Source organism: Cupriavidus yeoncheonensis (assembly GCF_905397275.1).
Classification (GTDB): domain Bacteria; phylum Pseudomonadota; class Gammaproteobacteria; order Burkholderiales; family Burkholderiaceae; genus Cupriavidus; species Cupriavidus yeoncheonensis.
On the sequence record NZ_CAJPUY010000013.1, the window covers coordinates 113919 to 171589 of the forward strand.

General features: G+C 67.0%; 48 protein-coding genes (2 of these 48 cut by a window edge). 26 read left to right on the plus strand and 22 right to left on the minus strand.

The annotated features are described in order from the left end of the window. Together KHO22_RS18745 and KHO22_RS18750 are read right to left on the minus strand one after the other, a co-directional pair. Positions 1 to 273 carry the 5' portion of a GatB/YqeY domain-containing protein gene (locus KHO22_RS18745; RefSeq protein ID WP_211948665.1) on the minus strand. 174 nt of this gene lie to the left of the window's left edge, so only the first 273 of its 447 coding nucleotides appear in the window; the start codon lies at positions 271 to 273; its stop codon lies beyond the left edge, outside the window. A gap of 238 nt (positions 274 to 511) precedes the next feature. Further along, positions 512 to 1762, minus strand: a complete 1251-nt coding sequence (locus KHO22_RS18750; RefSeq protein ID WP_211948666.1) for a BaiN/RdsA family NAD(P)/FAD-dependent oxidoreductase — start codon at positions 1760 to 1762, stop codon at positions 512 to 514. A gap of 164 nt (positions 1763 to 1926) precedes the next feature. Between KHO22_RS18750 and tsaD the strand changes: the two genes are divergently transcribed. Continuing rightward, entirely contained in the window at positions 1927 to 2997 is a 1071-nt protein-coding gene (tsaD, locus tag KHO22_RS18755) for a tRNA (adenosine(37)-N6)-threonylcarbamoyltransferase complex transferase subunit TsaD (protein ID WP_211948667.1), read from the plus strand. Positions 2998 to 3079: 82 nt separating this feature from the next. Here tsaD and folE2 read toward each other — a convergent pair whose 3' ends face one another. The 4 genes from folE2 to KHO22_RS18775 form a co-directional block, all read right to left on the minus strand. Further along, a complete protein-coding gene (gene folE2 / locus KHO22_RS18760) occupies positions 3080 to 3892 on the minus strand; it encodes a GTP cyclohydrolase FolE2 (RefSeq protein WP_211948668.1) in 813 nt (270 codons plus the stop codon). Positions 3893 to 4125: 233 nt separating this feature from the next. Beyond that, positions 4126 to 6042: a 1-deoxy-D-xylulose-5-phosphate synthase gene (gene dxs / locus KHO22_RS18765; RefSeq protein WP_211948669.1), complete on the minus strand. Its 1917-nt coding sequence runs from the start codon at positions 6040 to 6042 to the stop codon at positions 4126 to 4128. A 43-nt stretch (positions 6043 to 6085) separates the two neighbouring features. Beyond that, positions 6086 to 6970 carry a polyprenyl synthetase family protein gene (locus KHO22_RS18770; protein WP_211948670.1) on the minus strand — a complete coding sequence of 295 codons (885 nt, stop codon included), beginning with the start codon at positions 6968 to 6970 and terminating at the stop codon, positions 6086 to 6088. Continuing rightward, entirely contained in the window at positions 6967 to 7260 is a 294-nt protein-coding gene (locus KHO22_RS18775; protein ID WP_211948671.1) for an exodeoxyribonuclease VII small subunit, read from the minus strand. Before KHO22_RS18775 ends, KHO22_RS18770 begins: the two co-directional genes overlap by 4 nt. Positions 7261 to 7627: 367 nt before the next feature. On the opposite strand from KHO22_RS18775, the gene KHO22_RS18780 reads away from it, so the two are divergent. The 3 genes from KHO22_RS18780 (at position 7628) to KHO22_RS18790 (ending at position 10773) form a co-directional block, all read left to right on the plus strand. Then, positions 7628 to 8731, plus strand: coding sequence for an aromatic ring-hydroxylating oxygenase subunit alpha (locus KHO22_RS18780; protein WP_211948672.1), 1104 nt, complete (start codon positions 7628 to 7630; stop codon positions 8729 to 8731). Between the two features lie 219 nt (positions 8732 to 8950). Then, the gene (locus KHO22_RS18785) at positions 8951 to 9874 is read left to right on the plus strand and encodes a DMT family transporter (RefSeq protein WP_211948673.1); all 924 of its coding nucleotides are present in this window, start codon (positions 8951 to 8953) and stop codon (positions 9872 to 9874) included. Between the two features lie 35 nt (positions 9875 to 9909). Then, positions 9910 to 10773, plus strand: coding sequence for a sulfurtransferase (locus KHO22_RS18790; RefSeq protein WP_211948674.1), 864 nt, complete (start codon positions 9910 to 9912; stop codon positions 10771 to 10773). Positions 10774 to 10788: 15 nt separating this feature from the next. Here the strand turns inward: KHO22_RS18790 and KHO22_RS18795 are convergent, their stop codons facing one another. The 4 genes from KHO22_RS18795 to polA all read right to left on the minus strand — a co-directional run bounded on the left by KHO22_RS18795 (position 10789) and on the right by polA (position 17189). After that, positions 10789 to 11607, minus strand: a complete 819-nt coding sequence (locus tag KHO22_RS18795; RefSeq protein ID WP_230426932.1) for a ZIP family metal transporter — start codon at positions 11605 to 11607, stop codon at positions 10789 to 10791. A gap of 176 nt (positions 11608 to 11783) precedes the next feature. After that, entirely contained in the window at positions 11784 to 12659 is an 876-nt protein-coding gene (locus KHO22_RS18800; protein ID WP_211948675.1) for a dienelactone hydrolase family protein, read from the minus strand. A gap of 118 nt (positions 12660 to 12777) precedes the next feature. Continuing rightward, complete coding sequence (locus KHO22_RS18805; RefSeq protein WP_211948676.1) at positions 12778 to 14112, minus strand: NAD(P)/FAD-dependent oxidoreductase; 1335 nt, start codon at positions 14110 to 14112, stop codon at positions 12778 to 12780. A gap of 248 nt (positions 14113 to 14360) precedes the next feature. Further along, the gene (gene polA / locus KHO22_RS18810) at positions 14361 to 17189 is read right to left on the minus strand and encodes a DNA polymerase I (protein ID WP_211948677.1); all 2829 of its coding nucleotides are present in this window, start codon (positions 17187 to 17189) and stop codon (positions 14361 to 14363) included. A 4-nt stretch (positions 17190 to 17193) separates the two neighbouring features. Here polA and KHO22_RS18815 point away from each other — a divergent pair, with 4 nt between their 5' ends. From KHO22_RS18815 to KHO22_RS18830, 4 genes are all read left to right on the plus strand, one after another. Beyond that, entirely contained in the window at positions 17194 to 18135 is a 942-nt protein-coding gene (locus KHO22_RS18815) for an LOG family protein (RefSeq protein WP_230426925.1), read from the plus strand. A 222-nt stretch (positions 18136 to 18357) separates the two neighbouring features. Continuing rightward, positions 18358 to 18774, plus strand: coding sequence for a hypothetical protein (locus tag KHO22_RS18820; RefSeq protein WP_211948678.1), 417 nt, complete (start codon positions 18358 to 18360; stop codon positions 18772 to 18774). A 113-nt stretch (positions 18775 to 18887) separates the two neighbouring features. Beyond that, positions 18888 to 19883, plus strand: a complete 996-nt coding sequence (locus KHO22_RS18825; RefSeq protein ID WP_211948679.1) for a homoserine kinase — start codon at positions 18888 to 18890, stop codon at positions 19881 to 19883. 5 nt (positions 19884 to 19888) lie between these two features. Next, positions 19889 to 20677 carry a BPSS1780 family membrane protein gene (locus KHO22_RS18830; protein WP_211948680.1) on the plus strand — a complete coding sequence of 263 codons (789 nt, stop codon included), beginning with the start codon at positions 19889 to 19891 and terminating at the stop codon, positions 20675 to 20677. 145 nt (positions 20678 to 20822) lie between these two features. On the opposite strand, the gene KHO22_RS18835 is transcribed toward KHO22_RS18830, so the two are convergent. Continuing rightward, positions 20823 to 21581, minus strand: coding sequence for an IclR family transcriptional regulator (locus KHO22_RS18835; protein ID WP_211948681.1), 759 nt, complete (start codon positions 21579 to 21581; stop codon positions 20823 to 20825). Positions 21582 to 21791: 210 nt separating this feature from the next. Here KHO22_RS18835 and sauS point away from each other — a divergent pair, with 210 nt between their 5' ends. The 3 genes from sauS to KHO22_RS18850 all read left to right on the plus strand — a co-directional run bounded on the left by sauS (position 21792) and on the right by KHO22_RS18850 (position 26348). Continuing rightward, positions 21792 to 23261, plus strand: coding sequence for an acylating sulfoacetaldehyde dehydrogenase (gene sauS / locus KHO22_RS18840; protein ID WP_211948682.1), 1470 nt, complete (start codon positions 21792 to 21794; stop codon positions 23259 to 23261). Continuing rightward, complete coding sequence (locus tag KHO22_RS18845; protein ID WP_211948683.1) at positions 23258 to 24796, plus strand: acyl--CoA ligase; 1539 nt, start codon at positions 23258 to 23260, stop codon at positions 24794 to 24796. The genes sauS and KHO22_RS18845 overlap by 4 nt, the downstream gene beginning before the upstream one ends. A gap of 259 nt (positions 24797 to 25055) precedes the next feature. Further along, positions 25056 to 26348 carry an MFS transporter gene (locus tag KHO22_RS18850; protein ID WP_211948684.1) on the plus strand — a complete coding sequence of 431 codons (1293 nt, stop codon included), beginning with the start codon at positions 25056 to 25058 and terminating at the stop codon, positions 26346 to 26348. A gap of 24 nt (positions 26349 to 26372) precedes the next feature. Here the strand turns inward: KHO22_RS18850 and KHO22_RS18855 are convergent, their stop codons facing one another. Next, positions 26373 to 28733 carry a UvrD-helicase domain-containing protein gene (locus KHO22_RS18855; RefSeq protein ID WP_211948685.1) on the minus strand — a complete coding sequence of 787 codons (2361 nt, stop codon included), beginning with the start codon at positions 28731 to 28733 and terminating at the stop codon, positions 26373 to 26375. Positions 28734 to 29656: 923 nt separating this feature from the next. Between KHO22_RS18855 and KHO22_RS18860 the strand changes: the two genes are divergently transcribed. Both KHO22_RS18860 and galU read left to right on the plus strand, forming a co-directional pair. Beyond that, positions 29657 to 32524, plus strand: a complete 2868-nt coding sequence (locus KHO22_RS18860; RefSeq protein WP_211948686.1) for a valine--tRNA ligase — start codon at positions 29657 to 29659, stop codon at positions 32522 to 32524. A 111-nt stretch (positions 32525 to 32635) separates the two neighbouring features. Beyond that, entirely contained in the window at positions 32636 to 33532 is an 897-nt protein-coding gene (galU, locus tag KHO22_RS18865; protein WP_211948687.1) for a UTP--glucose-1-phosphate uridylyltransferase GalU, read from the plus strand. A 78-nt stretch (positions 33533 to 33610) separates the two neighbouring features. On the opposite strand, the gene KHO22_RS18870 is transcribed toward galU, so the two are convergent. The 6 genes from KHO22_RS18870 to KHO22_RS18895 all read right to left on the minus strand — a co-directional run bounded on the left by KHO22_RS18870 (position 33611) and on the right by KHO22_RS18895 (position 37965). Continuing rightward, positions 33611 to 33838, minus strand: coding sequence for a sulfurtransferase TusA family protein (locus KHO22_RS18870; RefSeq protein ID WP_071014635.1), 228 nt, complete (start codon positions 33836 to 33838; stop codon positions 33611 to 33613). A 27-nt stretch (positions 33839 to 33865) separates the two neighbouring features. Beyond that, positions 33866 to 34450 carry an NUDIX domain-containing protein gene (locus KHO22_RS18875; protein ID WP_211948688.1) on the minus strand — a complete coding sequence of 195 codons (585 nt, stop codon included), beginning with the start codon at positions 34448 to 34450 and terminating at the stop codon, positions 33866 to 33868. 65 nt (positions 34451 to 34515) lie between these two features. Next, positions 34516 to 35550, minus strand: a complete 1035-nt coding sequence (locus KHO22_RS18880; protein ID WP_211948776.1) for a threonine aldolase family protein — start codon at positions 35548 to 35550, stop codon at positions 34516 to 34518. Between the two features lie 52 nt (positions 35551 to 35602). Continuing rightward, on the minus strand, positions 35603 to 35791 hold the full coding sequence (locus KHO22_RS18885) for a 4-oxalocrotonate tautomerase (RefSeq protein ID WP_211948689.1): 189 nt from the start codon (positions 35789 to 35791) through the stop codon (positions 35603 to 35605). 57 nt (positions 35792 to 35848) lie between these two features. Then, positions 35849 to 36622: a class II aldolase/adducin family protein gene (locus KHO22_RS18890; RefSeq protein WP_211948690.1), complete on the minus strand. Its 774-nt coding sequence runs from the start codon at positions 36620 to 36622 to the stop codon at positions 35849 to 35851. Between the two features lie 89 nt (positions 36623 to 36711). Continuing rightward, positions 36712 to 37965, minus strand: a complete 1254-nt coding sequence (locus KHO22_RS18895; protein ID WP_211948691.1) for a YbfB/YjiJ family MFS transporter — start codon at positions 37963 to 37965, stop codon at positions 36712 to 36714. Between the two features lie 149 nt (positions 37966 to 38114). Here KHO22_RS18895 and KHO22_RS18900 point away from each other — a divergent pair, with 149 nt between their 5' ends. The 4 genes from KHO22_RS18900 to KHO22_RS18915 all read left to right on the plus strand — a co-directional run bounded on the left by KHO22_RS18900 (position 38115) and on the right by KHO22_RS18915 (position 41662). Then, on the plus strand, positions 38115 to 39008 hold the full coding sequence (locus KHO22_RS18900) for a LysR substrate-binding domain-containing protein (RefSeq protein ID WP_211948692.1): 894 nt from the start codon (positions 38115 to 38117) through the stop codon (positions 39006 to 39008). Between the two features lie 93 nt (positions 39009 to 39101). Further along, positions 39102 to 40547 (plus strand): NfeD family protein, encoded by a 1446-nt coding sequence (locus KHO22_RS18905; RefSeq protein WP_211948693.1) that lies wholly within the window; start codon positions 39102 to 39104, stop codon positions 40545 to 40547. A 2-nt stretch (positions 40548 to 40549) separates the two neighbouring features. Beyond that, positions 40550 to 41311, plus strand: a complete 762-nt coding sequence (locus KHO22_RS18910; protein ID WP_211948694.1) for a slipin family protein — start codon at positions 40550 to 40552, stop codon at positions 41309 to 41311. A 42-nt stretch (positions 41312 to 41353) separates the two neighbouring features. Continuing rightward, positions 41354 to 41662, plus strand: coding sequence for an NIPSNAP family protein (locus KHO22_RS18915; protein ID WP_211948695.1), 309 nt, complete (start codon positions 41354 to 41356; stop codon positions 41660 to 41662). A gap of 66 nt (positions 41663 to 41728) precedes the next feature. Here KHO22_RS18915 and alaS read toward each other — a convergent pair whose 3' ends face one another. Further along, positions 41729 to 44353: an alanine--tRNA ligase gene (gene alaS, locus KHO22_RS18920; RefSeq protein ID WP_211948696.1), complete on the minus strand. Its 2625-nt coding sequence runs from the start codon at positions 44351 to 44353 to the stop codon at positions 41729 to 41731. Positions 44354 to 44689: 336 nt separating this feature from the next. On the opposite strand from alaS, the gene KHO22_RS18925 reads away from it, so the two are divergent. The 3 genes from KHO22_RS18925 (at position 44690) to KHO22_RS18935 (ending at position 47582) form a co-directional block, all read left to right on the plus strand. After that, on the plus strand, positions 44690 to 45910 hold the full coding sequence (locus KHO22_RS18925) for a CaiB/BaiF CoA transferase family protein (RefSeq protein ID WP_211948697.1): 1221 nt from the start codon (positions 44690 to 44692) through the stop codon (positions 45908 to 45910). 144 nt (positions 45911 to 46054) lie between these two features. Then, positions 46055 to 46510 (plus strand): DUF2214 family protein, encoded by a 456-nt coding sequence (locus KHO22_RS18930; RefSeq protein ID WP_211948698.1) that lies wholly within the window; start codon positions 46055 to 46057, stop codon positions 46508 to 46510. Between the two features lie 67 nt (positions 46511 to 46577). Further along, positions 46578 to 47582, plus strand: coding sequence for a tripartite tricarboxylate transporter substrate binding protein (locus tag KHO22_RS18935; protein WP_211948699.1), 1005 nt, complete (start codon positions 46578 to 46580; stop codon positions 47580 to 47582). Between the two features lie 42 nt (positions 47583 to 47624). Here KHO22_RS18935 and KHO22_RS18940 read toward each other — a convergent pair whose 3' ends face one another. After that, entirely contained in the window at positions 47625 to 49391 is a 1767-nt protein-coding gene (locus KHO22_RS18940; protein ID WP_211948700.1) for a potassium/proton antiporter, read from the minus strand. A 349-nt stretch (positions 49392 to 49740) separates the two neighbouring features. Between KHO22_RS18940 and KHO22_RS18945 the strand changes: the two genes are divergently transcribed. Both KHO22_RS18945 and KHO22_RS18950 read left to right on the plus strand, forming a co-directional pair. After that, the gene (locus KHO22_RS18945; protein WP_211948701.1) at positions 49741 to 50202 is read left to right on the plus strand and encodes a tripartite tricarboxylate transporter TctB family protein; all 462 of its coding nucleotides are present in this window, start codon (positions 49741 to 49743) and stop codon (positions 50200 to 50202) included. Between the two features lie 13 nt (positions 50203 to 50215). Beyond that, complete coding sequence (locus tag KHO22_RS18950) at positions 50216 to 51718, plus strand: tripartite tricarboxylate transporter permease (protein ID WP_211948702.1); 1503 nt, start codon at positions 50216 to 50218, stop codon at positions 51716 to 51718. A gap of 96 nt (positions 51719 to 51814) precedes the next feature. Here the strand turns inward: KHO22_RS18950 and KHO22_RS18955 are convergent, their stop codons facing one another. Next, a complete protein-coding gene (locus tag KHO22_RS18955) occupies positions 51815 to 52708 on the minus strand; it encodes a LysR substrate-binding domain-containing protein (RefSeq protein WP_211948703.1) in 894 nt (297 codons plus the stop codon). 201 nt (positions 52709 to 52909) lie between these two features. Here KHO22_RS18955 and KHO22_RS18960 point away from each other — a divergent pair, with 201 nt between their 5' ends. The 4 genes from KHO22_RS18960 (at position 52910) to KHO22_RS18975 (ending at position 57208) form a co-directional block, all read left to right on the plus strand. Then, positions 52910 to 53887, plus strand: a complete 978-nt coding sequence (locus KHO22_RS18960) for a Bug family tripartite tricarboxylate transporter substrate binding protein (RefSeq protein ID WP_211948704.1) — start codon at positions 52910 to 52912, stop codon at positions 53885 to 53887. Positions 53888 to 53943: 56 nt separating this feature from the next. After that, positions 53944 to 55569, plus strand: a complete 1626-nt coding sequence (gene ggt, locus KHO22_RS18965; protein WP_211948705.1) for a gamma-glutamyltransferase — start codon at positions 53944 to 53946, stop codon at positions 55567 to 55569. A gap of 131 nt (positions 55570 to 55700) precedes the next feature. Next, on the plus strand, positions 55701 to 56561 hold the full coding sequence (locus KHO22_RS18970) for a PhzF family phenazine biosynthesis protein (RefSeq protein WP_211948706.1): 861 nt from the start codon (positions 55701 to 55703) through the stop codon (positions 56559 to 56561). A gap of 29 nt (positions 56562 to 56590) precedes the next feature. Next, positions 56591 to 57208: a pyridoxamine 5'-phosphate oxidase family protein gene (locus tag KHO22_RS18975; RefSeq protein WP_211948707.1), complete on the plus strand. Its 618-nt coding sequence runs from the start codon at positions 56591 to 56593 to the stop codon at positions 57206 to 57208. A gap of 25 nt (positions 57209 to 57233) precedes the next feature. Here the strand turns inward: KHO22_RS18975 and KHO22_RS18980 are convergent, their stop codons facing one another. Continuing rightward, on the minus strand, positions 57234 to 57671 hold the end of the coding sequence (locus KHO22_RS18980; protein ID WP_211948708.1) for a CoA transferase. It continues 1017 nt past the right edge of the window; only the last 438 of its 1455 coding nucleotides appear in the window; the start codon falls outside the window, past its right edge — the gene reads right to left on this strand; it ends in the stop codon at positions 57234 to 57236.

A 57671-nucleotide genomic window follows, 5' to 3' on the forward strand; every position in this document is an offset into this window, starting at 1 on the left:
GGGCATATAGACCTTGAGCACCTCGACCTCAGCCTGCTCCTTCTGCACCAGGTCGTCACGGCCTGCCTGCTGGAACTGGGTGATCGAGTCCTTGCGCTGCTTGAGCATCTTGTCCACGACCGCCAGCACAGCGGTGTCGTCCAGCTCGATGCGCTCGTCGACTTCACGCTGCTTGATCGCCGCCAGCAGCAGGCGGATGGTGCCGAGGCGCTCGGTTTCGCGGGCGCGCATGGCGGCCTTCATGTCGTCGCTGATTCGGGCTTTGAGGGACATCGTGATCTTCCGGAAACGGGTTGGCGGGCGGCGGCCGCAAGCCAGAAACGCAAAAACCCGCCGCGGCCTGGCCACAGCGGGCCTGCGCGCAAAGGCGGGCGCCGTCAGTACACTTATTCGGCAGCACCTGGCTACGGTACCGATGCGCTTTTCGTAGAGCCAGTCATGCAGAGTTGTCGATTGTAGCACCATGCCTCAGTGCGGCAGGACGCCCGGCGCCGTGCCTCCGACGTCGCATTCAAGCCATGGCGCGGCCGTGGCGTGCCGTCTCGGCCAGTGCCTGTCCGGCCGCGACGGCGGAAGCCCAGGCCCACTGGAAGTTGTAGCCCCCCAGCCAGCCGGTCACGTCGACCACTTCACCAATGAAATAGAGCCCCGGGACCTCGCGCGCCATCATGGTTGCGGAAGACAGTCCGCGCGTGTCCACCCCGCCCAGCGTCACTTCGGCCTTGCGATACCCTTCGGTGCCGGACGGCACCAGGCGCCAGTCGTTCAGCGCCGCCCCAAGGCGCCGCAGCGCCTTGTCGGCAATGTCATGAAGCGGCAGGCTGCCGTCCACGCCGGCGGCCGTGCACCATGCGTCCGCCAGCCGCGCCGGCAGGCGCTGCGCCAGCAGGTTGCCCAGGTGCTTGCGGCTGCCCGCCTTCTGCTCCAGCAGCCAGCCGGCGGCATCCTCGCCGTCGAACAGGTCAATCTCGATGGGCGCACCCGGCTGCCAGAAACTCGAGATCTGGAGCACCGCCGGACCGGACAGGCCGCGGTGCGTCCACAGCAGGTCTTCGCGGAACGCGCCGGCGGTCTTGCCGGAGCCGGTGGAGATATCGACTTCGAGCGACACCCCCGCCAGCGGCACAAACGGCTGCCAGGCCTGCCCGTCGAAGGTCAGCGGAACCAGGGCCGGCCGGGTTTCCAAGACCTTCAGGCCGAACTGGCGGGCAATGCGGTAGCCGAAGTCCGTGGCGCCGATCTTGGGGATCGACAGGCCGCCGGTAGCCACCACGATCGCGCCCGCGCGCACGGTGCCCTGCGAGGTCAGCAGCAGGTAATCGTCACCCTCGCGGCGGATCTCGACGATGCTGCAGCCGGTCTGCCAGCGCACGTGGCCGGCATCGCACTCGGCGCGCAGCATGGCAATGACGTCTTCGGCGCTGTCATTGCAGAACAGCTGGCCGCGATGCTTCTCGTGCCAGTCGATGCGGTGGCGCCGCATCAGGTCCAGGAAGTGCTGCGGCGTGTAGCGCGCCAGCGCCGAGCGGCAGAAGTGGGGATTGGCCGACAGGTAATTGGCCGGTCCCGCCTGCAGGTTGGTGAAATTGCAGCGCCCGCCGCCGGAAATGCGGATCTTCTCGGCCAGCCGCGTGGCGTGGTCGATCAGCACGACGCGCGCGCCGCCCTGGCCCGCCACGGCGGCACACATCATGCCGGCCGCGCCAGCGCCCAGCACCGCCACGTCATACCGGCCCGCCTGCAAGCCCGCCGAACCGCTCATCCCAATCCTCGCCAATCCAGACCCTGCCACGCAGGAAAGCGCAGATTGTAGCGAAAAGCAGCCCGGCCGCCGCTGTGCTACCCTCCTAGGCTTCACGCAACCCGTTGTTTTGACGGCTGTTTCCACCGGATCCCGACCGGATCGGAGCGCCGCACCGTTCCCTCATGCTTGTCCTCGGCATCGAATCCTCCTGCGACGAAACCGGCCTCGCGCTCTACGACACGGAAGCCGGCCTGCTCGCCCACGCCCTGCATTCACAGATCGCCATGCACCGCGACTACGGCGGCGTGGTCCCCGAACTGGCTTCGCGCGACCATATCCGCCGCGTATTGCCGCTGCTGCAGCAGGTGCTGGACGATGCCGGCCGCGCCCGCGCCGACATCGATGCCATCGCCTTCACCCAAGGCCCGGGACTGGCCGGCGCGCTGCTGGTCGGCGCCTCGGTCGCCAATGCGCTGGGCTTCGCGCTGAACGTGCCGATGATCGGCGTGCATCATCTCGAAGGCCACCTGCTGTCGCCGCTGCTCACGCGCGAGCCGCCGCCGTTCCCGTTCGTGGCGCTGCTGGTTTCCGGCGGCCACACCCAGCTGATGGAAGTGAAGGGCATCGGCGACTATGCCCTGCTCGGCGAGACCCTCGACGACGCCGCCGGCGAAGCGTTCGACAAGACCGCCAAGCTGCTCGGCCTCGGCTATCCCGGCGGCCCCGAGGTCTCGCGCCTGGCCGAGTTCGGCACGCCCGGCGCGTTCGAGCTGCCCCGGCCGATGCTGCATTCGGGCAACCTGGATTTTTCGTTTGCCGGCCTCAAGACCGCCGTGCTGACGCAGACGCGCAAGCTCGCCAACACCTGCGAGCAGGACCGCGCCAACCTGGCGCGCGCCTTCGTCGACGCCATCGTCGACGTGCTGGCCGTCAAGTCCATGACCGCCCTCAAGCAGACCGGCCACAAGCGGCTCGTGGTAGCCGGTGGCGTCGGCGCCAACCGCCAGCTGCGCGAACGCCTGAACCAGCTTGGCAAGCAGCGCAGGATCGAGGTCTATTACCCGGACCTGGCCTTCTGCACCGACAACGGCGCGATGATCGCCTTCGCCGGCGCCATGCGCCTGCAGGCCGCGCCGCAGCTCGCGCAGCACAGCTACGGCTATGGCGTGACGCCGCGCTGGGATCTGTCGGATATCCGGCTGCCTTCTGCCGCACCATCTGCCGCACCATCTGCCGCACCATCGGCCGCCTGAACGCCGCCTGAACGGTTCCCCCGCGCAGAAAAGCAGAAAGGCCACCTTCGCGGTGGCCTTTCTTGTTTGCGCGGAGACGGGCTTACGCCGTCGGCTCCAGCCGCTTGTCGCGTTCGATTACCGCGTAGGCACTATGGTTGTGGATCGACTCGAAGTTTTCGGCTTCGAGCACATAGGCCACGATGCGCTCGTCGGCATTGAGCCGCATGGCGATGTCGCGCACCAGGTCTTCCACGAACTTCGGGTTTTCGTAGGCGCGCTCGGTCACGAATTTCTCGTCGGGCCGCTTGAGCAGGCCCCACAGCTCGCACGAGGCCTCTTCTTCCGCCATGCGCACCAGCGCCTCCACCGGCAGTTCGCCGGCAAGCTCCACGTTCATCGTGATGTGCGAGCGCTGGTTGTGCGCGCCGTATTGCGAGATCTTCTTCGAGCACGGGCACAGGCTCGTCACCGGCACCAGCGCCTTGAGGAACACGCGCGTTGCGCCGTTGCGGATCTCGCCGGTCAGCGTGACCTCGTAGTCCATCAGCGACTCCACGCCCGACACGGGCGCGATCTTGCTGATGAAGTAAGGGAACGTGACTTCGATGCGGCCGGCTTCGGCTTCGAGCTTTTCGAGCATCTTGTCGAGCAGCACACGGAAGCTGGCCAGCTCCAGCGGGGCGCGCTCTTCCTCCAGCAGCGCGACGAAGCGCGACATATGCGTGCCCTTGACCTCGGCGGGCAGGTGCACGTCGAGGTTGAAGGTGCCCACGCTCGGGACCACGCCGGCCGGCGTCTTCAGCGAGATCGGGTAGCGTACGCCCTTGACCCCGACACGCTGGATGGGGATCTGGCGGGTGTCACGGCTCGACTGGACGTCGGGCATCACGAAGGCGGGATTGATGTCATTCATCTACGGTTTCCTCCAGGACCGCACCAGGGGGTGGCGCAAGCCCTTACGGTCGCGGCATTTTCGCAGTCCATCCATGCCGCGCAACGAGTGTGAAACCACGGCGCCGGCAGAACTCATGCCGACCCGCAGCTGCGAACACAAAAACGGGGAGTTTAAGGGAATTCACACGGAGCCGCCGGAAGCGGCTCCGTACCCTTACAGATCGTACGGGTGATCAGCGGACCCGTGCCGTGTCAGGCCACGCGCGAAGCGATCGCGACGGGCGCCTGGCCAATGCCGAAGCGTTCGCGCACGGAACGCTCGATGCCGGCGGCGTCGAGCCCGCACTGCGACAGCAGCAGGGCCGGGTCGCCATGGTCGATGAAGCGGTCGGGCAGGCCCAGCACCAGCACCGGGATGTCGAGGCCGGCTTCGGCCAGCGCCTCGAGCACGGCGCTGCCAGCGCCGCCCATGACGCTGCCCTCTTCCACCGTCACCAGATAGTCGTGCTCGCTGGCCAGGCGCTTGACCAGTTCGACGTCCAGCGGCTTGACGAAGCGCATGTCGGCCACCGATGCGTCCAGCGCCTGCGCGGCGCCAAGCGCCGGGTGCACCATGGAGCCGAAGCCCAGCAGCGCCACGCGCTGGCCGGCGCGCGCACCGCCGCTGCGGCGCATCACGCCCTTGCCGACCGGCACGTCCTTGAGCGCGGCCTCGGTGGCCACGCCCTGGCCGGCGCCGCGCGGGTAGCGCACGGCGGTCGGGCAATCCTGGTGGAACGCGGTCGTCAGCAACTGACGGCACTCGTTCTCGTCGGACGGCGTCATCACCATCATGTTGGGGATGCAGCGCAGGTAGGGGATGTCGTAGGCACCGGCGTGCGTGGCACCGTCGGCGCCCACGAGGCCCGCACGGTCCAGCGCGAACACCACCGGCAGGTTCTGCAGCGCCACGTCGTGGATCAGCTGGTCATAGCCGCGCTGCAGGAAGGTCGAGTAGATCGCCACGACCGGCTTCAGGCCTTCGCAAGCCATGCCGCCCGCGAACGTCACCGCGTGCTGTTCGGCGATGCCGACGTCGTAGTAGCGCTCCGGGAAGCGCTTCTCGAACTCGACCATGCCCGAGCCCTCGCGCATCGCCGGCGTAATGCCGACCAGGCGCTTGTCGGCGGCGGCCATGTCGCACAGCCATTCGCCGAAGACCTGCGTATAGGTCTTGCGCGCCGGCTTGGCGGCCGGGCGGATGCCTTCGGCCGGGTTGAACTTGCCCGGGCCATGATAGAGGATCGGATCGGCCTCGGCCAGTTTGTAGCCCTGGCCCTTCTTGGTCACCACGTGCAGGAACATCGGGCCCGCGCCCTCGAGTGCGCGCTTGCGGATGTTCTGCAGCGTCGGCACGAGCGAATCGAGATCATGGCCGTCGATCGGCCCGATGTAGTTGAAGCCGAACTCTTCGAACAGCGTCGCCGGCACCATCATGCCCTTGGCGTGTTCCTCGAAACGCTTGGCGAATTCCAGCACCGGCGGCGCCACCGACAGCACCTTCTCGATGCCCTTCTTGGTGGCCGCATAGAACTGGCCGCTCAGCAGCCGCGCCAGGTGCTTGTTGAGCGCGCCCACCGGCGGCGAGATCGACATGTCGTTGTCGTTCAGCACCACCAGCAGCGGCAGGTCCTTGTAGACGCCGGCATTGTTCAAGGCCTCGAAGGCCATGCCCGCGGTCATCGCCCCGTCGCCGATCACGGCGATCGACACACGCTTCTCGCCGAGCGTGCGCGCGCCCAGCGCCATGCCCAGCGCGGCCGAGATCGAGGTCGACGAATGCGCCGTGCCGAAGGTGTCGTACTCGCTTTCGCTGCGGCGCGGGAAGCCCGAGATGCCGCCGAACTGGCGCAGCGTGTTCATGCGGTCGCGCCGGCCGGTCAGAATCTTGTGCGGATAGCTCTGGTGGCCCACGTCCCAGACCACGCGGTCGTCGGGCGTATGGAAGACGTAGTGCAGCGCGATGGTCAGTTCCACCGTGCCGAGGTTCGACGAGAGGTGGCCGCCAGTCTGCGAGACCGACTCCAGCACATAGGCGCGAAGTTCATCGGCCAGTGTCCGCAATTCGCGCCGGTCGAGCTTGCGCAGGTCTGCGGGGGCGTCAATCTTTTTGAGCAGTGCGTAGGTCATGATGTCCGTTCGGCCGCCGGTTTCTGCTGTCCGGCTTGTCAGTTCAATGTGTGCGCAGCACGATCAGGTCAGCCAGATCGGCCAGGCGAGTCGCCCGCGCGCCGAATCCGGCCAAGGCGTCGTGCGCCGACTGGCGCAGTTCAGCCGCCAGCGCGCGCGCCGCTTCCAGCCCCATCAGCGAGACATAGGTCGGCTTGTCGTGCGCGGCGTCCTTGCCCGCGGTCTTGCCCAGCGTGGCGGTATCGGCGGTGACGTCCAGAATATCGTCTACCACCTGGAACGCCAATCCCACAGCCGCGGCGTACCGGTCCAGCGCCGCCAGGCCCTGCGCGTCGATTTCACCACACAGCGCGCCCATGCGCACGCTGGCGCGCAGCAGCGCACCGGTCTTCATGCGGTGCATCGCTTCCAGCGCCTCCCGCGACATGGCCTTGCCGACGTTCTGCAAGTCGATGGCCTGCCCGCCGGCCATGCCGACCGAGCCCGACGCCACGGCCAGTTCGGCCACCAGCTTCAGCCGCGCCTCGGGCGGTACCGCCTGCGCCCGGGCCAGCACGATGAAGGCCTGGGTCTGCAGCGCGTCGCCCACCAGCAGCGCGGTGGCCTCGTCATAGGCCTTGTGCACGGTCGGTCGCCCGCGGCGCAGGTCGTCGTCGTCCATGCAGGGCATGTCGTCGTGCACCAGCGAATAGGCGTGGATCATTTCCACCGCGCAGGCCGCGGCATCGCAGGCCTCGGCACTCGCACCCGTCACGTCGCCGGCGGCATGCACCAGCAGCGGCCGCACGCGCTTGCCTCCGCCGAGCACAGCATAGCGCATGGCCTCGTGCAGTGTATGCGGCACGGTGTCGGGATTTGGCAACGCCTGGTCCAGCGCGGTCTCGGTCCGGGCGCCCTGCACCCGCATCCAGCTTGCGAAATCGTTCATTCCTGCTCCAGGCCGTTGGCGTTTCCGGCGTCAGCTGCCATGGGTTTCAGCACGTCGCCTTCCAGCACCCTGACCTGCTGCTCCACGCGTTCGAGCTTCTGCTGGCAATAGCGGACCAGTTCGGCGCCGCGGCGATAGGCCGCCAGCGAGGCTTCCAGCGGCAGCTCGCCGCTTTCCATGCTGGCCACCAGCGTTTCCAGTTCGGCCATCGCCGCTTCATACGACGCGGGCGGCGCGGAGCCTGCCGCAGTGTCTTCGGTCTGGACCGGATCGGTCGTGGTTCTTGGCATGTCAGGCCCTGGATCAGTGGGAAGCCCGGATTTTACGCCAAAGCTGGCTCCCGCCCCACTCCGGTGCCAGGCGAATCCGTCACCCGGACCTGCACTTTTTCCCGAATGTGACTTGTGCGCTCGGGTCGTCTTTCCGAATGCGCCCGGTACGGCACCCAGAAGACGACCCGGGTCGACTTTTTCGCTAAAAAGGCAGAAAAATCAGGCCCTTAACTTTTTGGGGTAGGGTACAATCCCCGGCTCGTCGCCGCTGTCCGCGATGGCCCTGCCAGGCCCGCAAAGCGGTCGACAAGTGTTTCCCAAATCGATTCATTTTTCGATGGTTGGGTTGTTCACTGCTTTCACCTGTTATCTGGGAGTGGGGATAATGTCCAATCTCAGCACCGCGCTCAAGCTGGCGCCGGCTGATACGCAACTGCCCGTTGATGTTTACTTCGATGAGGCGTTGTATCAACAAGAACTAGAACTGCTGTTCAGGAATGGTCCGGGCTATGTCGGCCACGAACTGATGGTCCCGGAGGTAGGCGACTACCACACCCTCAAGGCCGAGGACGAAGGTCGCATGCTGGTGCGCAACGCGGCCGGCGTGGAGCTGATGTCCAACGTCTGCCGTCATCGCCAGGCCATCATGCTCAACGGCAAGGGCAATTCGAAGAACATCGTCTGCCCGCTGCACCGCTGGACCTACGATCTGAAGGGCGAGCTGCTCGGCGCGCCGCATTTCGACCAGCAGCCTTGCCTGCACCTGAAGCGCTCGCCCCTGCAGAACTGGAACGGCCTGCTGTTCGACGGCAAGCGCGACGTGCGCGCCGACCTGGCCAGGCTGGGCGTGGCCGAGGACCTGAACTTCGAGGGCTACCTGCTCGACCACGTCGAGGTCCACGAGTGCAACTACAACTGGAAGACCTTTATCGAGGTCTATCTGGAGGACTACCACGTCGTGCCGTTCCACCCGGGACTGGGCAGCTTTGTCTCGTGCGACGACCTGAAGTGGGAGTTCGGCGAGTGGCACAGCGTGCAGACCGTGGGCCTGCACGCCGGCCTGAAGCGGCCCGGCAGCATGACGTACCAGAAGTGGCACGAAGAGGTGCTGCGCTTCAACAACGGCGTGCTGCCCAAGCACGGCGCGATCTGGCTGACGTACTACCCCAACATCATGGTGGAGTGGTACCCCAATGTGCTGGTGGTCTCCACGCTGCACCCGATGGGGCCGCGCAAGACCCGCAACGTGGTCGAGTTCTACTACCCCGAGGAAATCACGCTGTTCGAGCGCGAATTCGTCGAGGCCGAGCGCGCCGCCTACATGGAAACGTGCATCGAGGACGACGAGATCGCCGAACGCATGGATGCCGGCCGCCTGGCGCTGCACAAGCGTGGCACCAGCGAGGTCGGCCCGTACCAGTCGCCCATGGAGGACGGCATGCAGCACTTCCATGAGTGGTACCGGCGCGCCATGGCCTACCAGGGCTGACCCGGCGGGCGATTACCGCACAAGGCAAACAGGAACGGACCGCCCAGGCGGTCCGTTCTGCGTTGGCGGCGTCACAACGCACGCTACAATGGCTGCTCGGTCGAGGCCCCTCCTCACCGCCCCGCCTCACCGCCCCGATCCGCGACGCGGGACCGCCGCACCATAAAGCCCCGCCCGAGCCCCGCTCGCGCGCCATTTCGATCCGCCTCCTCCCTCGCCATGCAATCGCTCTGGATGTTGTTTGCCGCCTTCTCGTTTTCGTTGATGGGGGTGGGCGTCAAGCTGGCATCCGAGTTCTACACCACCGGCGAAATCGTCTTCTACCGCAGCGTGATCGGCGTCGCCATCATGTGGGCGCTGATGGCGTCGCAGGGCGTGTCGGTGCGCACGCCGCACATGCTGACGCACATCAAGCGCAGCGTGTTCGGCGTGACCGCGCTGTTGCTGTGGTTCACGTCCATCACCCTGCTGCCGTTGGCCACGGCCATGACGCTGAACTATATGTCGCCGGTGTGGATCGCACTGATCCTGGGCGCCAGTGCCGCGCTCGCGGGCACTGCGGGAAATGCGGACAAGAAGCTGATCGTAGCCATCCTGATGTCATTCGCCGGGGTGTTGTTCCTGCTGCAGCCGTCGGTGGGCAAGGACCAGCTCACCGGTGGCCTGATCGGCCTGATTTCCGGCATGTTCACCGCGCTGGCCTATGTCGAGGTCCGCCAGCTCGGACAGCTCGGCGAGCCGGAGCACCGCATCGTCTTCTACTTCTCGGCCGTGGGCCTGGTGGTCGGACTGGTCTGGATGCTGTATTCCGGGCCCAGCGCACACACCTGGCACGGCGCGGGCCTGCTGGTCGCCATCGGCATCCTGGCCACGCTCGGCCAGACCGCCATGACGCGCGCCTACAAGCGCGGCAATACGCTGCTCACGGCCAACCTGCAGTACGCCGGCATCGTGTTTTCCAGTATCTGGGGCATGCTGATCTGGTCGGACCGGCTCAACTGGCTCTCCTGGCTGGGCATGGGCCTGATCATTGCCAGCGGCATCGCCACCACGCTCGCCCGCGCGCGCCAGGATTCCGGCCACGCGCCGACGCCGGATACGCCGGTCAAATCGCCGGAGGCGGAAGTGCATCCGGAGGTGTAGCATTTTCCGGAAACATCGCTTGCCTCAGGAGCCCCATGCCAAACCCGCTGATCTCCGTCGCCGCGCTGCAGGCCTTGCAGGCCGCGCCCGGGCGCCACGTGGTCGTCATCGACTGCAGCTTTGACCTGGCCAACCCGGCCGCCGGCCGCGAAGCCTACCAGCAGGGCCATGTGCCCGGCGCGTTCTATCTGCATCTCGACAACGAGCTGTCGGGACCGAAGACGGGCCGCAACGGCCGCCACCCGCTGCCCGACCCTGACGCCTTTGCCGCCCGCCTGCGCGCGCTCGGCGTGAACGGCGACACCGAAGTGGTCGCCTATGACGCGCAAGGCGGCATGTACGCCGCCCGGCTGTGGTGGATGCTGCGCTGGATCGGCCATGCTGCCGTGACCGTGCTCGATGGCGGCAAGCCCGCCTGGATCAAGGCGGGACTGCCGCTGGAACATGGCGCGACGCCGGAACCCGAGACCCCGGGCAATCTCGAGCGCGGCCAGCCCCTGGTTGCCACCGTGGACGCTGCCGCGCTGCTCGAGAATCTGGACCGGCCGACGCGGCTGGTCGTGGATGCGCGCGCACCGGACCGCTTCCGCGGCGAGAACGAGACGCTGGACCCCGTCGGCGGGCACATTCCCGGCGCGGCGAACCGCTTCTTCAAGGACAACCTGACGGCGGAAGGCCACTTCAAGCCGGCCACCGAACTGCGTGCCGAATTTGCGGCAGTGCTGGGCCAGCATGCTGCGGCGAACGCCGTGATGCAATGCGGCTCGGGCGTCACCGCTTGCCACAACCTGCTGGCGCTCGAAGTTGCCGGCCTGGAGGGCGCCGCGCTGTACCCGGGCTCGTGGAGCGAATGGTGCGCCGATGCGGCTCGCCCGGTTGCGACGGGCGCCGCGGGCTGAGCCTGCGCTGAAGCTTCAGTCGGCGGCCACCGCCGCCGGCGCAGCGCGGCCATGGCCGGCATGGGCATGGCGCTCGTGGACGCCATTGGTGATGAAGACGATCGCCGTGATACCGGCGGCCACAAGGACCACCTGGATGGCCGACTCGCGCCAGCGCGGCTTGCGCTGCATCTGCGGCATCAGGTCGCTCACGGCGATGTAGAGGAAGCTGCTGGACGCGATCACCAGCACATAGGGAATCCAGCCGCTCATCTGGTCGAGCAGGAAATACCCCACCAGGCCGCCGGCCACGGCGGCGACACTCGACAACAGGTTGAAGGCGAACGCCCTTGCCTTCGAGAACCCGGCGTTGAGCAGCACGATGAAATCCCCGACTTCCTGCGGGATTTCGTGCGCGGCAATGGCGAGCGCCGTGACCAGGCCGATATGCGGGTCGGCCAGAAAAGCCGCCGCGATCACGATGCCATCGGCAAAGTTGTGGAAGGTGTCGCCGACCAGGATGGTCAGGCCGCTGCGGCCGGCCTCCTCGCGGTCATGCCCGTGGTGATGGTGGTGTCCGTCGCCCTCATGATGGTGCGAATGGCGCAGCAGCGAGATTTTTTCCAGCAGGAAGAAACCGAGCAGGCCGGCCAGCAGCGTGCCGAACAGCGCACGCGGATCGGCGCCCGACTCGAACGCCTCCGGCAGCGAGTGGAGCAACGCCGTGGCCAGCAGCACGCCGACCGAGAAGCTGACCATGCGCTCGACCACGCGCGAGGCCATCGTCAGCGACAGCAGCGCGGCGCCGAAAATGCTGCCCACGCCGGAAATGGTGGCGGCGAGCAGGATATACAGAAGGGTCGAGTGGATGATGGGCTCCCGGGGCGGCCGTGCCGCGCCCGCGGCATGCCGGATCCGCCCGGCGCTAGGCGGACGGCAAACGCAACAATGTTGCAACTACTGGAGGCCGCATTGTACGTATTCCGGCGCCGACTTTGCAATCCTTGCCCGGTCGGCACCGGCAAGCCTGTTCAGGCGACGCCGTGCTGCCGGAACCATTCCAGGCACTTCGCCCAGCCATCCTTGGCATCTGCCTCCCGATAGCTGGGGCGGTAGTCGGCGTTGAAGGCGTGCCCGGATTCGGGATAGACGATGATCCTTGACGCCCTGGCATCCGGATCGGGCGAGGCCGCCAGCGCCGCCTTCATTTTCTCCACCTGGTCCTGCGTGATGCCGGTGTCCTTGCCGCCGTACAGGCCGAGTACCGGCACATCGAGGTGGGCCACCAGGTCCAGCGGGTTTTTCGGCTTCAGCGGCGTGGGCTGGCCGGTCAGCTGCCCGTACCAGGCCACGGCGGCTTTCAGCTTCTCGTTGTGCGTGGCATACAGCCAGGTAATGCGCCCGCCCCAGCAGAAGCCGGTGATGGCGACCCGCGACAGGTCGCCGCCATTCGCGCCGGCCCACGCCACCGCGGCGTCCAGATCGCCCATGACCTGTGCATCGGGCACCTTGGCAATCAGGTTGGCCTGCAGTTCCTGGATCGTGCCGAAGCTCTGCGGGTCGCCCTGGCGCGCGAACAGTTCCGGCGCGATGGCCAGGTAGCCGAGCTTGGCGAAGCGGCGGCAGACATCGGCGATATGCTCGTGCACGCCGAAGATCTCGCTGACCACCAGCACCACCGGCAGCTTCGTCCTGCCTTCGGGCTGCGCGCGGTAGGCGGGCATGCTGAAGGCGCCCGAAGGGATCGTCACCTCGCCGGCGTTCAGGCCCGCGAAGTCGGTCTTGATCGCCTGCGCCATCACCGGCAGCGTGGCCGCGGCGAACGCCGAGCCCAGCGCCGTCTTGACGAAGCCGCGGCGATTGAAAGTCTGCCCGGGTACCAGGCTCTCCACTTCGGGTTTCAGCATGCATGTCTCCAGGATCGTTGCAGGTTAGGCGCCCGCGTGGGGAATCCCCAGCTGGACGCCAACCGCCGATTCTAAGCAAACATGCCGTCGCGCGCACCCGCCCGCACGCGGGGGCCGTTCAGTGCAGCTTCACGCGCGGGCTGGTCTTGCTGCGCAGCCAGTGCGTCACCGTGTCGAGCCCCATGCCGACCGCGCCGTGCAGCGCCAGCACATGCATGCGGTAGAGCGAGGTGTACATGAAGCGCGCCATCAGCCCCTCGATAAACATCGAGCCACCGATCAGCCCGCCCATCAGGCTGCCCACCGCACTGAAATGCCCGAGCGACACCAGCGAGCCGAAATCCTTGAACGTGAATTCCGGCAGCGGCTTGCCGGCCAGCCGCGCGCGCAGCGCCTCGAACAGGAACGTTGCCTGCTGGTGCGCGGCCTGGGCACGCGGCGGCACCGCGGTCTGCTTTTCGGGCCACGCGCAGCTCGCGCAGTCGCCGAATGCGAAGATGTCCGGATCGCCTTCGCTCTGCAACGTCGGACGCACCAGGATCTGACCCTGTCGGCTGACCGGCAGGCCCAGCGCGGCCAGCACCGGCGGCGCCGTGATGCCCGCGGCCCACACCGTCAGGTCGGCATCGATGCGCTTGCCGCTGGCAGTCAACACCGCTGCGGTCGTCACCTCGGTCACGCGCTCGTTGGTGAAGACGTCGACGTCGAGCTTGTGCAGCAGCTTCGTGGTCTCGGCCGAGACGCGTTCGGACAGCGCCGGCAGGATGCGCGGGCCGGCCTCGATCACATGGATGCGCACATCGCGGCGCGGATCGAGTTGATGCAGCCCGTAGGCACTGAGCACGTGCGCGGTGTTGCGCAGTTCGGCCGACAGCTCGACGCCGGTCGCGCCGGCGCCGATGATGGCCACGTCCACGCGCGGCCGCCCGTCTTCGCCGACACGCCCGCGCCCGTTCTGCGCACGCACGCAGGCCGCGATCAGCCGGCGCCGGAAGCGCTCGGCCTGCGCGACGGTATCGAGCGCGATCGCATTCTCGGCCGCGCCAGGCACGCCGAAGAAATGCGTCACGCAACCGATGGCCAGCACCAGCGTGTCGTACGACAGCTCCCGCGCCGGCAGCAGCTCCCCGCCGTCCGGGTCCAGGCACGACGCGAGCGAGATCGTCTTGCGCGCGCGGTCGATGCCGGTCAGCTCGCCCTGCTGGAACTCGAAGTGGTGCCAGCGCGCCTGCGCCGCATATTCGAGCTGGTGCGTGTTGGGATCCATGCTGCCCGCGGCAACTTCATGCAGCAGCGGTTTCCAGATGTGCGTGGGCAAGCGGTCCACCAGCACCACTTGCGCGCCGCCCTTCTTGCCGAGCTTGTCGCCCAGCCGTGTCACCAGCTCCAGTCCTCCTGCCCCGCCTCCTACAACGATGATGCGATGTGCCCTGCCGTCTGCTCCTGTGGTCATGGTCTACCCGATGCTTTTATTGCTGAGAAACGCTGGCCGATAGAACCCATTTCATAAAGAGGAAGGGGTTCTTAAGCATTTGCCCCCAGTTTGCTGCATCGCAACAGCGTAGGCAAGACGGCAATTACCGATTCAGCAGTCGCTTCATTCAGTACGTCGGGTGTCGTATTTCCAGGGCCTCAAAGGCATGCAAATGAATACGGCCGGGTACTTCCCGGCCGTCTCTTCATTGCGTGTGCAACGCGCTCTCAGTGCGCTTCTTCCCAGTTCGCGCCGGTGCCGACTTCCGCAACCAGCGGCACGCGCAACTGCGCCACCGAACACATCAGTTCCGGCAACCTGACCTTGACGAGCTCCAGCTCGCCCTGCGGCACTTCCAGGACCAGTTCATCGTGCACCTGCATGATCTGGCGCGTCTGCAAGCGGTCGCGTTCCAGCCAGCCCTGTACCGCGATCATCGACAGCTTGATCAGGTCCGCCGCCGTGCCTTGCATCGGCGCGTTGATGGCCGCGCGCTCCGCGGCCTGTCGGCGCGGGCCGCTGCCGCCGTTGATGTCCGGCAGCCACAGGCGCCGGCCGAACACGGTCTCGACATAGCCTTGTTCGCGCGCGGTCTGGCGTGTGCTTTCCATGTATTGCGCCACACCCGGGTAGCGCATGAAGTAGCGGTCGATATAGTGCTTGGCGGCCTCGCGCTCGATGCCCAGGTTGCCGGCCAGCCCGAACGCGCTCATGCCGTAGATCAGGCCGAAGTTGATCACCTTGGCATAGCGGCGCTGCTCGCTGCTGACAGCCTCGCGCTCCACGCCGAAGATCTCCGCCGCGGTGGCGCGGTGGATATCCTCGCCGTTGGCAAATGCGCGCAGCAGGTTCTCGTCGCCCGAGATATGGGCCATGATGCGCAGCTCGATCTGCGAATAGTCGGCCGACACGATCACGCTGCCCGGCGGCGCAATGAACGCTTCGCGAATGCGCCGGCCTTCTTCCGTGCGCACGGGGATGTTCTGCAGGTTCGGATCCGTCGATGCCAGCCGGCCCGTCACCGCCGTGGCCTGCCCGTAGCTGGTGTGCACGCGGCCGGTGTCCGGGTTGACCATCCTGGGCAGCTTGTCCGTGTAGGTGGACTTGAGCTTGGCCAGCCCGCGATAGTCCAGCAGCACCTTGGGCAGCGGGTAATCCTCGGCCAGCTTCTGCAGCACCTCTTCGTCGGTCGACGGCGCGCCGCTCGCGGTCTTCTTGACCACCGGCAGCTTCATCTGGTTGAACAGGATCTCGCCGATCTGCTTGGGCGAGCCAAGGTTGAACGGCTGCCCCGCGGCGTCGTACGCGGCCTGCTCCAGCGCGAGCATGCGCTGGCCCAGTTCGGCGCTCTGTGCGGCGAGCCGTTGCGCATCGATCAGCACGCCATTGCGTTCGATCTTCTGCAGCACCACGGATACCGGGATCTCGATCTCTTCATAGACCCGATGCAAGCCTGGCGCGGCCTGCACCTGCGGGAACATCCTGCGGTGCAGGCGCAGCGTCACGTCGGCGTCCTCGGCCGCGTATTCCGTCGCGCGCGCAAGGTCGATCTGGTCGAAGCCGATCTGGCTTGCGCCCTTGCCGCAGACTTCCTCGTAGGTGATGGTCTTCAGGCTCAGCAGGCGTTCGGCCAGGCTGTCCATGCCGTGGTTGCGGTGCGAGGCCAGCACGTAGCTTTCGAGCATGGTGTCCTGCGCGATGCCGCGCAGGGTCACGCCGTGGTTGGCGAACACGTGCATGTCGTACTTGATGTTCTGGCCGAGCTTGGGCCTGCTCTCGTCCTCCAGCCACGCGCGCATGCGCGCCAGCACCGCATCGCGCGAGAGCTGGCCGTGATTGTCCATGCCGGCCACGTCCGGGCCGCGGTGTCCCACGGGGATATAGCAGGCCTCGCCCGGCTCCACGGACAGCGAGATGCCGACCAGCTGCGCCTGCATCGGATCCAGCGATGTGGTCTCGGTGTCGATGGCCGTCAGCGGCGCGCTTTCGATACGCTGCATCCACGCGTCGAAGGCGGCGTCGGTGATCACCATCTCGTAGCGGATTTCGCTCGGGGCGGAATCCTCCTGGGCCGGCGCGGCATCGGCGTGCGATGCCGAAGGCGTGGCCGCCGGCGCGTCGAACAGCCCGCCCTGCGCGGGTGCGGCCGAAGCACGCGCACGCGCCTGCGCGCGCGGATCGGGCAGGCTTTCACCGGTCAGGTCGCGCAGCCAGGTCTTGAAGCCATAGCGCGAGAAGAAGGCCGCCAGCTTTTCCTTGTCCTCGCCGACGTCCTTGAGCGCGTGGAAATCCGCCACGGCCGCGCGCAGGTCGCAGTCGGTCTTGACGGTGACCAGCTCGCGCGCCTTGGGCAGCCAGTCCAGCGTATTGCGCAGGTTCTCGCCGACCACGCCCTTGATGCCCGCGGCGTTCGCCATGATGGCGTCGAGCGTGCCATGTTCGGCCAGCCACTTCACCGCGGTCTTGGGGCCAACCTTGGGCACGCCGGGCACGTTGTCGACCGCGTCGCCGATCAGCGACAGATAATCGACGATGCGCTCGGGCGGTACGCCGAACTTGTTGTTCACACCGGCCGGGTCGAGCACTTCGCCGCTCATGGTGTTGACCAGCGTGACGTCGTCATTGACCAGCTGCGCCAGGTCCTTGTCGCCGGTGGAAACCACCGTGCGCACGCCTTGCACGCCCGCCTCGCGGGCCAGCGTGCCGATCACGTCGTCGGCCTCCACGCCTTCCACCACGACGATCGGCCAGCCCAGCGCGCGCACGGCCTCGTGGATCGGCTCGATCTGGCGCGCCAGGTCCTCCGGCATCGACGGGCGATGCTCCTTGTACGCCGGATACATGTCGTCGCGGAAGGTCTTGCCCTTGGCGTCGAACACGCAGGCGCTATACTCTGCCGGGTAATCGTTGCGCAGCTTGCGCAGCATGTTGATCATGCCGTAGATTGCCCCTGTGGGCAGACCCTCACCATTCCTCAGGTCCGGCAGCGCGTGATAAGCGCGATACAAATAGCTCGATCCATCGACGAGCAAGAGTGTTTTTGGACTATCCGACATTCACATGGACTCTAAATTGACTGGTGCTGCAGCAGGCGGTGCTTCGACCGCCCCCCTTGCCGACCCGGATGTTTCCGATATCTCCGGCGATACCGTCCAACCCCCGCCGGAAGCTGCTGCTGAACACGCCGCGGCCGTGGCCGCTGCGGCCGACGCCGCCGCCGCGGGCCACCCCGCGCAGGCGCCGGCCGATGGCGCGGCGGGTTCACGCGCGAATCCGCGCAAGATGATTCCCAGCCTGCGTGCGCTGGCCGACGAAGACCGCGCAACCGCCAAGAAAGCGCGCGCCTCGTGGCAAATGTTCACGATTATGGCAGAGTTCATCGAGGCCACCGAGTACCTGTCGGAGATCCGGCCGGCAGTCTCGATCTACGGCAGCGCGCGCCTGCGCGAAGACTCGCCTTACTACCAGCGCACCATCGAAATCGCGCGGCTGTTCTCCGATGCCGGCTTCGCCGTGATCTCCGGCGGCGGCCCCGGCATCATGGAGGCCGCCAACAAGGGCGCGCACGCCGGCAAATCGGCCAGCGTCGGCCTGAATATCGAACTGCCGCACGAACAGCAGGGCAACCCTTACCAGGACATTGCCATGCGGTTCCGCCATTTCTTTACGCGCAAGGTCACGTTCGTCAAGAACTCCGATGCCTTCATCGTCATGCCGGGCGGTTTCGGCACGCTCGATGAACTCGCCGAGGTGCTGACGCTGGTGCAGACCGGCAAGTCGCGTTCCGTGCCCGTGGTGATGTTCGGCAGCCGCTTCTGGAAGGGCCTGCTCGACTGGTTCCGCTTCACGCTGCTGCCCATGGGCCTGATCGCCGAGCACGACCTCGACCTGATGAAGATCGTCGACGAGCCGCATGAAGTGCTGGAAGCGGTCTACGAGTACTACGAGCGCCGCGGTGGCGACAAGCCGATCCCGCCCAAGGAAGAAATGTTCTACCTGTAAGACAAAACGGGGTGCAAGGGAGGCCGGCGTCACAGGCGCATGCGCCACCCGATGCAGCGCTGCCGGGGTGCCCCAGAGGCCACGGCAGCGGCCCTTTCGCGGCAGGAGTTGCTAGAATGGGAGGTATCCGCTTGCCAAGCCCGACGCCGCCGGGTTGCAGCCAACGCCCCATTCCGCCGCGCAGCGTGCCGTATCGACCGCTGTGCTGCACAGGAGCCCCAGATGACCTCCCCCTCACTCCGGTCTGTCGTGCCCGCAGGCGCAGCGTCAGCAACCGCCCGGACGCCGCGCCTGGCCCTGGCCGCCGCCGTGCTGGCGCTGGCCATGCCCGGCCTGGCACTGGCGCAGCCCGCCGAGGAAAGCAACGCCCTCACGCAGCAGGAACTGAACCGGATCAACAACCAGCCGATCGCGCCGGCCTCCAAGTCGCAGATCAACCAGCCGCGCCAGCCGAGCTTCCAGCTCAATGAGCGCGACGGCACGCAAGTGCGTGAGTACCGCGACAAGGGTCGTGCCACCGATATCCAGGTAAAGTCCGGGTTCGGCACCAAATACCAGATGAGCAAGCCGGAAGACAGCTCGCCGAAGATCCGCGAGCATGACGTCAATCGGGTGCCTTCGGTCAACCTGCAGTTCTGATTCCGACTACCCACGGCCCGGGCACGCCCGGGCCGCGCCGGTCCTCCGGCAGTATTGCCGCGGCGGCGGCCACCTTTGTGCCGCCGCTTTCCGTTTCGCATCACACGACGAGTATGGCCGTATTCACCACGGTCTCGCAGGACGAGATCGCCCGCTGGCTGCTTGACTACGACCTTGGCGAAGTCCGCGAATTGCGCGGCATCGCCTCCGGCATCGAGAACAGCAATTTCTTTCTGACCATGGAGCAGGATGGCTGCACGCGCGAGTACGTGCTGACCATCTTCGAGCGGCTGACGTTCGCGCAGCTGCCCTACTACCTGCACCTGATGGCGCACCTTGCCGCACGCGGCATCACCGTGCCCGCGCCGATCCCGGCGCGCGACGGCGAGATCCTGCGCGCGCTCAAGGGCAAGCCCGCGACCATCGTCACGCGCCTGCCGGGCGCGTCGCAGCTCAAGCCGGACGCCGAGCACTGCGCGCAGGTCGGCGACATGCTCGCGCGCATGCACGTGGCCGGGCAGGACTACCCGCGTCAGCAGCCCAATCTGCGCAGCCTGTCCTGGTGGCAGCAGACCGAAGCGGAGATCGTGCCGTTCCTCGACGCGCAGCAGCGCACGCTGCTGCAGCAGGAAATCGCGCACCAGACGGCTTTCTTCGGCAGCGCGGACTACGCGGCGCTGCAGGGCGGCCCGTGCCACTGCGACCTGTTCCGCGACAACGCGCTGTTCGAGGAAGACGGCACGGGCCACCACCGCCTGGGCGGCTTCTTCGACTTCTACTTCGCCGGCAACGACAAGTGGCTGTTCGACCTGGCCGTGACCGTCAACGACTGGTGCATCGACCTGGCCACCGGCGAGCTGGACAACGCCCGGGCCCAGGCACTGGTGCGCGCTTATCATGCGGTCAGGCCGCTCAGCGCCGGCGAGACCACGCACTGGCGCGACATGCTGCGCGCGGGCGCGCTGCGCTTCTGGGTGTCGCGCCTGTGGGATTTCTACCTGCCGCGCGAAGCCGACATGCTCCAGCCGCATGACCCCACCCATTTCGAACGCATCCTGCGCCGGCGCCTCGCCATGACCGCGGACGCCGCCGCGCTTGCCTGGATCTGATTGGTATGCAACTACTGGAAGTCCCCGCCAAGGAAGGCTACGTATGGTTCCGCCAGGGCATCTGGCTGTTCCGCAAGAACCCGCTCGCCTTCCTGATGCTGCTGTTCATCTACCTGATCGCGGCGCAACTGGCCATCGTGGTGCCGCTGATCGGCATCATCGCGCTGCTGGTCGTGACGCCGGGCCTGTCGGTCGGCGTGATGACGGCCTGCCGTGAAGTCATCCAGAACAAGCGCGTGCTGCCGACCGTGCTGTTAGCGGGATTCCGCACCAACGGCAAGGAAGCCACGCGCCACCTGCTGGTGCTCGGTGGCATCTATGCGGCACTGGTGTTCCTGCTGAGCCTGATCGCGGGCGCGCTGGTGGACATGAGCGCGCTGCTGCCGATCCTGCTGAAGGAAGAGACGCTGACGGCCGAGGCCGTGCGCCAGCTTTACTACGCGCTGCTGATTGGCGCGCTGCTCTACACGCCGATCGCCATGATGTTCTGGTTCGCGCCGCTGCTGGCGGCATGGCATGGCGTGCCGCCCGTCAAGGCGATGTTCTTCAGCTGGACCGCGTGCTGGCGCAACCGTGGCGCCTTCTTCACCTACGTGCTGCTATTCGCCGTGCTGCTGGTGGCGATTCCGTTCTTCCTGGAAACCCTCTTCAGCGCGTTCGGCGCAGAGACCGTGCTGTCGTTCCTGGTCACGCCCTATTCGCTGTTGATGCTGGCCATCCTGTACTGCTCGTTCTACGCGACGTACCGGGGCTGCTTCAATGTCGTCCCGGCGGAAGAAGCCACGCCGACCTGAGCTGCGAAGGGTGCGTGTCGTCGCGGCGATCGCATGTCATGCGCCTGCGGCGCACAAACCGCTGGAGGCGCTGATGCGGGCGGCGCCTGTGCTGCAGAGCGAGGTGTTGAACGCGAGGTGAGGAGACCTGGCAACAGCATCCTCCTCACTCGCAGAACGTCCTCCCCATCTCCTCCGCCGCCTCCCTCAATTCCGGCACAAACTCATACAGCCGATCCATCGACATGCGCGCCAGCGGCGCTTGCACGGCAATCGCCGCGCAAGCCCGGTTGCGGTTGAGCATGACAGGCACCGCCACCGCGATCATCCCCTGCAGATTTTCCTGGTTATTGATCCCCAGCCGGCGCCGGCGGGTCTCCGCCAGTTCCGAGCGCAATACATCGATATTGGTGATGGTGTTCGCCGACTGCGCCCGCAGCGGCAAGCTGGCTATCAGCCGCTCGCGCTGCGCGCAAGGCAGGAACGCCAGCAGCAGCTTGCCGCTGGCCGAGCAATGCAGCGGCACGCGCGACCCCGGCTGCAGGTGCATGCGTAGCGGCCACTGCGTTTCCACGCGATCCAGGTAGACCACATCATCGCCGGACAGCATGGTCAGGTTGCAGGTCTCGCCGACCTTGTCGACGAGCTGCTGGAGGATCGCGTGGCGTGCCGCCGCCGGCCCCGCCTGCATCAGCACATTGACCGCGAACTGCCGCACGCGCGACGAGCACTCGTAATACCGGCTGCCGGCCGTGCGCGATACCAGCCACGTGCTTTCGAGCTGCTTGAGCAGGCGATGCACGGTCTGCTTCGGGAGCCCGATCTCCTGAACGATGGCCGCGAGCGACAGCGGCTCCTCTGCCGTCGACAGGATCTCGAGAATGCGGAAGGCGCGCACCGCGGCGGCGTTCGAGTGATTGCTCATGGATTCAATTTATAGGATTCCGGGACGCCCTGACGTCCCGAAAACTGCGTTCCGCGTTTCACCCCGCACCGGCGCTCTCGAAAGCGCACAAATTGGGACGAGTTGCCCCGCTGGCTTCACTAGATTCGATCCGGGGCCAGCGCTCCCGGCCGCGTAGCCAGCAACGCGGCCACCGCGCGGACCCTACCGTCCCAACCGCGGAGTCGATCCATGAGTGTGCAAATACTGCGTCACCAGCAGTCCAACAATCCCGATTTGCCCCAAGCGGCAGCATCCGCCCCCGGCCAGACGGCACCGACCGTCGCCGCGATCGTGGCGCGGGCCAGGCAGGCGCAGCGCGAGTTCGCGCGGGCCGACCAGGCCACCATCGACACTGCCGTGGCCGCGGCCGCGTGGGCCATCATGGAGCCCGCACGCAACCGGCAGCTCGCGGAATGCGCCGTGGCCGACACCGGGCTCGGCAATGTCGAGGACAAGATCCGCAAGAACTACCGCAAGACGCTCGGGCTGCTGCGCGACCTGCACGGTCGCAAGACGGTGGGAGTGATTTCGCAGGATGCGCAGGCGGGCATCACCGAGATCGCGCGTCCCGTGGGCGTGGTGGCGGCGATCACGCCCTCCACCAACCCGGCGGCCACGCCGGCCAACAAGATCCTCAACGCGCTCAAGTGCGGCAACAGCGTGATCGTCGCGCCCTCGCCGAAGGGCCAGGGCACGTGCGAGCTGCTGCTGTCCTTCATCCATGCCGAGTTCGCGCGCGCCGGCCTGCCTGCGGACCTCGTGCAGATGCTGCCCACGCCAGTCTCGAAGCTGGCCACGGCGGAACTGATGCGGCAGGCGGACCTGGTGGTCGCCACGGGCTCGCAGGCCAATGTGCGCATGGCCTACACCAGCGGTACGCCGGCGTTCGGCGTGGGCGCCGGCAATGTGGCGTCGATCATCGACAGCACCGCGGCGCTGGACGATGCCGCCGCGAAGATCGAGCGCTCCAAGACCTTCGACAACGCCACGAGCTGCTCCTCGGAGAACAGCCTGGTGGTGCTGGACGCGGTCTACAAGCCGATGCTCAAGGCGCTGGCCGCGGTTGGCGGCGTGCTGCTCACATCGACGGAGAAGGCGCGCCTGCAGGCGCTGATGTGGCACGACGGCAAGCTGGCCGGCCAGGCCACGGGCCAGAGCGCGCGGCGCATTGCCGAACTGGCCGGGCTCGAACGCGTGCGCGACCAGCAGCCGACCATGCTGCTGGTCGAGGAAACCGGCGTGGGCCGCGAGTTCCCGTTCTCCGGCGAAAAGCTCTCGCCAGTGCTGACGCTGTACCGCGCCGCCGACCTTCCGGCTGCGCTCGACTGCGTGGCGCGCCTCTACGCGTACATGGGCGCCGGGCATTCGGTCAGCCTGCATACGGCCAATCCGCGCCAGGCGCTGCAGCTCGGCATGGAGCTGCCGGTGGCGCGCGTGATCGTCAACCAGGCGCACTGCTTCGCCACGGGCGGCAATTTCGACAACGGCCTGCCGTTCTCGCTGTCGATGGGTTGCGGCACGTGGGGCGGCAACAACTTCTCGGACAACCTCGGCTGGCGCCAGTACCTGAACATCACGCGCATCGCGGTGCCGATCGCCGAGCGCGTGCCCGATGAAGCCGAACTGCTCGGCGACTACTTTGCGAGGGTCGGCCAATGAACGCGCGCCTGGAACCCCAAGCCTTCGGGAGCCTGGCCGCGCTGATGGCCGCGCGAGCCGCGCAATGGCCCGACAAGCCCTACCTGCTGGCCCCCGACAGCGGCCATGCGCTCACGTTCGGCGCGCTCGCCGCCGACGCCGGCGTACTCGGCGAACGCTGCGCGGCAGCCGGCCTGGAACGCGGGCAGACGGTGTCGGTCTACCTGCCCAACGGCGAACAGACCGCGCGCCTGCTGCTCGGCATCATGGCGTGCGGGCTGGTCGTCAATCCGATCAACCTGCTGTGCCAGCCGGCGCAGCTGCGCTACATCCTGTCGCATTCGGACACGCGGCTCATCTTCACGTGGCCCGGCGGAAAGGCCGCGATTCGCGAGGCATTGCGCGAAGCCGGCCTCGACGTGCCGGTCGTGGTTACCACGCCCGACGCCACGGAGCTGCCCGCGCTGCATGCGCTGCCCTCGGCGACCCAGGATGCCCGCCCGCTGCCGCCGCCGGAGCCGGACGCGCCCGCGCTGCTGATGTACACCTCGGGCACGACCGGCACGCCCAAGGGCGTACTGCTCACGCACCGCAACCTCGCCACGAACGGCGCCAACGTCAGCCGCGAGCATGCGCTCGGCCCGGCCGACCGGGTGCTGGCGACGCTGCCGCTGTATCACATCAACGGCCTCGTCGTGACCGCGATCGCGCCACTGGTTCACGGCGGTTCGGTCGTGATGCCGATGCGCTTTTCCGCAAGCTCGTTCTGGCACGACATCGCGCGCCACGGCTGCACCTGGCTCAACGTGGTGCCGACCATCATCGCCTACCTGCTCAATGACACGGACGGCAAGGCGCCGCAAGGCGTGCGCTTTTGCCGCTCGGCATCGGCCGCGCTGCCGCCCGAGCACCACCGTGCGTTCGAGGACCGCTTCGGCATTGGCGTGATCGAGACCATGGGCATGACGGAGACCGCCGCGCCCGCCTTCAGCAATCCGCTGGATCCGCAGCAACGGCGCATCGGCAGCATCGGCCGGCCTTCGGGAACGCGCGCGCGCGTGCTCGGCCGCGACGGCAAGGCGCTGCCCGACGGCCAGACCGGCGAAATCGTGCTGCAGGGCGAGAACGTCATGGCGGGCTACTACAAGGCGCCCGATGTCACGCGCGACGCCTTCACGCACGACGGCTGGCTGCGCACGGGCGATCTCGGCTACCGCGATGCCGACGGCTACTTCTACATCACCGGCCGCGCCAAGGAACTGATCATCAAGGGCGGCGAGAACATCGCCCCGCGCGAGATCGACGAAGCGCTGCTGCGGCACCCCGCCGTGCTCGAAGCCGCGGCCGTCGGCGTGCCCGATCCGGCCTACGGGCAGGAGATCGTCGCCTTCGTCGTCGTGCGCGGCGCGACCCCGTGCGATGACACCGCGCTGCGCGCGCACTGCCTGCGCGAACTGGGACGCTACAAGACGCCGAAGGAATTCCGCTTCGTCGCGGAACTGCCGCGCGGCCCGTCCGGCAAGGTGCAGCGGCTCCGGCTGCTCGACCCCGCCTGAACCTCCGGATGCCGATTCCCCGGGACATTCGCCTTGCGGCGTCCCGGTCCACAACCATCGTCAAGGAGGCCATCGACCGACATCGCACCGGGACAGGAGACAAGACTCAACCGGCAACCCGGCAGACAGCAGATTGCTCAAGGACGGGGCAGCACGGCACAGGCCGCGCCCCGGCCACCCGAAAGCGCAGGGCTATGGACCCATGCGCGGGCGGCCGCCCCGTCAACGCCACGCGCGCCAGCCGCGCAATGGAGGTGGTATGAAGCAACGCATCAAGACCCGGCATATGATCCTCGGCGTCATGTGCCTGATGTATTTCATCGCCTATATCGACCGCGTCAACATCTCGGTCGCCGCCCCGCTGATCCGCGAAGAGATGGGACTGACATCTTCGCAGCTCGGCCTGGTGTTCTCGGCCTTTGCGTATCCTTACGCCGCCATGCAGATCCTCGGTGGCTGGCTGTCCGACAAGTTCGGGCCCAAGAAGGTGCTGATCGTGCTGTCGCTGATCTGGGGCGTGGCCACGGTGCTGACCGGCTTTGCCGGCAGCGTGCTGATGCTGGTGGTGCTGCGCTTCGTGCTGGGCATCGGCGAAGGCGGCGCGTTCCCGACTGCCACGCGCGCCTTCACATACTGGATGCCGGTGGCCGAGCGCGGCTTCGCGCAGGGCATCACGCACAGCTTTGCCCGGCTGGGTGGCGCGATCACGCCGCCGATCGTGCTGGCCATCGTGGCCACCGCCGGCTGGCGCGAGGCGTTCATCGTACTCGGCGCGGTCAGCCTCGGCTGGACCCTGCTCTACGCCGGCGTGTTCAAGGACACGCCCGACGAGCACAAGCGCGTGACGCCGCAGGAATTGCAGGAGATCGGCTACCGGCGCGGCGAATGCCAGCGCTCGGCCAAGGCGGCCACGCCGTGGCGGCGCCTGTTCCGGCGCATGTGGCTGGTGACGTTCGTGGACTTCTGCTACGGCTGGTCGCTGTGGGTCTACCTGACCTGGCTGCCGTCGTACCTGAAGGAGGCGCGCGGCTTCGACCTGAAGCAGCTCGCGCTGTTCACGGCGCTGCCGCTGATGGCCGGCGTGGTCGGCGACACGCTCGGCGGCGTGCTGTCCGACCGCATCTACCAGCGCACCGGCAACCTGCGCCTGGCGCGCGGCGCGATCCTGTTCGCGGGGTTGGCCGGCTCGCTGATGTTCATCGTGCCGATGACCTACACGGCCGATGCGGTCAACGCGGTGATCCTGCTGTCGCTGTCGTTCTTCTTCCTGGAGCTGACCAACGCCGTGCTGTGGAGCCTGCCGCTCGACATCGCCGGCAAGTACGCCGGCACCGCGGGCGGCATGATGAACACGGGTTTCGGGCTGGCCGGCATGGTCTCGCCGGTGGTGTTCGGATACCTGATCGAAGCCACGGGCAGCTACAACCTGCCCTTCATGATCTCGGCGGCGCTATTGGGCGTCGGCGCGGTGGCATCGCTGTTCATCAATCCGCTGAAGACCGTGGATACACCCGAGGAAAAGACCGCCGAAGGCCAGCCGGCCTTTCCCTGACCCGGCACGTGAAGCCGGACCCGCTCAGTTGATCGGGTCCAGCTTCGCCACCGCCAGCGCCAGCCACTTGGCGCCGTGGCGCTTGAACTCGATCTGGGCGCGGGCATCTTCGCCGTCGCCTTCCAGCGCCTTGATCACGCCTTCGCCGAACTTGTTGTGGAACACCTGCTGGCCGACGCGCAAGCCCGTGCCGGCCTCGCGCTTGGCATCGGCATAGCCGTTGCCGGTGTCCATGCCGCCGGTCGGCTTGTTGCCGGAGTACGGTACATCCTCGGGCTTGCGGAACCAGTCACGGCCCCATGCGGTGTCCCGTTCCTGACGGCGGACGCCGCCATAGCTCTGCTGCTGCGGCGTGAGCCACTTCAGTGCCGCTTCGGGCAGCTCCTCGAAGAAGCGCGAGCGCACGTGGTAGCGCATCTGTCCGTGCAGCACGCGGCTCTGCGCAAAGGACAGGTACAGGCGCTCGCGCGCACGCGTGATCGCCACGTACATCAGCCGGCGCTCTTCCTCGAGCCCGTCCTGCTCCATTGCGCTGTTCTCGTGCGGGAACAACCCCTCTTCGAGTCCCGTGATAAACACCACGTTGAACTCCAGGCCCTTGGCCGCGTGCACGGTCATCATCTGCACCGCGTCCTGGCCCGCCTGCGCCTGGTTGTCCCCCGCTTCCAGCGAGGCGTGGGTCAGGAACGCCACCAGCGGCGTCATCACCACCGGCAGCGCTTCCGGGTCCAGCACCTGCTGCGCCTGGTCGCCCTCCGCGAGCTGCGGCGCGGCCTGCGCCACGCGCGATTCGAAACCGACCGGGATCACCGCGGCCAGCGCTTCCAGCCCGTAGCCCTCCTCCACGACGAAGGCCTGCGCCGCGGTCACCAGTTCCTGCAAGTTCTCAATGCGATCCTGGCCTTCCTTCTCGCCGCGGTAGTGCGTGATCAGACCGCTGGTGTTGGTCACGTACTCGACCACCTCGGCCAGCGTCATGCGGCGCGTCTCGGCGCGCATCTGCTCGATCAGGCGCACGAATGCCGCCAGCTTGCTGCCCGCCGCGCCGGCCACATAGGCCACGGCCTCGGACAGCGAGCAGTTGTACTGGCGCGCGGCGTCCTGCAGCTGTTCCAGCGAGCGCGCGCCGATGCCGCGCGCGGGGAAGTTCACCACGCGACCAAAGGCCGCATCGTTGCGCGGGTTCTCCAGCAATTGCAGGTAAGCCAGCGCGTGCTTGATTTCGGCGCGCTCGAAGAAGCGCAGGCCGCCATACACACGATAGGCGATACCCGCGGAGAACAGCGCATGCTCGATCACGCGCGACTGCGCGTTGCTGCGGTACAGGATGGCGATCTCGGAGCGGCTCATGCCCTGCGCGATCTGGTCGCGGATCTCCTCGATCATCCACGACGCCTCCTGCCCGTCCGAGCCGGCCTGGAACACGCGCACCGGCTCGCCGTGGCCGGCATCGGTGCGCAGGTTCTTGCCCAGGCGACGCGCGTTATGCGAGATCAGATGGTTGGCCGAATCGAGGATATGGCCGTGCGAGCGGTAGTTCTGCTCCAGCTTGATCATGCTGCGCACGCGGAACTCGTGCTCGAAGTCGCGCATATTGCCGACGTTCGCGCCACGGAACGCATAGATGCTCTGGTCATCGTCGCCCACGGCGAACACCGCGGCCGGATTCTGCGTGCCATGGCCGGCCAGCAGCTTGAGCCACTGGTACTGCAGCACGTTGGTGTCCTGGAACTCGTCCACCAGGACATGGCGGAAGCGGTGCTGGTAGTGCTGGCGGATGGCGTCGTTGTAGCGCAGCAGTTCGTAGCAGCGCAGCAGCAACTCGGCAAAGTCCACCACGCCTTCGCGCTGGCACTGCTCGTCGTAGGCGGCGTACAGGTCGACGAAGCGGCGGTTGAAGTCGTCGTTGGCCTCCACGTCCGCCGGTCGCAGGCCTTGCTCCTTGGCGTTGTTGATGAAGTACTGGAGGTTCTTGGCCGGGTACTTCTCGTCATCGACATTGAGGGCCTTCAGGAGGCGCTTGAGCGCCGAAAGCTGGTCCTGGCTGTCGAGGATGGCAAAGGTCTGCGGCAGGCCGGCATCGCGGAAATGCGCGCGCAGCATGCGATTGCACAGGCCGTGGAATGTGCCGATCCACATGCCGCGCGTGTTGATCGGCAGCATCGACGACAGGCGCGTCTGCATTTCCTTGGAGGCCTTGTTGGTAAAGGTCACCGCCAGGATGCCCGCCGGCGACACCCGCCCGTTCTGGATCAGCCAGGCAATGCGCGTGGTCAGCACGCGCGTCTTGCCGCTGCCCGCGCCGGCCAGGATCAGGGCCGGCTCGTCAGGCAGCGTGACGGCGGCGAGTTGTTCGGCGTTGAGGTTGGCGAGCAGGTCGGACATTGAGGATCGGGGTGGAAGGCGGGTCGGGTTGGCTTGTCGTGCTTGGCATGCGCCGCTGTTTCGCCGGCGTAGCCGGCGAGTCACTTTTTGTCCGAGCGACAAAAAGTAACCAAAAAACGCGTTGACTTGCCCTAACGGGCGAATATTGATCGTAGTGTGCTAAGGGTGTTGTACGGGTATGGTCTTCAGAGTGTGCCTGGCTGCCTGCCGCTTGGTGCGCGTCTGTGGTTAGGCTTTCAAACAATGATTGAACGAGCCCCGAAACTGTCCGTGGCTCCTGCTACCACCGCCATCGTGCAATCGCCTTCGGCTGCGCTGCGCGCAGAGCTCTAGTCTGGATACCCAGGCCGCAGGCGAACCGCGCCGCAGCAAAGTTGAGAAACCGGACCGTTGGCACCGGCGACGATGATGCCCATCGCAGACCGACTAGGACGTGCGCGCAGCGCAGCCGTAGGCGTCCCACCACTGACGCCGTTGGAACGCTGTACCCGAGTCCAACTTGGGGATCGTTCAAGAGCAGCTTATCGCAGGCACTGGTCCTGACTCACATAGCGTTGGCAGGGTCGAACGGGCAACCAAGCATCGCGAAACCAAAGCCCTTCGAACACAAGAAGCGCATCGTTGATAGCCAGCCGCTCAGGCGACGCGTTTTTTGGTTACTTTTTGTCGCTCGGACAAAAAGTGACTCGCCGGCTTCGCCGGCGAAACAGCAGCGCCCGCCAAGCACGACACCCCATCAACCCAAAACCAAACCCCAAATTATACCGACCCCCCACCCCGCGAAGCGAACGATTTCCTCCCCACCCGCGACGTTCCGTATAATTTGACGTTTGACTGGCGCAACGCACCCACGAGCGCGCCAGGCGCAGGCCGAAGCACCCCGCCTGCGACAGCCCCGACGCCCAAACCTCGACATCCCCAGCATGACCGCCCAAGACCAATCCCTTGCCAAGAGCTTCGAACCCGCCGCCATCGAGGCGAAATGGGGCCCCGAGTGGGAGAAGCGCGGCATCGCCCAGCCGACGTTCGACCCGGCCCGGCCCGATTTCGCCATCCAGCTGCCGCCGCCCAATGTGACCGGCACGCTGCATATGGGCCATGCCTTCAACCAGACCATCATGGACGGCCTGACCCGCCATGCGCGCATGCTGGGCGCGAACACGCTGTGGGTGCCGGGCACGGACCACGCGGGCATTGCCACGCAGATCGTGGTGGAGCGCCAGCTCGAAGCGCAGGGCGTGTCGCGCCACGACCTCGGCCGCGAGAAGTTCACCGAGAAGGTCTGGGCCTGGAAGGAAGAGTCGGGTTCGACCATCACGCGCCAGGTGCGCCGCATGGGCGCGTCGATCGACTGGACCCGCGAGTACTTCACGATGTCGCCGGACATGTCGAAGGCGGTCACCGAGGTGTTCGTGCGCCTGCATGAGCAAGGCCTGATCTACCGCGGCAAGCGGCTGGTGAACTGGGACCCGGTGCTGGGGACCGCCGTGTCGGACCTGGAAGTCGAGAACGTCGAGGAAGAAGGCTCGCTGTGGCACATCCGCTACCCGCTGGTTGAGGCCGATACCAGGACCGGCCTCACGCACCTGACCGTGGCCACCACGCGTCCGGAAACCATGCTGGGCGACGTGGCCGTGATGGTCCACCCGGAAGACGAGCGCTATGCGCACCTGATCGGCAAGTCGGTGCATCTGCCGCTGACCGGCCGCCAGATCCCCGTGATCGCCGACGAGTACGTGGACCGCGAGTTCGGCACGGGCGTGGTCAAGGTGACGCCGGGCCATGACTTCAACGACTACGCCGTCGGCCAGCGCCACAACCTGCCGCAGCTGTCGATCCTGACGCTCGACGCGAAGATCGTCGCCGACGCGCCGGCCGCCTATGCCGGCCTGGACCGTTTCGAGGCGCGCAAGCAGATCGTGATGGACCTGGACGCCCAGGGCCTGCTGGCCGAAGTCAAGAAGCACAAGCTGATGACGCCGCGCAGCGAGCGCACCGGCAGCGCGATCGAGCCGATGCTGACCGACCAGTGGTTCGTCGCCATGAGCAAGCCGGCGCCCGAAGGCACGTTCTACCCGGGCCGCTCGATCGCCGAAGTGGCGCTCGACGCCGTGCAGAGCGGCGAAATCAAGCTGGTGCCGGAAAACTGGAACAGCACCTACAACCAGTGGCTGGCCAACATCCAGGACTGGTGCATCTCGCGCCAGCTCTGGTGGGGCCACCAGATCCCGGCCTGGTACGACGACGCCGGCAATTGCTTCGTCGCCCGTACCGAGGAAGAGGCGCTGGCCAAGGCGAAGGCCGCCGGCAGCACCGGCGCGCTGCGCCGCGAGGAAGACGTGCTCGACACGTGGTTTTCGTCGGCACTGGTGCCGTTCTCCTCGCTGGGCTGGCCGCAGGAAACGCCTGAGCTCAAGCACTTCCTGCCATCGTCGGTCCTGGTGACCGGCTACGACATCATCTTCTTCTGGGTGGCGCGCATGGTCATGATGACCAAGCACTTCACCGGCCAGGTGCCCTTCCATACCGTGTATGTGCACGGCCTGGTGCGCGACTCGGAAGGCAAGAAGATGAGCAAGTCCGAGGGCAACACGCTGGACCCCGTGGACCTGATCGACGGCATCGACCTCGACACGCTGCTGAAAAAGCGCACCACCGGCCTGCGCCGCCCCAAGGACGCACCGAAGATCGAGAAGAAGACCAAGAAGGAGTTCCCGGAAGGCATTCCCGCTTTCGGCGCCGATGCGCTGCGCTTCACGTTCGCGTCGCTGGCCACGCTCGGCCGCAACATCAACTTCGACACCGGCCGCTGCGAGGGCTACCGCAACTTCTGCAACAAGCTGTGGAACGCCACGCGCTTCGTGCTGATGAACACCGAGGGCCATGACTGCGGCATGGCCCCGTGCAATAACGACTGCGGCCCGGACGGCTACCTGCACTTCTCGCAGGCCGACCGCTGGATCGTGTCGCTGCTGCAACGCGTGGAAGCCGACGTCGAAAAGGGCTTTGCCGAGTACCGCTTCGACAACGTCGCCAGCGCCATTTACAAGTTCGTCTGGGACGAGTACTGCGACTGGTACCTGGAACTGGCCAAGGTGCAGATCCAGACCGGCACTGAAGCTCAGCAGCGCGCCACGCGCCGCACGCTGCTGCGCGTGCTGGAAACGGTGCTGCGCCTGGCGCATCCGATCATCCCGTTCATCACGGAAGAACTGTGGCAGAAGGTCGCGCCGCTGGCCGGCCGCGCCAAGGGCGATGGCAGCGAAAGCCTCGCGCTGCAGGCCTACCCGCTGCCGGCCCCGGCCAAGATCGACGAAGCCGCCGAGCAATGGGTGGCACAGCTCAAGGCCATGGTGGATGCCTGCCGCAACCTGCGCGGCGAGATGAATATCTCGCCGGCCCAGCGCATTCCGCTCTATGCGCATGGCGACAACGCCTTCCTGCGTGAGGCCAGCGCGCACATCCAGGCGCTGGCGAAGCTGTCCGAGGTGCGCGTCTTCGAAGACGACACCACCTTGCAGACCGAGGGCGCCGGCGCACCGGTGGCCATCGTCGGCGGCAACCACCTGCTGCTGAAGATCGAGATCGACGTTGCCGCCGAGCGCGTGCGCCTGTCGAAGGAGATCGAGCGCATCGGCGGCGAGATCGGCAAGTGCCGTGGCAAGCTGTCGAACGAGAGCTTTGTGGCCAAGGCGCCGCCCGCCGTGGTGGCACAGGAAACCCAGCGCCTGGCCGATTTCGAACAGACGCTGGTCAAGCTGAAGGACCAGTTGCAGCGCCTGCCGGCCTAAACTAGTTGCGGGCGCATCGGCCTCCGTTCCGGCTTGCGTCGGACGGAGACCGACAGACGGCCCCCGCAGCATCCGGCAGGGTTATAAGTCGAACCCGAAGGAATACCTGACATGGAAAATCGCGTTACCAAGGCCGTCTTCCCGGTCGCGGGCCTGGGCACCCGCTTTCTTCCGGCCACCAAGGCCAGCCCCAAGGAAATGCTGCCAGTGGTCGACAAGCCGCTGATCCAGTACGCGGTGGAAGAAGCCATGGCCGCCGGCATCACCGAGATGATCTTCGTCACCGGCCGCTCCAAGCGGGCCATCGAAGATCACTTCGACAAGGCCTTCGAGCTCGAAGTGGAGCTGGAGGCAAAGAACAAGCAGGCGCTGCTCGACGTGGTGCGTTCGATCAAGCCGGCCAATGTGGAGTGCTACTACGTGCGCCAGCCCGAAGCGCTGGGCCTGGGCCATGCCGTGCTGTGCGCCGCCAAGCTCGTGGGTGAAAGCCCGTTCGCGGTGATGCTGGCCGACGACCTGATCGACGGCACCCCGCCGGTGATGAAGCAGATGGTGGATCTGTACAACCACTACAACTGCTCGGTGCTGGGCGTCGAAGAGATCGCGCCGGAACAGAGCCGCTCCTATGGCGTGGTCGATGGCCGCGAATGGGACGAAGGCGTCATCAAGATGTCGGGCATCGTGGAAAAGCCCGCCCCGGAAGAGGCCCCGTCCAACCTCGGCGTGGTCGGCCGCTACATCCTGACGCCGCGCATCTTCGACCACCTGCGCGAGCTGAAGCCGGGCGCCGGCGGCGAGTTCCAGCTCACCGACGCGATCCAGTCGCTGCTCAGCCAGGAACAGGTGCTGGCCTACCGCTACCAGGGCACGCGCTATGACTGCGGCAGCAAGCTCGGCTACCTGAAGGCGACGGTCGAGTACGCGCTGAAGCACCCTGAAGTCGGCACCGGGTTCCGCGACTACCTGGAACACCGCGGCACCTACCTGGCCGACGGTACGGCGGCCTGACCGGCAGGCCTACGCGCGCCAAAAGAAAAGCCGCCCGAGGGCGGCTTTCTGTTGTCCGGGACGCCAGACCCGAGGCGTTCAGCGGCGGCGCATGTAGAACACGAACACCTTGTCGACTTCCTGGTGCGACAGCAGCTCGTTGCCGGTCTGCTTGGCAAAGGCCTGGAAATCGCGCGTGGCGCCCGGGTCGGTGGCCAGCACCTTGAGCACTTCGCCGCTGGCCATGTCGGCCAGAGCCTTCTTGGTACGCAGGATCGGCAGCGGGCAGTTCAGGCCGCGCGCATCCACTTCTTTCTGGAACTCCATTCCTCTCTTCCTTGCTTTTATCAGTCTTCAGACCGGGTATTGTAGCGAAGCCCTCAGGACGCTGAAGTCACTTGGCCGACGCGGGTCAGGGATGTCTTCGCCGGTCTGGCGGTCAAAGAAGCGTACCGGGTAGCCGCGCGACTGGAGCCAGTCGGCCACCGCGAAGCCGGTGCCGGCCGACCAGATCCGCATGTCCTCGGGCGCCACCAGCTTGTATTCGGCCAGTTCCTCGGACAGCGCGATATTGCCGTATGCCTTCACGTGGTACGCAATGATCAGCTCGTTCTTGCGCATGAACTCGTAGACGCCGATCAGCGACACAGCTTCGGTATCGAGGTTGGTTTCTTCCTTCAACTCGCGCGCCACGCCGAATTCCGGCGTCTCGTCGCGCTCCAGGAAGCCGGTGACCAGCGCGAACATCTTGTGCGGCCAGGCCGCGTTGCGCGCCAGCAGCAGCTTGCCTTCGTACTCGACCACCGCGGCCAGCACCGGCAGCGGGTTGTTCCAGTGCACGAAGCCGCATTCCGACTGGACGCAGGCGTGGCGTTCGCGCCCGGACAGCGGCAGTACCTCGAGCGGCGCGCCGCATTGCGGACAGAATCGGTATTGCATGAAGGGCTCCTGGGTGTCTCATTATGTTTTGCTACCGCCCGGTATCTTACGCCTGCCAGCGTATTTCAGCAGGCGCCGCAGGCCGCGCGCATATCGGCCGCCAGGGCTTCGACGGTCTCCGGCTGCAGGTCCCACGCGCACATGAAGCGGCAGCCGCCCGCGCCGATGAACGTGTAGAAGCGCCAGCCCTTTGCGCGCAGCGCTTCGATCGCAGGCAATGGCAGCTCGGCAAACACGGCGTTGGACTCGGTCGGGAACATGATGCGCACGCCGGGGATGCCGGCGATGCGCGACTGCAGCAGCTGCGCCATGGCATTGGCGTGACGCGCATTGGACAGCCAGACATCGTTCTCCAGCAGCCCCAGCCACGGCGCCGAGATGAAGCGCATCTTCGACGCGAGTTGGCCGGCCTGCTTGACGCGGTAGGCAAAATCCTCGGCCAGGCGGCGGTCGAAGAAGACCACCGCCTCGCCCACCGGCAAGCCGTTCTTGGTGCCGCCGAAGCACAGCACATCCACGCCGGCGCGCCACGTGATCTCGGACGGATGCACGCCGAGCGAGGCCACGGCATTGGCGAAACGCGCGCCGTCCATGTGCACGCGAAGCTGCCGCCGCTTGGCGATGGCGGCAATCGCGCGCACCTCTTCCACCGTGTAGACCGTGCCGACCTCGGTGGACTGCGTCAGCGACACCACCTTGGGCTTCGGGTAGTGGATGTCCGAGCGCCGCGTCACCAGCGCCTCGACCGCATCGGGCGTGAGCTTGCCGTTCTCGCCCGGCGCGGTCAGCAGCTTCGAGCCGTTGGAGAAGAACTCCGGCCCGCCGCACTCGTCGGTCTCGATATGCGCAAGCTCGTGGCAGATGACCGAATGGTACGACTGGCACAGCGCCGACAGCGCCAGCGAATTGGCCGCGGTGCCGTTGAAGACGAAGAACACTTCGCAATCGGTCTGGAACAGGTCGCGGATCCGGTCGCAGACCTTCTGCGTCCAGGAATCGTCGCCGTAGGCCTGCTCATGGCCGGTGCCGTTGGCCTCCAGGAAATACTTCAGGGATTCCGGGCAAAAGCCGGCGTAGTTGTCCGAGGCGAAATGCTGCATGGTCATCCGTGCTCTGGCCGTGTGCTGGTCGCTTATCGCGTGATTCGCGCGATTACTGCTTGTCGGACCACAGCTCGCCGCCGGTGGCCCAATTTTCGCGCTTGACGTCGGTGATGACGATGTCGACGGCCGACGCGGCGCAGCCCAGCGTCTCGCAGGTGACGCGCGTCACTTCCTCGACGAACTTGCGCTTCTGCTCGACGGTGCGGCCTTCAAACATCTCTACGTGGAAAGTCGGCATGCATGGCTCCTTGCGTTGTCTTTGCCTGTATGTGTGGATCAGGGGAATCAGGGGCGTTCAGTCCCGGTACGAGGGATCGATTCTATCGAGTTTGCGCAGCAGCGCCGGCCACTCCAGCGCGCCTTCGATGGCGCCGTTGTCGTAGAGCTGTTCGGACGCCCTGTCGGCCACGCCGGGCGCGGGCCGCACCAGCCGGCCACCGGCCTGCGCGCCGATCTGGATCTCGCAGGCCTTGATCAGCGTCGCCATCAGCACATAGGCTTCGGCGACAGTGCGGCCGACCGTCAGCGTGCCGTGGTTGCGCAGCAGCATGGCCTGCTGCGCACCGAGCGAGTCCGTCAGCCGCGCGCCCTCGGCGGGTGTGAACGCCAGCCCCTCGTAATCGTGGTACGCGATGCGGCCGTGAAAGCGCATGGCATGCTGGGACAGCGGCAGCAGCCCTTCCGCCTGCGCCGAGACGGCAATGCCGGCGGTGTTGTGCAGGTGCATGACGCACATGGCGTCCGCGCGCGCCGCATGCACGGCGCCGTGCAGGGCGAAGCCCGTCACGTTGACCGGATGAACCGTTGCGCCGACCACCTCGCCGCGGCCATTGATCTTGACGAGGTCCGATGCGCGGATTTCCTCGAAGGCGAAGCCGAAAGGGTTGATCAGGAAGTGGTCCGGCTCGCCCGGAACCGTGGCCGAGATGTGGGTGTAGATCAGGTCATCCCAGCCCTGCAGGGCGGACAGCCGGTAGGCGGCGGCCAGGTCCGTGCGGACGCGCTGCTCTTCCGGCGTGACCGGACTGGGTGCGCCGGCGGCACGCGCCGGCTGCATGGAAAAAGACATAGGGGTCGCTCCTGCGCCGCCCGGTGTTCGTGGTGCCGGTGTCGGTCCCGGCTTGGTGAATCTGGGGTCCGCAAAGGGCGGCGAAGGCGTTACTGTAGCGCAGTCTGCCGTGGCACCGGCATGGGCCATGCGCGGCGCATCCAGATGAACATCACAGCACCGGCAAGCAAGGCGGCCGAGGCGCACGCGAGCGAGCTGGCAAAGCCGCCCGATCGCGCGACAAGCGCCGTGGCCAGCGGCGGGCCGACGATCTGGCCAAGTCCGTAGGACGCGGTCATCAGGCCCATCAGGCGCGGCGCCTGCGGCCCCCACAGCCGGCGCGCCTCGCGCATCGCAAAGGCCACCAGCGCGGTGAACGGCAGGCCCGCGAGCAGGCTGCTGACGGCAAACCCGGCCACCGTCGGGAACACCACGGCGATGGCAACGCCCAGCGCCTGCATGGCGTACGACCACGCGAGCAGCCGGCGGTTATCGTGCGCCATGCCGACGCGCGTGGCCGCGAACGCGCCGATCGTCACGCCGACGCCGAAGACCGGCCAGAACAAGTCGGCCCACACCGACGCGGGCATCGCCTGCCGCGCGATCACAGGCAGGAAGGTCGCGGTGATGATGTAGCCGAATCCCGCCAGGCCGTAGGCCAGCGTCAGCGCCCAGGTCTCGCCGTCTAGCCGCGCGCCGTGAACGGGCTCGGCTTGCTGGCGCGTCGTGTCCCGATGCGAAGGGCCAGCGTCAGAGGCAAACACGCGCCATACGGCGAGCACCAGCACGGCGCCCATGACGGTGAAGGCAATCCACCCGGCCGCCGCATGCCAGCCCGCGCCGACCATGGCAAATGCCGAGACACCCGTGACCACGATGCCGATGCCCGGTCCGCAGAAGATCAGGCCGCCCAGCGTCGGATGCCCGAGTTCGGCCAGCCGCTGCATGCACCAGCCCGAGGTATAGACCAGCACCAGTCCGCTCGCCACGCCCGCGGCGGCACGCCACAGCGACCAGGCCAGCATGCCGCCCGGCAGTGCCATGCCCAGCGTCAGCAAGACCGTGGCCACCAGCCCGAGCCGGATCATGCGCGCCGGATCGGGACGGATGAACAGGCAGACGGCGGCGCCCGCGAAATAGCCGATGTAGTTCAGCGTGGCCAGCCAGCCGCCCTCGTGCAGATTGACCGTGCCGTCGTGCAGCATCATCGGCAGCAGCGGCGTGAAAGCAAAGCGGCCGACGCCCATCACTACGGCAAGTGATGCCAGCCCCGCCAGTGCAATCGCCCAGGCTCCGGGTTCGCGCCGCGCCGTGCTCGCGGTGTTCGTGCCTTCGCGGCTGATCTTGATGTTCACGTACGGCATGTCGTCGTTCCCCTTGCGTCGCTGCCGGTGGCAAACCGGCCCGGATTCACCTATGCTACGCGGTGAAGATCATCTTCAAAAATGAATTATCAAGATTCATTTGATCTCGTAACGAGATGTGAAGCAGAACCTGCCTGCCCGGAGCCGCCATGGACCTCGCCGCACTTGAAATCTTCCGCACGGTAGTGGAGGCCGGCGGCATCACCCGCGCCGCCGAGCGTCTGCACCGCGTGCAATCCAACGTGACCACGCGCATCCGCCAGCTCGAGGAATCGCTCGGGGTCGACCTGTTCCTGCGTGACGGCAAGCGCATGGTGCTCACGCCGGCAGGACAGACGCTGTTCGACTATGCATGCCGCATGCTGCGGCTCGCCGAAGAGGCACGCCACGCGGTGCTGCCGTCACGTCCGCACGGGCGCCTGCGCATCGCGTCGATGGAAAGCACCGCCGCCAGCCGGCTGCCGGCCGTGCTGGCCGCCTATCACCAGGCCTGGCCGGACGTACAGCTCGAACTGGTCACGCTGGCGACGCGCCAGGCACTTGAGGCGCTGGAACGCTTCGATGCCGACTGCGCCTTCGTGGCCGAGCCGCTCGGCCATCCGGCACTGGTGTCCCGGCCCGCGTTCGAGGAGGAACTGGTCGTCATTGCACGCGCCGGCCACCGTCCCATCCGCAGTGCCGCGGACCTCGAATCCGCCACGCTGCTGGGTTTCGAGCCGGGCTGCAATTACCGCGCGCGGCTCGAAGCCTGGCACGCGGCCGGCGGCGGTACGCCGCCGCGCGTGCTGGAGCTGGGGTCCTACCACACCATCGTCGCCTGTGCGGCGGCCGGCATCGGCGCCGCCATCGTGCCGCGCTCGGTGCTCGGCCTGTACCGCGACCTGCCTGCCATCAGCGTGCATGGACTGGGCGAGGCCGGGCGCGTGCGCACCTTGCTGGCCTGGCATCCCGCCATGGCCAGCGCGGCGCTGGACGCGCTGGTCCAGGCCCTGCCAGCACCCGACGCGGCGGCCGGCAACCCGCCCCTGCCCGCCGCGGCCTGAGCCTCGCAGGCCCACCGGGGCGTGCAGGATGTGCCCGGTCGCCTACACTGAAAGTGGCGCCACCACGGCACTCCCTGTGCCACGCCCTTCGCGATGAGATTCGCCATTGCGCGCCTCGCGCACCCATGGCTTTATGCCGGATTGCTGCTGGCTGGCTTCGCACTCGCGGTGCTCGCAGCGGCGCCGCCCGGGCCTGTTCCGGCCACAGCCGGCGCAGGCGCCGGTCCCGTGTACGTGATTCCGCTCAAGGGCGCCATCGGCCCGGCCAGCGCGGGGTTCGTGCTGCGCGGCATGGAGCGCGCGCGCGAGGGCGGCGCCCAGCTCGTGGTGCTGGAAATGGACACGCCCGGGGGGCTCGACCTGTCGATGCGCGAGATCATCCAGGCCATCCTCGCCTCGCCCGTGCCCGTGGCCAGCTACGTCTTCCCCGGTGGTGCGCGCGCCGCAAGCGCCGGCACCTACATCCTGTACGCAAGCCATATCGCCGCGATGGCGCCCGGCACCAATCTGGGCGCTGCCAGCCCCGTGCAGATCGGCATCGGCGGGCCACAGAAGCCCGAGGTCATTCCGGCCTCTTCGCCCGCGAGCGAGCCTGCCGCGCAGGACACCATGACGCGCAAGCAGATGCACGATGCCTCGGCCTACATCCGCGGCCTGGCGCAACTGCGCGGCCGCAATGCCGAATGGGCCGAGCGCGCGGTGCGCGAAGCCGTCAGCCTGTCCGCGAGCGAAGCCGTGGCACAGCACGTGGCCGACATCGTTGCCACGGACCTGCCGGACCTGTTGCGCCAGGTGAACGGCAAACGCGTGACAGCGGCAGGCGCCGAGCGCGTGCTGCAGACCAGCCACGCCCCGGTCGTCACGCTCGAGCCCGACTGGCGCAGCCGCTTCCTGGCCGTGATCACCGACCCCAGCGTAGCGCTGTTGCTGATGATGATCGGCATCTACGGCCTGATCTTCGAGTTCTCCACGCCGGGCATGGTGGTGCCCGGCATTGCTGGCGCGATCTGCCTGCTGGTGGCGCTGTTCGCGCTGCACATGCTGCCCGTGAGCTATGCCGGGCTGGCGCTGGTGGCGCTGGGCATCGGCTGCATGGTGGCGGAGCTGTTCCTGCCCACCTTCGGCGCGCTGGGCGTGGGCGGCATCGTCGCCTTTGCCTTCGGCGCGGTGATGCTGTTCGACACCGACGTGCCCGGCTTCGGCGTGCCGCTGCCGATGGTGGCAGCGCTGTCGGCCATCTCCGCGATCTTTATATTCGGCATGTCCGCAATCCTGTTGCGCGCGCGCAGGCGGCCCGTGGTCAGCGGCGCCGAAACGCTGGTCGGCAGCCGCGGCGAAGTGCTGGAGGACCTGCATGCGGAAGGCTGGGCCCAGGTGCACGGCGAGAACTGGCGCGTGCGCAGCACAAGCCCGCTGGCGCGCGGCACGCCGGTGCTGGTCACCGCACGGCACGGCCTGGTGCTCGACGTGATCGCCGCCGGCCGCGCCCCGCAGGCCGCGGACCCTCCATCCCAACCGACGCCAGACAAGGGAGCCTGACCATGGCCTACGGATTCAGTTTCGGCGGTGTGATCTTCCTGCTGGCATTGCTGGTGATCATGTCGTTCCGCGTGCTGCGCGAATACGAGCGCGGCGTGGTGTTCATGCTCGGGCGCTTCTGGCGGGTCAAGGGCCCCGGACTGGTGCTGCTGATTCCCGCCGTGCAGCAGATGGTCAGGGTGGACCTGCGCACCGTGGTGATGGACGTGCCGCCGCAGGACGTGATCTCGCGCGACAACGTTTCAGTGAAGGTCAACGCGGTGGTCTACTTCCGCGTAGTGGACCCCGAACGCGCCATCATCCAGGTGGCAAACTTCCTCGAGGCCACCAGCCAGCTCGCGCAGACCACGCTGCGCTCGGTGCTGGGCAAGCATGAGCTGGACGAGATGCTGGCCGAGCGCGAGAAGCTCAACCTCGATATCCAGCAGGCGCTGGATGCGCAGACTGACGGCTGGGGCATCAAGGTGTCCAACGTCGAGATCAAGCACGTCGACCTGAACGAAACCATGATCCGCGCGATTGCGCGGCAGGCCGAGGCCGAGCGCGAACGGCGCGCCAAGGTGATCCATGCCGAGGGCGAACTGCAGGCTTCGGTAAAACTGCTGGAAGCCGCGCAGATGCTGGCGCGGCAGCCGCAGGCGATGCAGCTGCGCTATATGCAGACGCTGACGCAGATCGCGGGGGACAAGAGTTCCACCATCGTATTCCCCCTGCCGATAGACCTGCTCACGACCTTGCGCGCGGCTTCGTCCCAGGGGGAATAGCGCAAGACCAACGTGCACGCCAGGCACACCAAGGAGAACGCCATGATGATCGCCAGATGGCAGATCGATGCCCGCTTCGGCCACAAGCAGGAAGTCATCGAACGGCTGCAGCGCTGGGCGCGCGAGATCGCGCCGCAGATCGGCATGACCACGGGCCGGCTAATGACCGGCTCGATCGGTGCGCTGGAGGCTACCGTCGTACATGACTGGGAAATCGCCGATCTCGGCGAACTGGAACGGGCCTGGACCAGGCTGGCCACCATCCCCGAGCATGCCGCGTGGGGCAAGGAACTCGAGCCCCACGTGGTATCCGGGACAGCGCGATGGGAAATCTATCGGATCGTGGAATAGCGCTGCAGCTGGCCGAGGCCAATGAAAAAGGGCGCCGAAGCGCCCTTTTTCATTGCCGGAAAAGCGTCAGACCTTCGCCGACACCCACTCCGCCACGCCGGACAGCGCCTGCGGCAGGTTGGCCGGATCGGTGCCGCCTGCCTGGGCCATGTCGGGACGGCCGCCGCCCTTGCCGCCGACCTGCTGCGCGACAAAGTTGACCAGCTCGCCGGCCTTGACCTTGCCGGTTGCGTCGGCGGTCACGCCGGCGATCAGGCTGACCTTGCCGTCAGCCACGGCAGCCAGCACGATGGCGGCGCTCTGCAGCTTGTCCTTGAGCTTGTCCATGGTCTCGCGCAGCGTCTTCACGTCGGCGCCGTCGAGCTGAGCAGCCAGTACCTTGAGGCCCTTCACGTCGACCGCCTGCGCAGCCAGTTCGTCGCCCTGCGACGAGGCCAGCTTGCTCTTCAGGCGCTCCAGCTCCTTCTCCAGTGCACGGACCTGCTCCTGCACCTGGCCGATGCGCGGCACCAGCTCCGAAGGCTGGGCCTTCAGCGCGGCGGCGGCTTCGTTCAGCCTGGCGTCGAGCTTCTGCAGGTAATGCAGCGCGTTGTCGCCGGTGATCGCTTCCACGCGGCGGATGCCGGCGGCCACGCCGCCTTCCACCACGATCTTGAACAGGCCGATGTCGCCGGTGCGGTGCACGTGGGTGCCGCCGCACAGTTCCTTCGAGGTACCGATCGACAGCACGCGCACGTCATCGGCGTACTTCTCGCCGAACAGCGCCATGGCGCCGCTCTTGACCGCGTCGTCGAACGGCATGACTTCGGCATGCGTGTCCTGGTTGCGCAGGATCTCGGCGTTGACGATCTCCTCGACCCGGCGGATCTGCTCGTCCGTCATCGGCGCGTTGTGCGAGAAGTCGAAGCGGGTCTTGTCGGCATCGACCAGCGAGCCCTTCTGCTGCACGTGGCTGCCCAGCACTTCACGCAGCGCCTTGTGCATCAGGTGGGTGGCCGAGTGGTTGCGCACGGTGCGCGCGCGGCGCAGTGCGTCCACCTGCGGCTGCACGGCATCGCCCACCTTCAGCGCGCCGCCTTGCAGCGTGCCCTGGTGGCCGAACACTTCGGCCTGGATCTTGGTGGTATCGGCCACGGCGAACACGGCATTGCCAGCCTTCAGCACGCCCTGGTCGCCGGCCTGGCCGCCGGACTCGGCGTAGAACGGCGTGTTGTCGAGCACCACCACGCCGGTCTGGCCCGGCTGCATGGCGTCGACCGCGGCACCGTCCACGTACAGCGCGATGACCCTGGCCTGCGGCAGCTCCAGCGTCTCGTAGCCGTGGAACACGGTCTTGTCGCCGGAGTACTCCAGACCCGCGGCCATCTTGAACTTGCCGGCGGCGCGAGCCTGCTCGCGCTGGCGGTTCATGGCGGCGTCGAACGCGGCCTCGTCCACGGCGATTTCCTGCTCGCGGCAGACGTCCTGCGTCAGGTCCAGCGGGAAGCCGAAGGTGTCGTGCAGCTTGAACGCCAGTTCGCCGTCGAGCGTCTTGCCGCCCTTGAGCTTCAGGTCGGCCAGCGCGGCGTCGAGGATCGACATGCCGTTCTCGATGGTCTCGAAGAAGCGCTCTTCCTCGGCCTTCAGCACTTCGGTCACGCGGCCCTGGGCTTCTGCCAGTTCCGGGTAGGCCTGGCCCATCTGCGCGACCAGGTCGGCCACCAGCTTGTGGAAGAACGGGGTCTTCTGGCCCAGCTTGTAGCCGTGGCGGATGGCGCGTCGCACGATACGGCGCAGCACGTAGCCGCGGCCTTCGTTGCCGGGGATCACGCCGTCGACGATCAGGAACGAGCACGCCCGGATATGGTCGGCGATGACCTTCAGCGAGTTCTGGTTCAGGTTGTCGCAGTGCGTTTCACGCGCGGCGGCCTTGATCAGCGCCTGGAACAGGTCGATCTCGTAGTTGCTGTGCACGTGCTGCAGCACCGCGGCAATGCGCTCCAGGCCCATGCCGGTGTCCACGCACGGCTTGGGCAGCGGCGTCATATTGCCCTGCTCGTCGCGGTTGAACTGCATGAACACCAGGTTCCACACCTCGATGTAGCGGTCGCCGTCTTCCTCGGGCGATCCCGGGGGGCCGCCCCACACGTCCGGGCCGTGGTCGAAGAAGATCTCCGAGCACGGGCCGCACGGGCCGGTGTCGGCCATCTGCCAGAAGTTGTCCGAGGCGTAGCGCGCGCCCTTGTTGTCGCCGATGCGCACGATCCGCTCGGCCGGCACGCCGACTTCCTTCGCCCAGATGTCGTAGGCTTCGTCGTCCTCGGCGTAGACCGTCACCCACAGCTTCTCCGCCGGCAGCTGGTAGACCTTGGTCAGCAGTTCCCACGCGTACTGGATGGCTTCGCGCTTGAAGTAGTCGCCGAACGAGAAGTTGCCCAGCATCTCGAAGAACGTATGGTGGCGGGCGGTGTAGCCCACGTTCTCCAGGTCATTGTGCTTGCCGCCCGCACGCACCGAACGCTGCGCCGAGGTGGCGCGGGTGTACGCGCGCTTGTCGGTGCCCAGGAACACGTCCTTGAACTGCACCATGCCGGAATTGGTGAACAGCAGCGTCGGGTCGTTCGCCGGCACCAGGCTGGACGAGCGGACCACGGTATGGCCCTTCGATTCGAAGTACTGCAGGAACTTGCTGCGAATGTCGGAGACTTTCATGGGATGGCGGACGCTTCCCGCGGCATGCAGGGCGCGACGAATCAGTGTTGGTTTTGCAAACCGTTGATTATACGGGCAAGCCAGCCCCAAAAGGACACGACGGGGACACGACGGGGACACGACGGGGACATGGCTGGGACATGGCGGCCGCGCCGGAGACGGCGCCGCGGCGCCGGCCGGCTATCGCCCAATTCCGGCGACGGAAAGCGCCGCAAGGGGCACTTGCAAACTCGTGTGCTTCGACCCCGGTGGTACATTGCTGGCTGTCCGCGCCGGCCGCGCCGCCGGCCCGGCAATCCCCCTTTACACCCCTGCATCCGGAGCCCCCTCACTGCCATGGGAGCCTTAAGCCATCTCCGCGTCCTCGACCTGACCCGCGTCCTCGCCGGGCCATGGTGCGCCCAGAACCTTGCCGATTTCGGCGCCGACGTCATCAAGATCGAGCGGCCCGGCGCCGGCGACGACACCCGCACCTGGGGACCGCCGTGGCTCAAGGCGGAGGACGGCAGCGACACCGCCGAGGCCGCCTACTACCTCGCCGCCAACCGCAACAAGCGCTCGGTGACGTGCGATATCTCCTCGCCCGAAGGCCAGCAGCTGGTGCGCGAGCTGGCCGCGCAGAGCGATGTGGTGCTCGAGAACTACAAGGTCGGCCAGTTGAAGAAGTACGGCCTGGACTATGAGTCGCTGAAGGCAGTGAAACCCGACATCATCTACTGCTCGGTGACCGGCTTCGGCCAGAGCGGCCCGTATGCGGCCCGGCCCGGCTACGACTTCATCATCCAGGGCATGGGCGGCTTCATGAGCCTGACCGGCGAGCGCGACGACCTGCCCGGCGGCGGCCCGCAGAAGGCCGGCGTGGCCATTTCCGACCTGATGACCGGCCAGTACGCCACCATCGCCGTGCTGGCTGCCCTGGCGCACCGCGAGCGCACCGGCGAAGGCCAGTACATCGACATGGCCCTGCTGGACGTGCAGGTCGCGATGCTGGCCAACATGAACACCAACTACCTGGCCAGCGGCCAGGCGCCGCGCCGCTGGGGCAATGCGCACCCGAACATCGTGCCCTACCAGACCTTCCAGGCCGCCGACGGCTGGCTGATCGTCGCGGTCGGCAATGACGGGCAGTTCCGCAAGTTCGTCAACGACGGCGGCCAGCCGGAACTGGCGGACGATCCGCGCTTTGCCACCAACCCGCAGCGCGTGGCCAACCGCGACGTGCTGGTGCCGATCCTGGCCGACATGGTCCGCACGCGCACGCGCGCCCAGTGGATCCGCGACCTGGAAGCCGCCGGCGTGCCGTGCGGCCCGATCAACTCGCTCGACGAAGTCTTCGAGGACGAACAGGTCAAGGCGCGCGGCCTGCGCGTGGACCTGCCCCACCCGAGCGCCGGCGAGGTCAAGCTGGTGGGCAGCCCGATCAAGATGAGCGTCACGCCGCCCGAGGCGCTGCGCCATCCGCCGCTGCTCGGCGAGCACACTGACACGGTACTGACCGAGTCGCTCGGCTATAGCGCCGAGCAGATCGCTGCCCTGCGCGCCAAGGGCGTGGTATAAGAGCCACTTGCGCCGGAACCGGCGCAAGCAGTTGTTGATCAGTCGTCCCCCGAAGCTGTTCCGCGCGGCCGGCACTGCCTGCGCCCGACGCCCCGGCGGGCCCGGGCCCGGCTACTCGCGTCGGCGGACCCACCCGGAGATTCCATGCTGACCGATGCCCTGCTGGCCTTCTTCCACTTCCTGGCCATCTTCGTCCTGATCACGCTGATGGCCGCCGAGGCCGTGGCGCTGCGCCCCGATCTCACGCCGGCCACGGTGCGCCGGCTGTCGGTCTACGACGGCGTGTATTTCCTGTCCGCGATGGCGGTGCTGGCGACCGGCCTGCTGCGCCTGTTCTACGGCGCCAAGGGCGCGGACTTCTACCTGCACAACCCGTGGTTCCACGCGAAGATGACGGTGTTCGTCGTCATCGCGCTGTGCTCGCTGCCGCCGACGTTCGCGATCTCGCGCTGGCGCAAGCAAAGCCGCAAGCTGCCCGATTTCGTGCCACCCCCGTCCGAGATCAGGAAGGCCCGCCGCTGGGTCATGATCGAAGCCCACCTGGTGATCCTGCTGCCGCTGTGCGCCGTGATGATGGCGCGCGGCATCGGGGCCAGGTAAAGCGCTGCAAATTCCGCGCTGCAATTTCCGCGCCGCAATTTCCGATTTCCATTCCCCTGAAGTCCCCATGCTGAAGAAGCTGCTCGCCGCCACCGTACTGGCGGCAATCCTGCCCGCCACGGCCGCCGTCGCGGCCACGCCGGCCACTGCCTACCCGACCAAGCCGATCAGGTTCGTGGTGCCCTACCCGGCCGGCGGCCCGCTCGACACGGTCGCGCGCGCCATCGGCGAGAAGCTGCGCGACAGCCTCGGCCAGCCGGTCGTGGTCGAGAACAAGCCCGGCGCCGGCGGCAACCTCGGCGCGGACTACGTCGCCAAGCAGCCGGCCGACGGCTACACCATCGTCATGGGCGCGGTGGCCACGCACGCCATCAACCCGACGCTGTTCAGCAAGATGCCGTATGACCCGGTGAAGGATTTCGCGCCGGTCACGCTGGTGGCGGACGTGCCCAATGTCCTCGTGATGCATCCGGGGAAGGCTGCGGAGCTGCATATCAACAATGTGCGCGAACTGGTCGAGTACGCGCGCAGGCACCCGGGCAAGCTGGACTATGCATCCGGCGGCAACGGCAGCGCCGGCCACCTGTCGGGCGAGCTGTTCAAGAGCATGGCGAAGGTCAGCATGGTCCATATCCCGTACAACGGCGCAGCGCCCGCACAGTTGTCGGTGCTGTCGGGCCAGACCGACCTGATCTTCGACAACCTGGCCTCGGCCTCGGCCAATATCAAGGCCGGCAAGCTGAAGGCGTTCGCGGTCACCACCGCCAGCCGCGCGGCCGCCCTCCCGGAACTGCCGACCATCGCCGAAGCCGGCAAGGGCCTGGGGCTGGAAGGCTTTGACATTTCCACGTGGTTCGGCGTGTTCGCTCCGGCGAACACCCCGCGCGAGATCGTCGACCGGCTCAACCACGATATCGTCGCCATCCTGAAGACCGACGACATGAAGGCGCGGCTCGCTCGCATCGGCGCCCAGCCCGCGCCCACCACGCCGGAACAGTTCGGCGCGCTGGTGCAGCGCGAACTGAAGAAGTACGCGCAGATCGTGCGCGTATCGGGCGCAAAGGTCGATTGATGGCCTAAGAACCCATGCCCCTTCCTCATCCTGAAATGGGTTCTAAACCTGGCGCTTGCGGCGGACGCCCCAGCGCCGGATGCCCGTGGCGCTTTCGGTGCGGGGCAGCAGCAGGCCAACCTGGATGATGCGCGGCCCTTCCATGCGCGCCGCGATCAGGTGCAGGCCGGCGATCACGACGCTGTCGCCCTCCACCGGCGGCGAGATGAAGCTGGCCTGCATGGCGTCGGCGAGCGTCAGCGGGTACTCGGCGGCCGTCAACGCCTGTTCGCCGTAAAGCGCTGCCACATCGCGCAGGAACGCGTCGCCCGAGAGCAGGAAATCGTGCGACGCCTGCTCCCACGCCGGCGCCGTGCCGGGCGCCTGGAACATGGCCGCGAGCCGGGGCAGCACCGTGGCGGGTGCCATCACCGCCACCGTGTCGCCGGCGCGCAGCACGGTCTGCTCATGCGGCGCGAGCGCGTCGTCGCGTGCGACCGTCAACAGGCGGCAACTGGGCGGCAACTCAAGCTGGTCGGCCCGTACATTCTCGACCGGCGCGTTGACGCTGACCCGGAACTGCATGACCTCCAGCGTCGGCCCATGGACCCCGCGCAGGCGTGAGCGCGCCAGCGGCTCCGGAAACCCCGGACGCAGCACCCTGGCCAGGCGCGCGGCCGGCCTCACTGTCGTCCCCTGCAGCAGCAGGCTGGCCAGGACCACGGCAAACGCCACGCGGAAGATCAGGCCGGACTCCGGCAAGCCGCGCAGCAAGGGAAACAGCGACAGCACGATGGGCACGGCGCCGCGCAGGCCCATCCAGGCAATGAAGCCCTTCTCGCCCAGGTTCAGCCGGAACGGCAGCAAGGCAAGGAACACGGCCGCAGGCCGGGCCACCAGCATCAGGAAGGCGGCCACCGCGACCGCGGGCAGCGCAATCTCCCAGATCCGGTGCGGCGCCACCAGCAGGCCAAGCAGCAAGAACATGGCGGACTGGGCCAGCCAGGCCATGCCGTCCATCGCGCGCATGGTGTCCGGCGTGACGGCGCGGTCCCGGTTGCCGACCAGCATGCCGGCCAGGTACACCGCCAGGAAGCCGCTGCCGCCCAGGCTCTGCGTGACGGCAAAGATCATCGCGCCTCCGGAGCAGATCAGGATGGCGTGCAGGCCTTCCGCGACCTCGATGCGCTCGAGCACATGGGCGAGGCAGTAGCCAAGCCCAAGCCCGAGGACCGCGCCGACGCCGAACTGCACGGTTAGCCGCATCGCAAGGGCCATCGGCGTCAGTCCGTTGGGCGCCGCGATCCATTCCATCAGGGTCAGCGTCAGGAAAATCGCCATCGGGTCGTTGATGCCCGATTCGATCTCGAGCACGCTCGCTACACGATCCTTGAGGCGGATACCGCTGCTGTGCAGCGTCGAAAAGACCGCGGCAGCGTCGGTGGAGCCTACGATGGCGCCCAGCAGCAGGCCGAGCTTCCAGTCGATGTCCAGGATCCACGCCGCGAACAGGCCGACCAGGCCGGCCGTCACCAGGACACCCACGGTAGCCAGCGCCAGCGAGGGCCGCAGGGCCACGCGGAAGGTGGCGTAGCTGGTCCGCAGGCCGCCATCGAGCAGGATCACGGCAAGCGCCAGGTTGCCGACCAGGAAGCTGAGCCAGGTATTGGAGAAGCGGATGCCGCCCGGGCCATCCACGCCGGCCAGCATGCCCACCGCCAGGAACACGAGCAGGAACGGCACGCCCGCGCGCGCGGAGAAGGCGCCCACCACGATGCCCAGGGACATCACGACGGCGCCAATCAGGATGACGTGGTCGACGCTTTCCACCCGGTGCCCTTTCTACCTTTCGGTACCTTACAGCCAGTGCCGCCACAGCCACCCGGCAACGCCGGGCGGAGCCTGTCTGATGATAGCTCAGCACCCCGCGCACCTGTGTGCGCAGGCCCGCCCGATCCCCCGCCAGCCCGCCTCCAGTCTCGCTTTGCCGCTTTTAAGCGCGATCTCACTAGGGGATACCCTCAGCATGACCAAGTTTGCAGACATCTGAAAGGTAGCTGAAAGGTCGCACCCTTACCTTGCACCCTGCCCGCGAAGAGGCCCGGGCAGTGCGTCCGCTTATTGCACCGCACCACCGGCGCCCGGCAGATTTCAAGCAGTCTTATCGAGGAGAATCATTTTGCGCATACGTAGCCAAAAGGACTTTGCCTCCGGCCTGATGTTCATCCTGGTCGGATTCGGCTTTTCCTGGGTCGCACGCGGCTATTCCATGGGAACCGCCGCAAAGATGGGGCCGGGATACTTCCCGTTCTGGCTGGGCGTCGTGCTCGCCCTGCTGGGCGCGCTGGTGCTGTGGGGCTCGCTGTCTGCCAAGGCGGAAGAGGACCACCTGGCCCGCTGGGACATCAAGTCGCTGTTGTGGATCCTGGGTGCTGTCGTGCTGTTCGGCCTGATGCTCAAGCCGCTGGGCATGGTGCTGTCGGTGCTGGTGCTGGTGCTGGTGTCGTCGATGGCCAGCCACGAATTCAGCTGGAAGGGCGCCGTGCTCAACTCGATCATCCTGGTGGTGATCAGCCTGGGCGCGTTCGTGTACGGCATCAACCTGCAGATGCCGGTGTGGCCGGCCTTCCTGGCAAGCTAAGGAGACCGCCAACATGGAACTACTCTCCAACCTGGGACTGGGCTTTGCTACCGCCCTCTCCTTCCAGAACCTCGCCTACGCCTTCCTGGGCTGCGTGCTGGGTACCCTGATCGGCGTGCTGCCGGGCCTGGGGCCGCTGGCCACCATCGCCATGCTGCTGCCGGTGACCTACACGCTGCCGCCGGTGGCCGCGCTGATCATGCTGGCCGGCATCTACTACGGTGCGCAATACGGCGGCTCGACCACTGCGATTCTGGTGAACCTGCCTGGTGAATCGTCGTCCGTGGTGACCACCATCGACGGCTACCAGATGGCAAGACGAGGGCGAGCAGGCGTGGCACTGGCCACAGCCGGCCTGGGCTCGTTCTTCGCCGGCTGCGTGGCCACGCTGATCCTGGCCGCCTTTGCCGCCCCGCTGTCGGAACTGGCGTTCAAGTTCGGCCCCGCCGAGTACTTCTCGCTGATGGTGCTGGGCCTGATCGGCGCCGTGGTGCTGGCTTCGGGTTCGCTGGTCAAGGCGATCTCGATGATCGTGCTGGGCCTGCTGCTCGGCCTGGTCGGTACCGACGTGAACTCGGGCGCCGCGCGCTTCTCGTTCGACGTGCCAGAGCTGACCGACGGCCTGAACTTCGTGTCGGTGGCGATGGGCGTGTTCGGCTTCGCGGAAATCATCGCGAACCTGGAACAGAAGGAAAACCGCGAAACCTTCACCGACCACATCACCAACCTGTTCCCGACCAAGGCAGACTTCAAGCGCATGATCCCGGCTGTGCTGCGTGGCACGGTGCTGGGCTCGGCACTGGGTATCCTGCCGGGCGGCGGTGCGGCGCTGGCGTCGTTCGCGGCCTACTCGCTGGAGAAGAAGACTTCGAAATACGCGCATGAGTTCGGCAAGGGCGCGATCGAAGGCGTGGCAGGTCCGGAATCGGCCAACAACGCCGCGGCGCAGACCTCCTTCATCCCGCTGCTGACGCTGGGCATTCCGCCCAACGCGGTGATGGCGCTGATGGTGGGTGCGATGACCATCCACAACATCCAGCCCGGCCCGCAGGTCATGACCAGCAACCCGGCGCTGTTCTGGGGCCTGATCGCCTCGATGTGGATCGGCAACCTGATGCTGATCGTGCTGAACCTGCCGCTGATCGGCATCTGGGTGAAGCTGCTGAAGGTGCCTTACCGCTACCTGTACCCGGCCATTCTGGTGTTCTGCTGCATCGGCGTGTACTCGGTCCAGAACACCACCTTCGACGTGTTCCAGACTGCTGCGTTCGGCGTGATCGGCTACCTGTTCATCAAGCTCAAGTGCGAACCTGCGCCGTTGCTGCTGGGTTTCGTGCTGGGGCCGATGATGGAAGAGAACTTCCGCCGCTCGCTGCTGCTGTCGCGTGGTGACTTCAGCGTGTTCGTGACCCGTCCGCTGTCGATGGGCCTGCTGATCGCCGCCGCGGTGCTGGTGCTGATCGTGGCCTCGCCGTCGATCAAGGCCAAGCGCGAGGAAGCGTTCCAGGAAGAATAAGAAGCAAGACCGCCGGCCACGGGCCGCCGGTCTGCAATGCAGTGCAATGCTGGGGGCGTCGAAAGGCGCCCCCTTTTTGTTTGCGCGCGCCGCCCGTCACGCAGTTTCTCCGCCAAACAACTCCGCGCAGGCCGTCCTGATCGCACCGGTCACATGTCCCCTGCCATGGTCGCGCCGCTCGAGCATGCCGATGGTCCGCATGACAGGCTCACCGTTGACCAGCAACGGCAGGATGCGCAGCGCCGCATCATTGCGCCAGCGCGCGCGCTGCAGCAGCGGCACCACGGTCACGCCCACCTCCTGCCGTACGAGTTCGACGAGTGCCTCGATCGAATTCAGCTCCAGGAACTCGTTGACCCGCAGGTGCGCGCGGCGCAGCGCACGCTCGACCAGCATGCCGGTGCGCTGGCTGCGGTCGAAACGCAGGTAGGGATTCGCCGCCAGCGCTTCGCGCACGTCCTGCCCGGCACTGCCCTGCGCGGCAATGGCGACCAGCGGTTCATGGTAGAGCGGCGTCCAGCGCAACGTGCCGGGCATCCGCGCGGCGCCCTCGACCAGGATGGCGGCATCGAGTTCGCCCGACTCGACCATCGCCGCGAGTTCGATGGACTTGGCCCCGACCAGCCTGACTTCCAGCGCCGGATAGGCGCGCTTCATGCGCGCCACGACGTGCGACAGCCCCCCCATCACGGACACCACGGCCCCCACGGCCACCGCGCCGGCCATGGCTTCGGGCTGGGCCTGCGGCAGGCGCATTTCGTCATACAGCGCGAGCAGGTGGCGCGCGCGCGGCAATAGCGCGCGCCCGTCGGCATTGAGGACCGCGACGCGCCCGTTGCGGTCGAACAGTTCGCGGCGCAGCTCGGTTTCCAGCGAGCGCATCTGCAGGCTCACCGCTGCCTGCGTAAGCGCCACGTGGCCCGCAGCGGCGGCGAAGGATCCATGTTCGGCTACGGCAACAAAGGTACGCAGGAATCGGATTGTGCTCATCGGGACACCAGAAAAAAAAGCGGCCATCGGGCGGTCGCGACTCACAAGAAAAACTTGTGTCAAGGAAAAGAAATATTAGCTTTCTTTGTGATACCGGGCGCGGAATAATAATGCGCAGGCACCCGCGAAGCCACGCGCCTCCCGGTCTGCCGGCCCTGACGCTGTTCCGCTGACCTGATTCGCCCGATTCCGGAGAACCGAATGAAATCCTGGCTGCGCCTGCTCGGCTTCGGCCTTGCCTCTGGCCTTTGCCTGGCCGCCACGCCGGCCCTGGCCGACAACTACCCAAGCAAGCCGATCCGCCTGATCGTGCCGTTCCCTGCCAGCGGCGCCACCGACCTGCTCGCGCGCGCCATTGCGCAGAAGGTAGGCGCCAATATCGGGCAGCAGATCGTGGTGGACAACCGTCCCGGCGCGGGCGGTGCCATCGGCTCGGACATGGCGGCGAAGGCGCCCCCTGACGGCTACACGCTGCTGATCGCCACGACCAGCACGCATTCGATCGGCCCGTACATCAACACGCGCCTGCCCTACAACACCGAATCCGACTTCACGCCGGTCGGCCAGGTCGCCATCGCCACCAACGTGCTGGTGGTGCCCAACAGCCTGCCGGTCAGGAATGTGCGAGAACTGATCGACTACGCGAAGAAGCACCCTGGCGAACTGAACTACGCTTCCAGCGGCAACGGCACCGTCGTGCACCTGACCGCAGAGGCCTTCAAGGCCCAGGCTGGCGTGTTCATCACGCACATCCCCTACCGCGGCACGGCGCTCGCGGTACCGGACCTGATCTCGGGCAAGGTGCAGGTGCTGTTCGACAGCATCGTGTCCGGCCTGCCGCATGTGAAGGACGGCAAGCTGAAGGCGCTGGCCGTGACCAGTCTGAAGCGTTCGCCGCTGGCACCGGAGATCCCGACAGCCAGCGAATCGGGCCTGCCGGGCTTTGAATCCGACACCTGGTTCGGCATCTACGGCCCGAAAGGCATGCCGGCCGACATCGTCAACCGGCTCAATGCCGAATTCAACAAGGCCATCCAGTCGCAGGACGTGAAGGACCGTCTTGCCAAGCTGGGCGCCGAGCCGGTCGGCGGCACGCCGGCACAGTTCGCGGCCATGGTGAAGAAGGACAGCGCCCGCTGGGGCAAGCTCATCAAGGATCGCAAGATCACGGCAGAATAGCGTGATGCCGCGGCCGGCCCGCATCAGGCCGGCTGCCACGAGACAACGGACAAGACATGCAGAACTTCGACTGGACCAACCCCTACCCCTCCGTGCGCATTCCGCTGTTCGCGCGCAACGTGGTGTCGACCTCGCACCCGCTCGCCGCGCAGGCTGGCCTGCGCATGCTGCTCAAGGGTGGCAATGCCGTGGATGCGGCCATCGCGGCCGCGGCGGCGATCACCATCGTCGAGCCCGTGTCCTGCGGCCTGGGCAGCGATGCCTTCGCCATCCTGTGGGACGGCAAGGAACTGCATGGCCTGAACTCCTCGGGCGTGGCGCCGGCGGCCTGGAGCCCCGAGTATTTCAGCGGCAAGTACGGTACCGGCGCCAACGGCCTGGCCAATCGCCCGGTGCGCGGCTGGGATTCGGTCACCGTGCCCGGCGTCGTTGCCGGCTGGGCGGCGCTGCACGAGCGCTTCGGCAAACTGCCGTTCGCCGACCTGATGGAACCTGCCATCGAGATCGCGGAGCGCGGCTACGCGATGCCACCCGTGGTCGCTCACAAGTGGGCCGCGGCTGTCCCCGAGCTGAAGGATCAGCCCGGCTTTGCCGACACCTTCATGCCCAACGGCCGCGCGCCGCGGGTGGGCGAGAAATTCACGATGAAGGCCGCCGCCGACACGCTGCGCAAGATCGGCGAGACGCGTGGCCGCGCCTACTACGAAGGCGAGATTGCCGAGAAGATCGCCGCCTTCAGCAAGCAGTGTGGCGGCGCCATGACGCTGGACGACCTGCGCAACTACCGGCCCGACTGGGTCAAGCCGATCAGCAAGTCCTATCGCGGCTACGAGTTGCATGAGATCCCGCCGAACGGCCAGGGTATCGCGGCGTTGATTGCGCTGGGCATCCTGGACCAGTTCGACGTGAGCGCCCTGCCCGTGGACTCGGTCGATTCCCAGCACCTGCAGATCGAAGCCATGAAGCTGGCGTTCGCCGACCTCTACCGCTACGTGGCCGACCCGCGCAGCATGGAAGTCACGCCCGAGCAGATGCTGGATGACGCCTACCTGAAGTCGCGCGCGAAGCTGATCGACATGCAGCGCGCCACGCACTTCAATTTCGGCATGCCCAAGGTCGGCGGCACCATCTACCTGACCGCGGCCGACGAGAACGGCATGATGATCTCGTTCATCCAGTCCAACTACATGGGCTTCGGCTCGGGCGTGGTGGTGCCGGGTACCGGCATCAGCCTGCAGAACCGCGGCGTGGGCTTCTCGATGGATCCGAAGTCCGCCAACGTGGTGGCGGGCGGCAAGCGGCCGTTCCATACCATCATCCCGGCCTTCCTGACGCGCGACGGCCAGCCGGTGATGAGCTTCGGCGTGATGGGCGGCGACATGCAGCCGCAAGGCCACCTGCAGACGGTGGTCCGCATGCTCGACTACAAGCAGCAGCCGCAGGCGGCCTGCTGCGCGCCGCGCTGGAAGGTCAACCGCGACTTCACGCTGGACGTGGAGGGCACCATGGATCCGGCGACGGTCGAGGGCCTGAAGGCGCGCGGCCACCAGCTCAAGTCGGTGGAAGATCCGTACATGGACTTTGGCTCGGGACAGTTCATCTGGCGCCTGTCGGACGACGCCGAGCATGGCTACGTCGCCGCCAGCGACAGCCGGCGCGACGGACAAGCCGTCGGCTACTGACCGCCGTCCCCGCGACGGCAAAAACCATCGCCGCCGGCGGGAACTGGCCCGCCGGACGGCAGCGAAACTGTCCATGGCACCGCGATGGCGGGCGGCTACACTGTGGTGCAATCCCGCCTGCAGAGACCACCATGACCACCTACGCGTTTCGCCTGCTCAACGTCTTCGCCGAATCCACGTTTGGCGGCAATCCGCTGTGCGTCTTCGAGGATGCCCGCGGCATGGACGACGCCACCATGCAAGCGCTGGCGCTGCAGTTCAACCTGTCCGAAACCACCTTCATCCTGCCTTCGGAGCGTGCGCATGCGCAGGTACGGATCTTTACACCCGGCTACGAAATGCGCTTTGCGGGGCATCCCACGCTCGGCACCGCGCACGTGGTGCGAGACCTGGCCGCGAGTGGCGACCGGCTGACGCTCGAATTCAAGGCTGGCGTCGTGCCGGTCGAGGCCAGCGGCGATGTCTGGACCTTTACGGCCCCGCACGCCGGCCCGCCGAAGACCGCTGCGGTCAACCTGCCCGATGCGGAAATGGCGGCACTGCTCGGACTGGAAGCGCACGACCTGCTGGCCTCGCCGATGTGGGTCGATACCGGTGCGGACCAGTTGCTGGTCGGGGTCCGCAGCACGGACGCCGTGCAGCGGGCCCGGCCGGACACGGCACGGCTGGAGCAATGGCCGCAGAGCAGCCTGGGCCGCAAGACCGCCTATGTGTTTGCCTTTGATCCAACCCGGCCGGGCCGCGTGCTCGCGCGGTATTTCTTCAGCAAGCAAGGGGGCGGGGTGGCGGAAGACCCGGGCACCGGGTCCGCGTGCGCCAATCTCGGCGGATGGCTGCTGGCCAATGCGCACGTGCTGCCCGCCGAGTACGAAGTCGACCAGGGTGCCTCCGTCGACCGCCCCTGTACATTGCGGCTGGCCGTGACCGCGGCGGGCGCGATCCGTGTCGGCGGGCGCGTGATCGAAATCGGCCGCGGCACGGTCACGCTGTAACGCGAGCCCACTCCTTCTAGATCGTCCCCATGGATCCGCACACCATCGCCACGCTCGCTGAACTCGAAGCGCTGTATGCCCGGCCGGCCGCGCCATCCCTTGCCAAGGAGGTCGACTACCTGCATCCGCACTACCGCGCCTTTGTCGAAGCGGCGCCGCTGTGCCTGCTTTCGACGGTCGGCAAGGACGTTGCGGAGTGCTCGCCGCGCGGCGACGCGCCCGGCTTCGTCCAGGTGCTGGACGAACGCACGCTGCTGATGCCCGACCGCCGCGGCAACAACCGCATCGACAGCCTGCGCAATATCGTCGCCGACCCGCGCGTGGGATTGCTGTTCCTGATCCCGGGCATCAACGAGACACTGCGCATCAACGGCACGGCGCGGATATCGGTCGCCCCGGACTTGCTTGCCCGGTGCGAGGTCGAGGGCAAGACCCCCGTGTCGGTACTGGTCATCCACGTCCAGGCCGTGTTCTTCCAGTGCGCCCGCGCGCTGCTGCGTTCGAGGGTGTGGGACGCCGGTTCCCGGCGTCCGCGCAACAGCCTGCCCAGCAATGGCGAGATCCTGGCCGCGCTGAGCCGCAACGCGATCGACGGGGAAGCCTACGACCGCGAACTGCCCGAGCGGCTGCGCACCACGCTCTACTAGGAGCGGATCGGCGCCTGACTGAGCATTAGCCGCGCGGCATCCACTCCGGCACGTGGGTGCCGAGCGGTTCCGATGGCAGTGCCCAATGGGCCGGCGTCTCCGACAACCGCGCCGCATGCCGCACCACGGTCAGCATGCCGAAGCCCGAGGGCAAGACCTCCAGCAGGTCGGCCACGTCATCGATCTTTTGTTCGGGCTCCTGCAACCCGGCCGGCACTCGGCCCAGGCTCCGCAACCACTGCCCGACCTGTGCCAGCGACACCCGCACGTGCCAGCTGCCGCCCTCGGTGGCGCGCCGGTGCAGCGCCGCCATGGCGCCGAACGCGAGCAGATAGCCGGCTGCGTGGTCGAGCACCTGGGCCGGCAACGGATGTGGCGCATCCTCCCCGGCAGCGTGGGCCTCGGCATGGTTGAAACCCGTGGCCGTCTGCACCAGCGAATCGAATCCCCGTTTGCCCGACCA

Coding starts and splice junctions, on each gene's coding strand:
- KHO22_RS18750 (WP_211948666.1), bottom strand. CDS start 1,762: ATGAGCGGTTCGGCGGGCTTGCAGGCGGGCCGGTATGACGTGGCGGTG.
- tsaD (WP_211948667.1), top strand. CDS start 1,927: ATGCTTGTCCTCGGCATCGAATCCTCCTGCGACGAAACCGGCCTCGCG.
- folE2 (WP_211948668.1), bottom strand. CDS start 3,892: ATGAATGACATCAATCCCGCCTTCGTGATGCCCGACGTCCAGTCGAGC.
- dxs (WP_211948669.1), bottom strand. CDS start 6,042: ATGACCTACGCACTGCTCAAAAAGATTGACGCCCCCGCAGACCTGCGC.
- KHO22_RS18770 (WP_211948670.1), bottom strand. CDS start 6,970: ATGAACGATTTCGCAAGCTGGATGCGGGTGCAGGGCGCCCGGACCGAG.
- KHO22_RS18775 (WP_211948671.1), bottom strand. CDS start 7,260: ATGCCAAGAACCACGACCGATCCGGTCCAGACCGAAGACACTGCGGCA.
- KHO22_RS18780 (WP_211948672.1), top strand. CDS start 7,628: ATGTCCAATCTCAGCACCGCGCTCAAGCTGGCGCCGGCTGATACGCAA.
- KHO22_RS18785 (WP_211948673.1), top strand. CDS start 8,951: ATGCAATCGCTCTGGATGTTGTTTGCCGCCTTCTCGTTTTCGTTGATG.
- KHO22_RS18790 (WP_211948674.1), top strand. CDS start 9,910: ATGCCAAACCCGCTGATCTCCGTCGCCGCGCTGCAGGCCTTGCAGGCC.
- KHO22_RS18800 (WP_211948675.1), bottom strand. CDS start 12,659: ATGCTGAAACCCGAAGTGGAGAGCCTGGTACCCGGGCAGACTTTCAAT.
- KHO22_RS18805 (WP_211948676.1), bottom strand. CDS start 14,112: ATGACCACAGGAGCAGACGGCAGGGCACATCGCATCATCGTTGTAGGA.
- polA (WP_211948677.1), bottom strand. CDS start 17,189: ATGTCGGATAGTCCAAAAACACTCTTGCTCGTCGATGGATCGAGCTAT.
- KHO22_RS18815 (WP_230426925.1), top strand. CDS start 17,194: ATGGACTCTAAATTGACTGGTGCTGCAGCAGGCGGTGCTTCGACCGCC.
- KHO22_RS18820 (WP_211948678.1), top strand. CDS start 18,358: ATGACCTCCCCCTCACTCCGGTCTGTCGTGCCCGCAGGCGCAGCGTCA.
- KHO22_RS18825 (WP_211948679.1), top strand. CDS start 18,888: ATGGCCGTATTCACCACGGTCTCGCAGGACGAGATCGCCCGCTGGCTG.
- KHO22_RS18830 (WP_211948680.1), top strand. CDS start 19,889: ATGCAACTACTGGAAGTCCCCGCCAAGGAAGGCTACGTATGGTTCCGC.
- KHO22_RS18835 (WP_211948681.1), bottom strand. CDS start 21,581: ATGAGCAATCACTCGAACGCCGCCGCGGTGCGCGCCTTCCGCATTCTC.
- sauS (WP_211948682.1), top strand. CDS start 21,792: ATGAGTGTGCAAATACTGCGTCACCAGCAGTCCAACAATCCCGATTTG.
- KHO22_RS18845 (WP_211948683.1), top strand. CDS start 23,258: ATGAACGCGCGCCTGGAACCCCAAGCCTTCGGGAGCCTGGCCGCGCTG.
- KHO22_RS18850 (WP_211948684.1), top strand. CDS start 25,056: ATGAAGCAACGCATCAAGACCCGGCATATGATCCTCGGCGTCATGTGC.
- KHO22_RS18855 (WP_211948685.1), bottom strand. CDS start 28,733: ATGTCCGACCTGCTCGCCAACCTCAACGCCGAACAACTCGCCGCCGTC.
- KHO22_RS18860 (WP_211948686.1), top strand. CDS start 29,657: ATGACCGCCCAAGACCAATCCCTTGCCAAGAGCTTCGAACCCGCCGCC.
- galU (WP_211948687.1), top strand. CDS start 32,636: ATGGAAAATCGCGTTACCAAGGCCGTCTTCCCGGTCGCGGGCCTGGGC.
- KHO22_RS18870 (WP_071014635.1), bottom strand. CDS start 33,838: ATGGAGTTCCAGAAAGAAGTGGATGCGCGCGGCCTGAACTGCCCGCTG.
- KHO22_RS18875 (WP_211948688.1), bottom strand. CDS start 34,450: ATGCAATACCGATTCTGTCCGCAATGCGGCGCGCCGCTCGAGGTACTG.
- KHO22_RS18880 (WP_211948776.1), bottom strand. CDS start 35,550: ATGCAGCATTTCGCCTCGGACAACTACGCCGGCTTTTGCCCGGAATCC.
- KHO22_RS18885 (WP_211948689.1), bottom strand. CDS start 35,791: ATGCCGACTTTCCACGTAGAGATGTTTGAAGGCCGCACCGTCGAGCAG.
- KHO22_RS18890 (WP_211948690.1), bottom strand. CDS start 36,622: ATGTCTTTTTCCATGCAGCCGGCGCGTGCCGCCGGCGCACCCAGTCCG.
- KHO22_RS18895 (WP_211948691.1), bottom strand. CDS start 37,965: ATGCCGTACGTGAACATCAAGATCAGCCGCGAAGGCACGAACACCGCG.
- KHO22_RS18900 (WP_211948692.1), top strand. CDS start 38,115: ATGGACCTCGCCGCACTTGAAATCTTCCGCACGGTAGTGGAGGCCGGC.
- KHO22_RS18905 (WP_211948693.1), top strand. CDS start 39,102: ATGAGATTCGCCATTGCGCGCCTCGCGCACCCATGGCTTTATGCCGGA.
- KHO22_RS18910 (WP_211948694.1), top strand. CDS start 40,550: ATGGCCTACGGATTCAGTTTCGGCGGTGTGATCTTCCTGCTGGCATTG.
- KHO22_RS18915 (WP_211948695.1), top strand. CDS start 41,354: ATGATGATCGCCAGATGGCAGATCGATGCCCGCTTCGGCCACAAGCAG.
- alaS (WP_211948696.1), bottom strand. CDS start 44,353: ATGAAAGTCTCCGACATTCGCAGCAAGTTCCTGCAGTACTTCGAATCG.
- KHO22_RS18925 (WP_211948697.1), top strand. CDS start 44,690: ATGGGAGCCTTAAGCCATCTCCGCGTCCTCGACCTGACCCGCGTCCTC.
- KHO22_RS18930 (WP_211948698.1), top strand. CDS start 46,055: ATGCTGACCGATGCCCTGCTGGCCTTCTTCCACTTCCTGGCCATCTTC.
- KHO22_RS18935 (WP_211948699.1), top strand. CDS start 46,578: ATGCTGAAGAAGCTGCTCGCCGCCACCGTACTGGCGGCAATCCTGCCC.
- KHO22_RS18950 (WP_211948702.1), top strand. CDS start 50,216: ATGGAACTACTCTCCAACCTGGGACTGGGCTTTGCTACCGCCCTCTCC.
- KHO22_RS18955 (WP_211948703.1), bottom strand. CDS start 52,708: ATGAGCACAATCCGATTCCTGCGTACCTTTGTTGCCGTAGCCGAACAT.
- KHO22_RS18960 (WP_211948704.1), top strand. CDS start 52,910: ATGAAATCCTGGCTGCGCCTGCTCGGCTTCGGCCTTGCCTCTGGCCTT.
- ggt (WP_211948705.1), top strand. CDS start 53,944: ATGCAGAACTTCGACTGGACCAACCCCTACCCCTCCGTGCGCATTCCG.
- KHO22_RS18970 (WP_211948706.1), top strand. CDS start 55,701: ATGACCACCTACGCGTTTCGCCTGCTCAACGTCTTCGCCGAATCCACG.
- KHO22_RS18975 (WP_211948707.1), top strand. CDS start 56,591: ATGGATCCGCACACCATCGCCACGCTCGCTGAACTCGAAGCGCTGTAT.